A 56,350-nucleotide genomic window follows, 5' to 3' on the forward strand; every position below is an offset into this window, starting at 1 on the left:
CGCGTCGCGCACCGTGGACAGCCGGTGCGCAATCACCAGCACCGTGCGCCCCTTCATCAGCGCCGCCAGCCCCGCGCCCACCGCCGCCTCGCTCGCCGCGTCCAGCGCGCTCGTGGGCTCGTCCAGGAGCAGCACCGACGGCCTGCACAAAAACGCGCGCGCCAGCACCAGCCGCTGACGCTGGCCTCCGGACAGCCGGCCGCCGCGCTCGCCCACCGGCTCATCCAGCCCGCCCGGCAGCGAGCGCACGAAGTCGTCCGCGTGCGCCAGCCGCAGCGCCTCCCACAAGTCCGTGTCCGACGCCTCCGGCCGGCCCAGCCGCAGGTTGTGGCGCACCGTCCCTGAGAACAGCACCGGCTCCTGCGGCACCCACGCCATCTGCCCGCGCACGCTCGACGGCTTCAGCCCCGACAGAGGCGCGCCGTCCCACAGCACGCGCCCGCCCGACGTGGGCAGGAAGCCCAGCAGCACCGAGAACAGCGTCGTCTTCCCCGCGCCCGACGGGCCCACCAGCGCCACGCGCTTCCCGGCGGGCACCACCAGGTCCACGCCGCGCAGCGCCTCGCGCCCGTCCTGGTACGTGGCGCGCACGCCCTCCAGCACCAGCGCCTGCGACAGCGGGGCCGCCGCGTCGCCCACGTCGGGCGGCGCCGGCTCGTCCGCGAGCGCGAACAGCCGCTCCGCCGCCGCCAGCCCCGTGAGCACCTGGGAGAACGTGCCGCTCAGCGACTTCACCGGCTGGTACAAGAGCAGCGCCGCGGCCATGAAGGAGAGCAGCCGCCCCGCCAGCGCCGGGTCCGCCGCCACCGCGCGCGCGCCCCACGCCACCGCCATGGCCACGCCGGCGATGCCCAAGAGCTCCACCGTGGGGCTCACCGCGCCGCGCAGGAACAGCGAGCGGCGCATCTCCGCCAGGTAGCGCTCCGCCTCGCCCTCGAACGTCTCCAGCGCGCGCGCCTGTCCGCCATAGGCCTGCACCACCGGCAGGTTCTGCAGCTGCTCCGCCGTCAGCGCCGTCAGCGCGCCCAGCCGCTGCTGCGAGCGCGCCGCCACTTTCTTGAGCGAGCGGGCGAAGCGGTTGATGGGCAGCACGGTGACGGGCACCACGATGAACGTGAAGAGGAAAAGCCTTCCATCGATGAGGAAGCAGGTGACCAGCAGGGAGACAATCTGCAGCCCGTCCTTGATGTAGGACGTGAGTGCCTGCGTCACCGAGAACTCCACCAGCGGGACCTCCGAGGTGAAGCGCGTGAGCAGCTCTCCCGAGTGACGCCGCTCGAAGAACGCGGGCGGTTGGCCGAGCAGCCGGCCGTAGAGGAAGCCTCTCAGGTCCGACATGACACGCTGGCCCAGCCGCTGCATCAGCCCGCCCTGGAGGAACTGGGCCGTGGACTTCACCAGCGCTACCAGCACCACCAGCAGGGGCAGCCGCTCGAGCAGCGCGTCTCCCGGCAATGACACCCCGGCCACGGTGATCGGCTCACCGGTGAGCACCGCACGCAACAGCGGGCCCACCACCCAGGCATAGGCGGACGTGGCCGCCGCGGCGACGAGGGACGCGCCCACTCCCGCCGCGAGCAGCGGGCGGTACGGGCGCAGATAGCCGAGGAGTCGGCGGTAGATGTGGGGAGAAGGTCGGGGAGCCACTGTGTTCGGCGGCGCACTCTGTCACCGAGTCGCCGCAACGTCCAAGGCCAGGAGGCACACCTTCCTACATGCCCTGCTGCCTGCCCTGCCTCCTGCCACCGAGAGCAGGCAGCCCAGTTCCGTTGCTCCCTTACATCCCTGCGGACAGCTTCATGGGAGCCATGGAAACCAATAACGAAAAAGAGGCCCTGTTCAATCCGGGCTGTGAGCCGGTGGTGGAGGAAGAAGAACGCCGGCGGCTGCTGTGGCTCATGGCCGAGTACTTCCGCACCATCGGGTACACGGACATCAAGGCCCGCCTCCCCGGGTTCATGCCACCGCCCATCCTGTCAGGCACCATCGAGGACCACCGCCCCGACTTCACGTGCCGGCAATCGGACTCGGCCCGCACGCCCATCATCCTGGAGATCGTCACCCCGCACATGGTGGACGACCCGCTGGCGGAGAACCGGTGGAGCCTGCTCGCCAGCGCCGCGAAGCTCTACAACGCGGAGCTGCACTTCGTGGTGCCCAAGTGGGCCGCCAATGGACCCGTCGACCCGGGGCTCAAACGCCGGCTGGCCCGCATGGAGCTGACGGCCAACCGCGTCTGGACTGTCTAGGTTGCACCCCCTGGATTGCTGGTGCGTTTCGCTGCGTTATAGTGGCTCAGAGCTCTACGCGTCAGCGAAAAGCACAGCAATTTCCAGGGGTTGTAATCGATGGCAGGAGCGGCGGGTCAGAAGCGGGACTACTACGAGGTCCTGGGCGTCCAGAAGGCGGTCTCCGCGCAGGAGCTCAAGAGCGCGTTCCGCAAGGTGGCGCTCCAGTACCACCCGGACCGCAACCCGGGGAACCACGAGGCCGAGGAGAAGTTCAAGGAGGCCTCGGAAGCGTATGAAGTGCTGAGCGACCCCGAGCGGCGGGCCAAGTACGACCGCTTCGGGCACTCGGGCAACCCCTTCGAGGGCTTCGGCGGCGCCGGCGGCGGCTTCCAGGGCGTCAACATCAACGACATCTTCGGGGAAATCTTCGGCGACATCTTCGGCGGCGCCCGGGGTGGCCGCCGGACGAGCGCGCGCGGCGCGGACCTTCGCTACAACCTGGAGATCACCTTCGAGGAGGCGGCCTTCGGCTGTCGGCCCAAGGTCACCATTCCGCGGCCGAAGAAGTGCGAGACGTGCACGGGCAGCGGCAGCAAGAGCGGCGCCGGCCCCCGGCCCTGCTCCACGTGCGGCGGCGCGGGCGAGGTGCGCTACACGCAGGGCTTCTTCGCGGTGTCCCGTCCGTGCGGTGACTGCGGCGGCACCGGCGCGGTGGTGCCGGATCCGTGCCCGCGCTGCAAGGGCTCGGGCAAGGTCCCTTCCGAAGAGGTCATCGAGGTGGCCATTCCGGGCGGCGTGGACAACGGCACGCGCGTGCGGCTGGGCGGCATGGGCGAGCCTGGAGACCGCGGCGGCCCCGCCGGCGACCTCTACGTCACCGTCATCGTGAAGGAGCACCCGCTCTTCCAGCGCGAGGAGTACGAGGTCTTCTGCGAGGTGCCCATCTCCTTCACGCAGGCGGCGCTGGGCGCGAAGATCGACGTCCCCACGCTCGACGGGAAGGTGAAGATGACCATTCCGTCCGGCACCCAGTCCGGCAAGGTGTTCCGGCTCAAGAGCAAGGGCATCCCGCATCTGCACAGCCAGCAGCGGGGAGATCAGCACGTGCGCGTGGTGGTGGAGACGCCCACGGAGCTGACGTCGAAGCAGCGCGAGCTGCTGGAGAGGTTCGCCGAGGCCGCGGGCGAGGAGTCCCACCCGCAGTCCAAGAGCTTCTTCGCGAAGGTGAAGGAGCTGTTCGGCTGAGGACGTAACGCGGGCGTCGAGCCGCGCCGGGCGTGGCCCCGAGGCCGCGCAAGCGTGAAGCAGCCGACGCCCGCACGGCTGGCCGGCACGGGTACGGGCGCTGCAAGGGGGAGGGGTTTCCCAGAGGAATCTTCCCCCCGCTCCGTTGTCGACGGAGACGCACCCCACTGCTATGCACGCCCCTGCCATGGACGCCTCTTCCCTGCTGCGCCGCTCGCTCGCCGTCGCGTTGGCCCTGTCGTTGACGGCCTGTCCCAACCGGACCACCCGCCCCACGCCCGCCGGTGGCGGCACGGGTGACGAGGTGCCCACGGGCGACCAGTTCCCCACGCGCCCCACCGTGGAGGCGAAGAAGGACGCCGCGGCGGACGCGGCGCTGGCCCAGGCGGCGCAGACGGCCCAGGCCGCCCCCGACAAGAAGAAGGCCGCCGAGGCCTTCCTCGCGGTGCGCAAGGCGTACCCCGCCACCACCGCCGGCCAGGAGGCCCTCTACCGCGCGGGCGTCCTCTTCTTCGAGTCGAAGGACTACGTCAACTCGCGCAAGTCCTTCAACGAGCTGCTCTTCGAGAACCCGCTCTACCCGCAGGCGGATGACGCCAAGCACAAGCTGGCCCTGTCCGCGATGGAGGTGGGCGCCTACCGCGACGCGTACCAGACGCTCTCCAGCCTCGCCGAGCGCGCCGAGGGCGCCGAGAAGGAGCAGCTCCAGGCCGAGGCCGCGCGCGCCGCCGCGGGCGCCGGGCTGTACGGACAGGCGCTGACGCTGGCGGTGGAGCAGGCCGGCCAGGCACAGGGCGCCGAGGAGCAGGCCGCCGCGGTGGCTCGCGTGGAGTCGCTGGTGGAAGGCCGCGCGGACTTCGTGGACATCGCCCGCGTGGCGGAGGGGCTGTCCCCGTCCAACCCCGCGTGGCCCGTCCTCACCTTCAAGCTGGCGCGCGTCTACTACCACCTGCGCGACTGGACGCGGCTGGAGGAGACGCTGAACCGCTTCCTCGCGCAGGCGCCGACTCACGCCTTCGCGCCGCAGGCCCGTGAGCTGCTGGCCCGTGCCACCCGCCGCGTGGAGGCGAAGCCGCGCACGGTGGGCGTGCTGCTGCCCATGACGGGCCGCTACCAGCCCATTGGCGAGGCGGTGCTGCGCGGCATCCAGCTGGGGCTGGAGGGCAGCAACGTGGAGCTGGTGGTGAAGGACACGCAGGGCGACGTCAACAAGACGGGCCAGGCCATGGAGCAGCTCGCCTTCGACGACGGCGCCATCGCCGTGCTGGGGCCGCTGCTCGCGGACGACACCAAGCGCGCGGCGCTGGTGGCGGAGGAGCTGCAGATTCCGCTGCTCACCATGAGCCGCCAGGAGGGCGTCACCGACCTGGGCTCGCACGTGTTCCGCAACATGCTGACCAACTCCGCGCAGGCGGACGCCATCGTCGACTACGCGATGAACGTGAAGGGCTACAAGCGCTTCGCGGTGCTGTACCCGAACATCCCCTACGGCGTGGAGCTGGCGGACACCTTCTGGGACCAGGTGGTGGAGCGCGGCGGCACCATCCGCGGCGCGGAGCGCTACGCGCACGACCAGACGACCTTCACCACCGAGGCCAAGAAGCTGGTGGGCCGCTACTACCTCGAGGACCGCGGCGACTACGTGGGCGGCGTGCGCGACGTGCAGGGCGAGAACCTGGACGCGTACCGCCGCCGCAAGGCGATGGAGAAGGTGAAGGCCGGCGTGGAGCCCATCATCGACTTCGACGCCATCTTCATGCCGGACGACTGGCGCCGCGTCAGCCTCGTGGCCCCGGCGCTCGCGGTGGAGGACATCGTCACCAACGCGTGTGACCCGCGTGATTTGGAGCGCATCCGCAAGACGACGGGCAAGAAGGAGCTGAAGACGGTGACGCTCTTCGGCGCCAACCAGTGGAGCAGCCCGAAGGGGCGCTCGGGGCTGCCGGAGCTGGTGGAGCGCGGCGGCAAGTTCGTCACCTGCTCGGTGTACGTGGACGGCTTCTTCGTGGACTCGCAGCGGCCGGCCACGCGCCGCTTCGTGCAGGCCTATCGCGCCGAGTACAAGGACGACACGGGCAAGGACCCGGGCCTGCTGGAGGCCATCGGCTATGACTCCGGCCGCATGCTGCGCCAGCTCATCGAGAAGAAGGAGGGCGCGCCGCGCACCCGCGCGGAGATGCGCGACGCGCTGGCGGGCCTGAAGGACTTCGATGGCGCCACCGGCCGCACCTCCTTCAACGAGAAGCGCGAGGCGGTGAAGCAGCTGTTCCTCCTGTCCATCGACAACAAGGGCATCACCGAAATCAACGTGGACAAGGAGAAGGCGGCCTCGGGAGGCTCGGGTACATGAGTCCGGGCCGGAGGGCGGTGGCGCTGCTGGCTTGCGGGTGGCTGGCGGCGGGGGCGGGCTGCGCGCACGCGCCGCCGAAGCTGGCGCCGGACGTGGAGGCGCGGCTGACGGCGACGCCGGGCGGCTACCTCTCCGGGAGCGTGGTGGGGTGGGACGTGGACGCCGTCCTCAACCGGCAGGACTTCATCTGGGGCCTGGCCTTCTCGCCCCGGGGCGGGCGCGTGGCGTACACGCGGCTGGGCTCCAAGTTCTACTTCCTGTCCCTCTGGTCGCTGGGCCCTCCGCCGAAGCAGCTCGCGGATTCGCAAATCAATCCGTACGAGTTCGACGTGGAGGGCGTGGCCTTCTCTCCGGACGGGGACCTCGTGGCCACGGCCGGCAAGGACGGGGTGGTGCGCCTGTTCGACGCGGCCACCGGTGCGCTCCGCGGTGAGCGCCGCACCGAGGAGCCGCTGGGCGCGGTGGCCTTCCACCCGGACGGGAAGTGGCTGGTGGTGGGCAGCCTCAAGGGGCTGTTGACGGTGCTGGCGGTGCCGGGGCTGGAGTACGCCTCCGAGGAGCGCGGCCACGTGGGCGTGGTGAGCGCGCTGGCCTTCGCGCCGGACGGGACGCTGTACTCGGGTGGCTGGGACAAGCACCTGCGCGCGTGGCGCACGGGCGTGGAGGCGCTGAAGCCCGGCGTGGCGCGTGTGCACTTCGAGCGGCGCGGCGGCTCCGCGGTGCTCGGTGCGACGTTGAATGACAAGGCGCCGGTATCCCTCGCGCTGGACGCGCGCGCGCCGGCCGTCATCCTCACCAGCGCGGCGGCCACCGCGGCGGGCATCGACGTGCCCTTCCTCAAGGAGACGTTCAACCTCCCCGGCGCGCTGGGCACCACCGCGGCGCGACTGGCGCGCAACCAGTCCCTGCGCTTCAAGTCGCTCCTGCTGGAGGGCATGGACGTGGCGGTGTGCGACTCGTGCGTGCCCCCTGGCAGCGACGGCGTGCTGGGCAGCCCCTTCACGGACCGCATGGAGGTGGCCTTCGACGAAGTCACGCAGGAGGCCGTCCTCACGCTGAAGGGCGGCGCGCCGGTGGAGCCCACGCGCCCGGTGGAAGCGCTGGTGCTGACGACGCGCTCGGACTTCACCTTCCCGGCCTACGTGAGTGACGTCACCGTGGACGCGCGTGGGCAGCGGCTGGGCGTGGGCCTCTCGGAGCAGCTCCCCGAGCGCAACCGCATCGTGTACGAGCGCGAGCGCAAGAAGGTGGAAGAGCCGCAGGGCCCCTTCAACACGGGCGCGCTGGTGGATGCGAAGTCCGGCCAGGTGCTGCACAAGTGGCCGCTGCACCATGGCGTGGTGTCCTCCGCGGCCATCTCTCCGGACGGGCGCTCGCTGGCCACGGGCGGCTGGGACAAGAAGGTGTACCTCTTCACGGAGGGCGCCGACGCCGCGCGAGCCGAGCACGGGTTCAACTGGTCCGTGCGTCGGGTGCGCTTCAGCGCGGACGGGCGCCTGGTGGGCGTGGCCGCGTGGACGCCGCAGGTGGCCAGCAGCAGCGGGGACAGCGACCCGGCCGCGGTGCTGCTCGGCCTGCGCTACGCGGCGCCCTCCATCGAGGGCGCCGCCGCGCCTCAGTAGTTGAGGTGGATGGCGCTCTTCGGCACGCCGCGCGCCTGGAGCGTGGCCTTCACGCCCTGCACCATCTCCGAAGGGCCGCAGAGGAAGGCCACCTCGTCCCGCAGGGGCTCCTCGCCCAGGTGCGCCTGCACGTAGCCGGTGAGGCCCTGCCACCCGCTGGCGCCGGGCTGGCTGACGGTGCGCACCACGCGGATGCCGCCGGCCTCCCACTCGTGCAGCTCATCCGAGTACGCGAAGGCGCTCGGCGTGCGCGCGCCGAAGAAGAGCGTCACGCGGCGGTAGGCCTCGCGCTCACGGCGGACGCTGGCGATGACGGAGCGGATGGCGGAGATGCCGGAGCCGGAGGCGAAGAGGAGCAGGTCATGCCCCCGGGCTCGCTCCAGCGGGAAGCCCTTGCCCTCGGGCGGTGTCACGTCCACCCGGGCGCCGGGCCGCAGGCGGATGAGGGCGTCGGGCAGCGGGCTGCCGGCCTTGAGGAGGAACTCCCACCGCGTCCCCCGGGCGTCGGGCGGGGAGGCGATGGCAAAGATGCCCTCTTCCTGGCCGGGCAGGCGCAGCCGGACGTACTGCCCGGGGTGCGCGTGGGTACCCACCAGGGGTGTCCCCTGGAGGTCGAGCACGAGGTCGGTGAGGCCATCGGCGGCGGGCGAGATGTCGGAGACGGTGGCCGGGTGCCAGTCGGGCATGGTGGGCTCGGTTTTAACCCGTTGCGCCGGGTGCGTGCGTCCCCTGGTAATCTGGGGGGGTGAAGAGTCTTCTCTGGATAGTGCTGTTCCTGCTGGGCCTCGCCGGCGTGGTCATTCCGCTGACGTATCTCTATACGGCCAGCAAGCTGCCGCCGTTGGAGAGCGAGTTCGACGTCCAGAAGCAGCTCAAGCACAGCATCGAAGGCGAGCGGATGAGCCTCCGCGCGGGCCAGTACGAGAAGAACCCGCGGCCCATCACCTTCGGGCCCCCGGACTTCTCGCGACTGCCCAAGGACCTGGTGGCGCTCTACATCCGCCACATGGGCTGCCCGCGGTACTTCCAGACGCCGCGCGAGGACGGGCGCGCGTGGGCCTGGCGCCTCTTCACGGGCGTGACGACGGGCGGCGAGCCGCCGGGGGACGGTGGGTGCGAGCGCATCCTCGCCATGCGCATCGCCAGCGCGCTGAACATCCAGGGGCCGCTGGCGCAGTCGGTGGCCGCGCAACGGCTGCACACGTTCATGCAGAAGGACCAGCTCATCGCGTACGACCTGGCCATCATCTACTTCGAGCGCGGCATCGTCGGCGTGGAGGACGCGTCCTGGTCGCTCTTCGGGCGTGAGATGGGAGAGCTCCAGCTCGCGGAGCTGGCGGAGCTGCAGCTCGCGCTGCCGCCGTTCGGCTATTACGGCGACCTCAAGGCCTGCAAGAACCCGACGGTCATCCGGCAGAACCGCAACATGCTGCTGGAGGACCTGGCGGGCTGGAAGCTGGTGAGCGAGGACCGGGCGCGCAACGCCATGGCCCAGCCCGTGTTCTGCACCCGCTCACTGTGAAGCGGGGCGGGCAGCGGGCCCGCGCCGCTCAGTGCTTGAGGTAGGTTCGCTCCAGGTAGTCGAGCCCGTCGGAGATCTTCTGCCGCTGGGCGCCGTTCGCCGAGCTGGCCTCCCCGCGGTACCGGTCCAGCATCTTGTACGCCGTCTCCACCTGGGCGTCCTGGAGCTTTCCTGCGACCGAGAGGTCGGAAATCCTGCCCTCCAGCGTGGAGATGCGCCGCTGCAGCGCATCCGCGCCGGGCGCGCCCTCCGAAAGTGAGCGCGACTCCCGGGAGGCCGATTCCCTGGCCTCGGAGTCCCTGACGCGAGCACTCCCGCGGGAGGTGCGGGATTCGGTCCGGGCCGAGGCCGAGGACGGCGTGGCACGCGCCGCGAGCGCCTCGCCCCGGGCAGCCGACGGCGCCGCGCTTCCGGCCTCGTCCGCCGAGGGGGCTGCCTGCTTCGCGGTGGTGGCGCTCGAGCCGCTCGCGATGGCGCCAGATGCCGCGACCGAGCCAGTCGCGCTGTCGGGCGCGGCGTTCGCGATGGCGCCAGGTGCCGCGACCGAGCCATTCGCGCTGCCGGGGGCCGCGTTCGCGACGGCGCCAGGGGCGATGCTCGGTCCGCCCGTGGTGCCGGGTGCGGTGTTGGCGATGGCGCCGGCCGCGGCGCCATTCGCGGTGCCCGCGCCGGCCAGCAGGGCGGGCGTCGGGCCTCCTCCGGAGCCACGGTTGAGGAGGGCCACGCCACCGCCCAGCAGCACCACGGCGGCGCCGATGGCCGCGGCCACGGGCACCATGCTCCGGCGTCCCGACGCGGGCACTCCGGCGGCGCGCAGCTCCTGCGACGTCAGCTCCGCGCTCAGCTCCGGCGGCACCGGCACCGGCGTGGTGGGCCGGCGCGAGTCCACGTCATCCTTCGGCTTCGGCTTCTCGACGGGCGCGAGCGCGTTGGGGTTGGAGCGCGTGGAGGACCGGAGGGTGCGGCGCAGCTTGTGGAGTTGCTGGCGCAGCGCGTCCGCCGAGCCGGGGCGCGTCTCCGGGTCCTTCGTGAGCATCTGCAGGATGAAGGCGTCCAGCGCGGGAGGCAGGTCGGAGACGAACTCCGACGGCCGCGGCGGGCGCTCCTGCACGTGCTTGATGAGCAGGTCCACCGGCGAGCTGCCGATGAAGGGCAGCCGGCCCGTCACCATCTCGAAGGTGACGACGCCCAGCGCGTAGAGGTCGGTCATCGGACCCACCGCGTGACCCTGGGCCTGCTCCGGCGCCATGTACTCCGGCGTGCCCACCACCATGTCCGTGCGCGTCTGCGCGCTGCGGGAGTTGGGCGCCGGGCCGCGCTTGGCGAGGCCGAAGTCCAGCACCTTCACGTAGCGCGAGCCGTCCGGCTGGCGCACGAGGAAGATGTTGCTGGGCTTGAGGTCCCGGTGCACCACGCCCGCGCCGTGAGCCGCGGCCAGCGCGGCGAGCACCTCGTCGAGGATGGACAGGACCTCCTGCACCGGCAGCCGGTTCCTCTCCGCCAGCACCGCGTCGAGCGCCTGGCCGTCCAGGAACTCCATGACGATGTACTGCCGCCCGTCCGGTACCTCCCCGAAGCCGAAGATGTCGATGATGCCGCGGTGGCGGATGGCGTTGACCGCGCGGGCCTCCGCCAGCAGTCGCTCCACCTGCTCGGGGGTTCGGTCCAGTTCCGGGCGCAGCACCTTCACCGCCACGCGCTTGCCGATGAGCGGCTGGATGCCCTCGTACACCAGGCCCATGCCACCCACGCCTACGCGCGTGCGCAGCTCGTACTCACCCAGCCGCATGCCGATGAGCGGGTCCCTCGGGGTGGTGTCCATGGGCCGGGCGTCCGCCGCGTGCACCACGACCTTGGGCTCCTCCATCACGGGGGCCGGCGTGGGCACGTGGAACGACGCCAGCACCACCGTCCCGTCGCGCGGGCACACGGCGGTGTCGGGAGGAACGGAAAGACCGCAGGTCTCGCAGATCAGCTCGGATGCCATCTCAACCAGGAGAAGCAGCGTAGCAGGTTGAAACCCGTGACGCGATGTGCCGGGCCCGGCGGCCGAGCGAGCGGTCAGGCACCGCACGCCGGGTCGCCCTGACATGCCCCCCAACGTCGGACAGCACACGCAGGACCCTACGGGAAGGTGCAGTTCTCCGTCTGGCGTCGCTCGCCCGGCGTGCCGCGGTTGCCGGTGCTGAACCCACCCGCGCCGCCGTCGGCCAGGGTGTAGGTGACGCTGCCTGCCTCCAGCGTCACGTCCGCCTGCGGCCCGCACCACACGCCCACGGAGGGGCCGCCGCCACCGCCGCCGCCCGGCCCGCCCGTGCCGCCGGCGCCACCCCTGCCGCCGTTGCCGCCGTTGCCGCCCGTGGTGGAGTACAGGACGGGCACCTCCTGCACGTCGTACACGCCGCCGTCGCCTCCGCCTCCGCCCGTGCCACCGCTGCCGCCCGGACCGCCGGGACCGCCAGCGCCACCCCGGCCGCCGCCGCGCGTGCGCAGCTCGGTGCCCGCGCCCACCGTGACCTGGGAGTCGACGAGCAGCAGCGCGATGGACGCGCCGCCACCGCCACCGCCCTGCCCACCCGTGCCGCCGCAGCCGCCACCACCGCCGCCGCCGCCCGCGCCGCTGGCCGCCACGGTCCGGGTCGTCCCGGTACACGTCCCGCCGCTACCACCGCCGCCACCGCCCTCACCGGGCAGGCCGGCGTCGCCGGGGCCACCCTGTTGGTTGGCCTGCCACGTCCCACCCACCACGTCCAGCATGCCCAGGCCCGCGCCCGGGGGGCCGGTCGGGCCGTCGTCGCCGACGGTGCCCGGCATTCCGTTGCCACCGACGAAGCCGTTGCAGTTGCAGCGCAGCGTCCCCGCGCAGTTCACCCCGAAGGTTCCCGCCAGGCCGCCATCGCCTCCGCCCGCATCGGGCCGGCCCATCTCGCCCGGGTTGCCGTCCTTGCGGTTGAACACCCCGTCTCCGCCCGCGCCGCCAGAGCGGTCATCGCTCGCGCAGGCGCTCAGCGGGGCCTGCCCGCCCGCGCCCGTGCTGGTCCCCGTCGCCGAGGCGCCGCCGTTGCCATCCTGGCCTCCCTGTCCCACCGTGCCGGAGCCGCCGTCCGCACCGGGGGCGCCCAGGCCGGCCTCGAGGGTGACGTGGCGCAGCGCCACGCCCGACGCACCCAGCATGCGCAGCGCGATGGAGGGCGCTCCGGGCTGCACCGCGTCCGTGGAGCTCACGTACACGTACTCCAGCCGGGTGCCCGCGTCCGTCAGGCCCCGCACCGTCAGCCCCACCGTGCCGCCGCTCAGCCGGGCGGCGCGGTTGTCCGCGCGCCTCCACCCGTTCGTGTCCCGGATGTAGCCGCCGTGCAGTGACACCGGCAGGTCCAGCTCCAGCCCGGGCTCGTTGTACGCGCCGCCCGCCAGGTACAGACGCACCGGGCCGCCGCCGTCCGCCACGCGCAGCACCTCCAGCGCGTGCGCCACGGTGCGCAGCGGCGACTCGCGCGTGCCCGCGCCCTGCTCGTCGTTCCCGTTCTCCGGGTCGATGAAGAAGCCCGCGTCGGCCTGGCCGTCCACGCCGTCGCAGTCGGTGTCCGCGAAGCTGTCGTCCGGCAGGTCCGCGGCGTCGGCGGGCGTGCAGCCCGCGTCGAAGCCGGCATCGCCCGCGTCACCGGCGTCACCCGCGTCGGGGCCGACGCCCTCCGGCTCGCAGCGCCCGTCCTGGATGCACTGCTCCGTGGCCTTGTCGAAGTCGTAGCACCCGCCCGTGGCGAACACCGCCGCGAGCGCCGCGCCAGTAGCGCCGAGCGTCCAGGTCTTCCGCATGGGTATCCTCGAATTCACGGCAGCGTCCCGGACAGGCCCACCATGCCCCCACCGGGGACCATGGCGGCCGAGGGCTGCACCTTCGCTTCCCCGTCACCGGGCAGCAGGAACATCACCACGCCCGCGCCAATGGCCGCCGCGCCCAGCCCGAAGGCCACGCGGCTCAGCGTCTGCGCCCTGCGGCCATCCTTCGCCACCGCGTCCGGGTCGGCGACGGTGGGCCCCGAGGTGCCGCCATTGTTCAGCGTGTCGTACTTGTCGCCGGCCTGGAGGTAGAAGAGCGTCCCCACGCCGGCCAGCGCCACGCCCCCCGCGGCGGGCAGCCACGCCCAGCGGCGCAGCGGGTAGGCGCGCGGCGCGGGCTCCTTCGCGGTGGCGACTTCCGGAGGCTGCACGGCAGGCGTTGCCGGCTGCGTCTCCGCGGGCTTCTTCTCGGGAGGCTTCGTCTCCGAGGGACGGGCGCCCACGGGCGGCGGGACGTCCTGCATGGAGGGCACGGACGAGGCGCCGCGCAGCGCGATGCGCGTGCGGGGCACCACCACGTCCAGGGCCTTGGTGAGCGCGTCGAGGAGCTGGTCCTCGTTGACGCCGGGGATGAGGTGCTCGGTGATGAGGCTGCCGTCCGCGGCCTTGTACACGCGGGCGCCGGTACGGTAGCCGCTGACGAACTGGCCCAGCTCCGCCACGAGGACGACCTCGGCCTTGCCCGCCGCGCCGAGCGAGCGCAGGCAGGCGGGCTCGGTGCGGTTGCAGCGCAGCAGGGCGCGGCGCCGCGAGGAGGTCATCGTCCGGGTGACGTCCTCGACGCGCACCACCTTCAGCCCTCGGGACTTGAGCTGCTCGGCGACGTGCTCCTGGGCGAACTCGATGACGTGGGGCGGGGCGCCCGAGGCGTCAGGCGGAGCGACCATCACGGTGATGGGCGCCTGGGGGGACGCGGCAGGCGCTGGGGCGGCCAGGGTGAGCGCGACGAGCAGGGAGATCCACACGGCGGCCACTTTCCCCCTGACACGCGCTCCTCGCAAGGTCGGGAATCGCCGCTGGCGCCCGTGGTGAGGGCGCGCGCTCCACGGACAGCGCGGTGGGAGAACAGCCCACCGACCCGGGCACGAGCCCCGTGGGGCCGAATCGGGAGCGACCCGGGGCTACGCGCGCGCAGGGGCCGCCGTCTGGAATCAGCGCCGGGGCGGCTCGGGTGTTCGGAGGAGATGCCGTCCGGAATCAGCGCCGGGGCCGCTCGGGAGCGGGGCGGATCTGCGTCTTCTCGGAGCCGCCGCTGCGCTCCGCGGAGCCCGCTGTCGCGTCCTCTTCCTCGTCGTCGTCCTGCGCGTGCGACGGAGCCGAGGGCGGAGGCCTGCGCGCGGGCATGGGCGGGCGGACGCCGGAGACGGCGTTGGGCACGGGCCTCGCGGACGGCGTGGCGGGCGGGGGCCGGCGCGCGGGCATGGGGCGCGAGCTTCCCGCCTCGGTGAGCAGCTCCGCGTCCACCTCCACGTTGGACTCGGACACCGGCGCGGCGTGGGTGTCCTCGGGCGGGCCGGCGAAGGGGTTGCGCGTGGGCGGCGGCGTCTTGTCGTCATCGCCCATGCTCGACGGCGGCGGGGGCGGGCGCGGCGCGGGCTTCATCCCGGCGGGAGGCGTGGGCGCGGCGGGCTTCGCGCCGACGGGCTCGGACGGGCGCAGGCGCGGGGCGGGAGGCGGAGCGGGGTGGTTGGCCGGCACCTGCACCTGCACGGGTGCCGGCGCGGGCGCGGGCGCGGCGGGCTTGCCACCCTTCGCGTCGCGAGCCTCCTGCCGGAGCTTCTGCTCGAAGGCGGCCCACTCCTCCTTGAAGTGCGAGGGGTCCGGTCGTCCCTCCTCGCGGTGCTTCAGCGAGGGTGCCCAGCGCACCTGGTAGGCCTCGCCGACATGGAAGGTGGGCGGCGGCGGCAGGCCATAGGTGGTCGGGTCGAAGAAGGACTCGTCCAGGTCCGGGAAGCCGTACGCGCGCGCCTTGGAGACGAAGTTGGGGATGATGCCGGTGGGCGCGTGGTAGCCGAGGATGTGGTCGTCCTCGTCCTTGGCCACGGGCGTGAAGACGAAGATGTCCTGGGTGCGGTAGTCGCCCTTCTCGTTGAGGGGGAGCACCTCGGAGAGGGCAATCGTCTTGCGGCTGCCGTCGTGCAGGCGCTCGCAGCAGATGACGAAGTTGATGGCGCTGGCCACCTGGGCGCGCACCGCCACCATGGGCAGTTCCACGCCGGACATGAGGCACAGCGACTCGATGCGCCGCAGCGTGTCCGTGGGCGTGTTCGCGTGCGTCGTGGCCAGCGAGCCGCCGTGGCCGGTGTTCATGGCCTGCATGAGGTGGAAGGCCTCGCCGCCGCGCACTTCGCCGACGACGATGCGGTCCGGACGCAGACGCAGGGCGGAGTGCAGCAAGTCACCCATGTCCACGCCGCCCTTGCCGAACTTGTCGGGCGGCCGGCTCTCGAAGGCGACGACGTGCGACTGGTTGAGCTGGAGCTCGGCCGAGTCCTCGATGGTGAGGATGCGCTCCTCGTCGGGGATGAGGGAGGAGACGATGTTGAGCAGCGTCGTCTTGCCGGAGCCCGTGCCGCCCGCCACCAGCATGTTGAGCTTGGTGGCGATGCCCGCCTCGATGAGCCGCGCCATGGGCTGGTTGAGCGAGCCGAACTTCAGGAGCGACTGGATGCTCAGCTTCTCCTTGAAGAACTTGCGGATGGAGATGGTGGTGCCCATGCGAGCGATGGGCGGAATCACCACGTGGATGCGGCTGCCATCCGGCAGGCGTGCGTCCAGGCGGGGGCGCTCATCCGTCAGGGGGCGACCGACGAACTGGGCCATGTTTCGCGCGGCGCCGAGGAGACCTTCTTCCGTGAAGGTGGCATCGGTGCGCGTGAGCTTGCCCTTGCGCTCAATCCAGATGTCCGTCGGACCGTTGATCATGATCTCCGACACCGACTCGTCGTCCAGGTAGGAGAGGACGGGCTTGAGGAAGGCGCGGAGTGACTCGGTGTACATCGTCATGGCGTCCCCTAGGCTAGCGCGCCTGGCCGGTGGGCCCCAAGAACCCACCCTGCCTGCCCGGCTGCCGTCCGTCTTGGCGGAGACCCTCCACCCCCACGGAGCCGCTCCGGGAGGCCCGGTCCACCCGGGTCGTAATCGCCGTCCCCCTTCGCCGCGAAAGCATTGGGCCTACGCGGGGGGTAGGTGCTTCAATGCCCTCACCCCAGGATGGGGAGAGAGGGAAGCCATGCTGGCGGACAGGTTGCCCGAGGACTGGAAGCACGAACTGCGCGCGGCGCTCGCATCGCCGTCGTTCCTGGAGCTGGAGCGCTTCGTCGCGGAGGAGCGGAAGTCAGCCACCGTCTTCCCGTCGGAGGAGGACCTCTTCTCCGCGTTCCGGCTGACGCCGTACCGGGACGTGAAGGTGCTGCTGCTGGGGCAGGACCCGTACCACGGGCCGGGACAGGCGCACGGGCTGGCCTTCTCGGTGCAGCCCGGGGTGCCGCCGCCGCCCTCGCTGGTGAACATCTTCAAGGAGCTGGAGAGCGACGTGAAGGTGCCGCGCCCCAAGGACGGCTCGCTGATTCCCTGGGCGAAGCAGGGTGTGCTGCTGCTCAACGCGGTGCTGACGGTGCGGCAGGCCGAGCCCAACAGCCACGCGGGCCACGGCTGGGAGGACTTCACGGACGCGGTCATCCGCGCGGTGAGCGCGAAGCAGGACCCGGTGGTGTTCCTGCTGTGGGGCCGCTACGCGCAGAAGAAGAAGAAGCTCATCGACGCGAAGCGGCATGTGGTGATGGAGGGCACGCACCCCTCGCCGCTGTCCGCGAGCAACGGCTTCTTCGGCAGCCGCCCCTTCTCGAAGGTGAACGAGGCGCTGGAGGCGAAGGGCCGCCCGCCGGTGGACTGGAAGCTCTCCGCCTGAGGTGGCGGGTGACTCGGGGCCCTGGAAAATGGGGGCCCTGTCACGCTTTGGAGGCACGTGCCTAATGCGGGGGAGGGCGGCGGGCGGGGGCGGCGAGGCTGCCAGGGCAGGCTGAAGAGGCGGACACGGACGTGGACTCCGCGGCGCGACAGGCGTTGCAGCAGTGGATGGTGAGGCTCGCCGGGGGCGACCGGAGTGCGTTTGCTCCGGCCTTCGGGGTGCTGCACCCGCTCGTGGCGCGCTTCTGTGCGCGGCTGTTGCCGGATGGGGCGGACGCGGAGGACGCAGCGCAGGCGGCGCTGCTGAAGGTGTTCACCCGCGCGTCGGACTTCGATGCCACGAGAGACGCCCTGCCCTGGGTGCTGTCCCTGGCGGCGTACGAGTGCCGCACATACCGCAAGGCGCGGCAGCGGCGGCGCGAGGATGCGCCCCCGGACGAGGACTTCGCCGACGCGGCGGAAGGGCCGGAGGCGCGGCTCGCGGGGGCGCAGCTGGCCGAGGCACTGCGGGACGTGCTGGAGGACTTGAAGCCGGAGGACGCGGCCACGCTCGCCGCGGCCATGGGAGAGGCGGAGCGTCCGGCGGTGCCGCCGGCCACCTTCCGCAAGCGGGTGGAGCGGGCCATGACGCGGCTGAGGGCCGCCTGGAGGACGAGACATGGAGTCGAGTGAGCTCGCCCGCCGCGCGAGGTGGGCGTACGAGAAGGGCCGGCTGCTGCGGGCGCTGCCGCTCGGCGGCTACGGCGTGGTGCTGGTGCTGTGCGCGGTGGCGCTGCGCTCCAACGTGGGCCCGGGGACGCTGATGCTGGGCGCTTTGTTCACGGCGCTGCTCATCGGGTACGGCTGGTGGGGCGGGGTGCTGGGACGCGCGGTGGTGCCGGGCGTGCTGGGCGGGGTGATGCCGTTGTTGGTGCCTCCGCTGGTGGTGGCCTCCGGGCACGTGTGTGCCTCGGGCTGCCGGGCCTTCTGCCTCTGGGCGTGCGTGGGCGGTGGTGTATTGGCCGGCGTCCTCATCACCCGCGCGGCACCGGTGGAAGGGCGCGCCCGCTTCGTGTTCGCGGCTGGGGTGCTGGCCACGCTGTGCGGCGCGCTCACCTGTGTTCTCTACGGCGCGTCCGGAGTCATCGGCGTGGGCCTGGGCCTGGTGCTCGCGTCCACCCCGGCGCTGGTGCTGCGCCGGGCCTGAGCCGTCGTATCGCCACGGGACTCATGCTGCGTCGGGCCCGATGCCCTTGCTGCCATCGGGCTCGTACCGCGTCGCGCCTGCGCCGCCGTCCTTCCTGAAGCCCTGAACCACCACACTCGCGCCCGTGGCCTCTCACCGAGGACGCGGGACGCACGGGAGAGCAATGTCCACCGTCGCATCCCTCGCGCTGCTCGCTTCGTTGTCCACCGCGCCCACCGCGCCGCGCATCTTCGCCGCCGACGTCGTGTCCACCGCGCACGAGGAGTTCGGCGCCGCCTTCTCGCCGGACGGCAACACCGTCTACTTCAACCGCGCGGACCCCACGCGCTACACCTTCCAGCTCATCATGGTGAGCCACTTCCGGGGCGGGCGCTGGACGAAGCCGGAGGTGGCGCCCTTCTCCGGCCGTTGGAGGGACATCGACCCCGCACTCTCACCGGACGGCCGGCGGCTCTTCTTCGCGTCCAACCGGCCCGTGAAGGAAGGCGAGCCGGTGCGCAAGGACTTCGACGTCTGGATGGTGGAGCGCGAGGGCTCGGGCTGGAGCACACCACGCCACGTGCCCGAGGTCAGCACGGACGACACGGAGACGAACACCTCCGTCACCGCGAACGGCACGCTCTACCTCACGCGCATGCCGTCATCACCCGGAGGCAAGCGCGCCATCCACCGCTACCCGTGGAAGGACGGCCACTACGGCCCCGGCGAGAAGCTGCCCGCGCCCATCAACACGGAGCACGGAGCAGGCAACCATTTCATCGCCCCCGACGAGCGCTATCTCCTCTTCAGCTCGGAGGCCCGGCCGGGCAGCCTGGGGACGTATGACCTCTGGGTGTCCTTCCGCGAGGGCACGAACTGGAGCACGCCGCGCAACCTGGGCGCGGCCGTCAACCTGGGCGACGTACTGACACCGGTGGTGGTACCGGCGCGCGGAGTGCTCGTGTACGCGTCACGCCTGCCCTTCCAGGTGGAGTCGCGCGCCACGCCGTACACCACCGAGGAGTTCGACGCTCGCCTGCGCGCTCCAGGCAACGGCCAGGGAGACCTGTACGAAGTCGCCCTCTCCGCGGTGGGACTCGCCGCGGACACCGCCGCTTCGCGCTGAGTGAAAAGCACGGCACGGTGGCCGTGCGCACGGTGGGGTCCGCGAGGCCCGGCCACTTGATACGGTGCGCCGCGACATGACCGCCGCCTTCCTCGCCGCCACCTCGCCCGAGCCGCTCTCCCCTGGGCGCTACCGCATCCACTTCTCCGCGCCCTGGTACCAGGGACGCGGTGCCTTCGGAGGCGTGGTGGCGGGCGCGGCGCTGCGTGCGCTGGAGCACCACGTGGGCGCGGCGGGGAGGCCGGTGCGCTCGCTCACCGCGCATTTCTGCGCGCCCGCCGTGGAGGGCGAGGCGGAAATCCAGACGCGCATCGAGCGCGCGGGGAAGCTCGTCACGCACGCCACGGCGCGGGTGGAGAACGCATCGGGCGTGGTGTGCGTGGCCAGCGCCACCTTCGGCGCGGCGCGCGGCGGGACGATGGAGTACTTCGAGGTGCCTCGTCCGGAGGTGCCTCCGCCGCACGACGTGCCGGTGGTGCCGGACGACGTGCCCATGCCGACCTTCTGTCAGTTCTTCGAGTACCGCTTCTGCATCGGCGGGGCGCCGTACTCGGGCGGGCCCGTGGCGGAGACGGGCGGCTGGATTCGCCCTCGCGAGCACCTGCTTCTGGACGCGCCGCTGTGCGTGGGGCTGATGGATGCGTACCCGCCGTCGGCGCTCACGCGCGTGGACGGCTTCCAGGCGGCCGCGACGGTGGACCTCCGGGTGGACTTCTTCCACGCGCTGCCGCGCCCGGGCCTGCGCGAGGACGCGCACTTCCTGCGCACCGGCCGCTCGCGCCAGGCCGCGGGAGGCTACGCGGAAGACTCCCAGCAGCTTTGGACCGAGGACGGTCAGTTGCTGGCGCAGTGCCACCAGCTCTTCGCGCTGCTTGGCTGATTTGAGAATCTGCTCTCCATCGCGCGAAGCAGGAGCGGCCGACAGCGAGGCGGAAATGACGGACAGCACGGGGCACCTGGAACACGACGCGCTGCTCACGGCCATTGGCCGGGCGCTCGGCAGCGACGTGCCGTACCCGGAAGCACCAGGGACTCCGGGAGACGCCCTCCACCTCGGGACGATGAAGCTGCTGCCGGTGGGCACGAGCCGCGAGGTGCTCGGCGGCGCGGTGGACGCGGCAACCGGGCGCGTGGCCTGGGTCGAGCAGCGGACCGGCGAACCCCAGGGCGGCTACGTGCCGGTGAGCATCGACGTCCACTTTGCCTGGGAGGGACATCTCCGCGGGCAGGTGGAGGTGCCCACCTACAACCCGTACTTCGGCTGCCGCGTGGGCTTCATGCGCTGGTATGGCGATGCGCTGGTCGTCATCTACCGCGAGAAGCACCGGACGCTCGCGCTGCGGCTGCACCCTCCCGCCGAGGCTCTGACGCTGGCGACGCTCGAGGACACGTGGGCCTTCGACGAGGACACGGTGTACTTCGTCTCGCAGCACCCCGGGCTGTTGGAGGGCCGGCTGCTGCCGTCCTTGGAGCAGGCTCTGCCACTCCCGGTGCCGGAGCACCCGAGGAGCGTCCAGTTCTGGCGGCACGCCCCGGGAGCGCTGGCGCTGGCGCCCTGGCCGCCGATGAACCACGGGGAGACACGAGACGCGTACCAGCACCGGCTGAGGAAGGTCCGCGAGTCCGCGCGCCTCGTTCCGCTGCCACCCCGGCAGTCGCGTGCCTTCTCGCCCCGGCCGGAGCGGCTCTGGGCCCGGCTGGACGCGCTGCTCGCGAGCACCGCGCCGCCGCCGCTCGGCGTGGACGTGCTGGTGGGCGCGGTGGCCACGGCCTTCTGGCGGGACGAGCGACCGCTCGCGACGGGCTATGCCTCGGAAGGCGGGCGCGGCAGCAGCCCGAGGTTCCTGCCGGTGTACTGGTACCAGCACTTGCGAGCGGGCGGCCGCGCGGTGGAAGCGGAGGCCTGGCTGCACTGGCTGGAGCGGATCTCCGGGATGCCGGACGTGGACGCGACGCCATGGGCTCGCGGCCATGACGTGGAGGAGGCCGCTGCACGCACGGCGCTCGTGTACCTGAGAGCACGCGCGCCGGTGCTGGCCGAAGCCTGCCGCACGGGCCGGCTTCCCGAAGGAGAGTATTGCTACATCTTCACGACTCCCGACAGGACCCGGCGGCTGGAGCAGGACGCGCATCAACCTGCCGGCTTCCGTGAGGTGCTTCGCCAGGTGGTGGCGAGCAGACCGAAGTCCCTGTCCGAGTCCGACTGACGCCCGGCGGGTGCGTCAGGCCGCCGCGGTGCCGAGCTGCTTGACGAGCAGCCGTATCAGCTCGACGGGCTGAATCGGCTTGGGCAGCAGCTCCGCGCCGTAGCGGATGGCGACGGGGAGGATGTCGTCCAGCTCCTCGTGCCCGGTGAGGAAGATGAACGGCACGTGGCAGTTCTGCAGCTCGCGCATGGCCGTCAGCACGTCGGCGCCCGTCATCCCCGGCATGTTGTAGTCGCAGAGGATGGCGGAGACGTCCATCACACTCGTTTTGAACGCCTCTTCCGGCGTCTGCATGGTGACGACCCGATAGCCCGCGCTCTGGAGGATGTCCCTCACCATCGTGAGCACGAAGAGGTCATCGTCGATTACGAGCACGGTCAGCATCGCGGGGTTCTCCGGAAGAGCACGTCCATCCTAGCCGAGCCCCGGGGCGCTGCCGACAGGGGCCCCCCACTCACCGCGTCGGGCCGGGTCCGGACGGCCCCCCGCTCGGCGCTGGAGAGGGGATGAGCACCAGGTCCTCCTGCGGTGGGATGAGGTACTCCGCGCCCGTGGCCGTGACGACGGCCATCTCCTCCACGGAGACGATGCGCATCAGGTCCGGCCCGCCGTCCTTCCACGCGAAGAACCCGTCGAAGGCGAACACCTGCCCGGGGCGGACCACGCGCGCCGCCTGGCCCTTCGCGGGCTGGTCCTTCTGCGCCCCCGAGAGCGCCGGGCCCACGTCATGCGCCCAGTAGCCCACGGGGTGGCCGGTGCCCCACATGACGGGCTCGGAGCCGGCCTCGCGCATCCAGTCGCGCTGGGCCTTGTCCACGTCCCAGCCGCGCGCGCCGGGCTTCAGCGCCGCCAGGGCGGTGCGGCTGCCCTTCTTGCCCTTCTCCCATTTCTCCAGCGCCTCCTTCGGGGGCTTCGTCTCGCCCGGGGCCAGCACGTACGCGAAGCGCTGGATGTCCGTCACCCACCGGCCGCCCACGCGGATGCCGAAGTCCGTCTGGATGAAGTCCCCGGGCTGAATCACGCGCTCGGTGGCGTGCGAGTGGCCCCGCGTGGGCCCGCTCTGCACGTTGGGGTTCTGGTCCGCCGCCCACGCGTCCCCCACGCCCGATTCCGCCATGCGCCGCCTGAGGAAGCGAGCCACATCCACGTCACGCGTCCTGCCCGGCACCACCGCGCGGTACGCCTCCACCTCCAGCTGCGACGTCAGCGCGGCGGCCTTGCGGAGGATGTCCACCTCCTCGGGGAGCTTCACGGAGAGCCACTCGGAGACGAGGTCCTCGGAGGACACCAGCTTCTTTCGCAGCGCGGGCGACAGCGCCTTCTCCAGCGCCGCGCGCTGCGACGCGGACAGCCCGTCCGCCACCGTCACGTTGTCGGACGAGTTCACCGCGATGCGCGCGGGCTTCGCCGCCACCAGTCGCGCGGCCACCTGCGCGTAGAGGTCCGTCCCGCGCTCCAGCGGCACGACTTCGTCCAGGGGGCCCACGTCCTTGAGCGCCGTGGCCTCGCCCGCCGGAGACAGGGCGAGCGAGCGCACCCCGTCGCCCTGCCGGAAGAACAGGAAGGCAGCGGTGCCGCCCGCGTTCTCACAGCCCACGTGGTCGGCCAGCGGGTCGTTGTCGTTCTCCCGGCAGAGGAGCACCCAGGCGTCCACGTTGGCGCGGGCCATGGCCTGGGGCAGCAGCTTCTGGATGCGCTCCTTGCGGATGCGGGGCCATGCGTCTGAAGACACGTTCGGAGGTGCGATGTCTGCGCCACCGGCGGCGCTCGCGAGCGGGGCCCAGAGGCAGGCGGAGGAGAGCAGGGCGGAGAGCACCACGGGCCGTGCACGCGTCATGCGGTGGAAGGTCCTTTCGGGAGGAGGGCGCCCCCATCTTCCCCGAGGTCGCCCGCGCGGGGCACGGCCCCGGCGTGAAGTCGTGTGGCGCGAGTGCGAAGAAGTGTTCCGGGAGCCCCGGAGTGGCCGGGTGATGCAAGCGCGAGCGCCGTGGCTCGTTTAAGGTGGAGACATGGCCAAGAGCTCCTCCCGCAAGTCCCCGGCGAAGGCGAAGAAGTCCGCGGCCCGCGCCGCCCCCGCGAAGGCGAAGAAGCCCGCCGCCCCGGCGAAGACGCCCACTCCGCGCCAGGCTACGGCCCCCGCGCCAAAGTCCGAGCCGCGCCCGCCCGTGCTGGAGGCGGAGCCCGTTCTCGACACCGAGCCCGTTGGCGGGCCCCAGAAGGCCCTGCCGTCGGGAGAGCCCGCGGGGGGCCGCGTCCTGCCCTTCGAAATCGACCCGAAGCGCATGGAGGAGGGGTTGCGCAAGCTCCAGGGCGAGATGGTCCACTGGGCCAACAAGGGCCGCTACACCCGGGTGCGCTTCAAGTTCCGCGGCAAGCAGCTGCTGCCGGACCTGCCGCTGGCCGCCGTGGTGGCCGCGGAGGGACTCACCTTCTACTGGGGCGGAATCCTCCGCATGCTCATCGCCAACGTGGTGGGCGGCAGCGTCTTCCAGGTGGAGCTGGTCAACGACGCGGAGAAGCGCGTGCAGGCCGGCAAGGAGGCGCTCTTGTCGGGTGACGTGGACCAGGCGCTCGTGCTCTTCCGCGAGGCCGTGTCCATGGACCGCGACCTGGCCTCCGCGCACCTCAACGTGGGCGTGGCGCTGAAGCTCAAGGGCGACCGCGAGGGCGCGCTGGAGGCCTTCGAGAAGGCAAGGGAAAAGGACCCGGAAGGCGCCATCGGCACCGAGGCCGAACGGCTGGCCGCCCCCCTGCGGCCCCAGGGCTCCGCGCGCTCCGCCTGAGCCGTTTCCGGGCCTGATTTTCGGGGCTGAAAACCGCGCTCCCAAGCGTTCAAAACGGGGCGCCGGAAGGCCCTTTCCAGACCCCATTTCCAACCATCCGGGCATCCAGGCCGACACCCCCTCGTTTCCCTTGTTGACGTAGGGAAATCCGGGGGTTACGAACGCTCACCCACTGGACGGCGGCCCCCTGAGAGGGCCCCTCCTCGACACTTCCAGAGCTCATGGCTGACGACACTACCGACAAGCCGGCAACGCCCCCCGCGCCTCCGCCTCCTGGCAGCGCTGGGGAGCTCATCCCCGTGAACATCGAAGACGAGATGCGCCGCTCGTATCTCGACTACTCGATGTCCGTCATCATCGGTCGCGCGCTGCCCGACGTGCGCGACGGCCTCAAGCCCGTGCATCGCCGCGTTCTGTTCGCGATGAACGACCTCGGGAACACCCACAACCGCGCGTACAAGAAGAGCGCCCGCGTCGTCGGCGACGTCATCGGTAAGTACCATCCGCACGGCGACGCGTCCGTGTACGACGCCATGGTGCGCCTGGCCCAGGAATGGAGCCTGCGCTACCTGCTCGTGGACGGGCAGGGCAACTTCGGCTCGGTGGACGGCGACTCGCCCGCGGCCATGCGCTACACGGAAGTGCGCATGGAGCGGCTGGCGGAGGACCTGCTGGCGGACATCGAGAAGGAGACCGTCGACTTCGGTCCCAACTACGACGACTCGCTCGAAGAGCCGCTCGTCCTCCCCGCCAAGTTCCCCAACCTCCTGGTCAACGGCAGCAGCGGCATCGCGGTGGGCATGACCACCAACATCCCGCCGCACAACCTGACCGAGGTCATCAGCGGCACGCTGCACCTCATCGACAACCCGGACTGCACCGTCCGGGACTTGATGGAGTTCATCACCGGCCCGGACTTCCCCACCGCCGCCATCATCACCGGCCGCGAGGGCATCGTCCGCGCCTACGAGACGGGCCGCGGCCAGATTACCATCCGCGCGCGCTCGGAGATTGAGACGTCCAAGCGGGCGGACCGTGAAGCCATCATCTTCACGGAGATTCCGTACCAGGTGAACAAGGCGCGGCTCATCGAGAAGATCGCCGAGCTGGTGCGCGAGAAGAAGCTGGAGGGCATCAGCGACATCCGTGACGAGAGCGACCGTCAGGGCATGCGCATCGTCATCGAGCTGAAGCGTGACGCGATTGCGCAGGTGGTGCTCAACAACCTGTACCAGATGACGCCGCTGGAGACGACGTTCGGCGCCGTGATGCTCGCCATCGACGGGGGCCAGCCGCGCACGCTGAACCTGAAGGAGCTGCTGGACCGCTTCATCGCGCACCGCCGCGACGTGGTGACGCGCCGCAGCCGCTACGAACTGCGCAAGGCGCTGGCGCGCATGCACATCGTCGAGGGCCTGCTTGTCGCGCAGGACCTCATCGACCTGGTGGTCAGCCTCATCCGCGCGTCGAAGGACCCGGACGAGGCGCGCTGGGGCCTGATGCACATCCTGTCGCCCGCGCTGTACGAGCACGAGCGCTTCGGCAAGCTGGACCGCATCGACTACGCGGCGGCCAAGGCGCAGATGGAGCTGCTCGTCTCGCGCGCGCGCAACGAGGAGCCGTCCTACCAGGGGCTGGCGCACAAGTACGAGGGCGCGGGCTTCAGCCAGGAGCAGGCGCAGAACATCCTCGAGATGCGCCTGCAGCGCCTCACCGGCCTGCAGCGCGAGGAGCTGTTCCGCGAGCTCATCGACCTCATCCGCGACATCGCCCGGCTGCAGGACATCCTCGCCAACGAGCGCAGCCTGCTCACCGTCATCAAGGCGGAGCTGCTCGAGATTCGCGAGCGCTACGGCGACAAGCGCCGCACCGAAATCACCGGCGCGGTGGATGAGATTACGAGCGAGGACCTCATCGCCGAGGAGACGATGGTGGTGACGCTCTCGCACACCGGCTACGTGAAGCGCTCGCCGCTGTCGGAGTACCGGGCGCAGAAGCGCGGCGGGCGTGGGAAGACGGGGGCGGCGACGAAGGAGGACGACTTCGTCAGCAAGCTCTTCGTGGCGAGCACCCACGCGTTCCTGATGCCGATTACGACCAAGGGCAAGCTGTACTCGCTCAAGGTGCACCAGATTCCACAGGCCAGCCGCACGTCGCGCGGCAAGGCCATGGTGAACCTGGTGCAGTTCGGCGAGGGCGAGCGGCTGGCGCAGGTGCTGGTGACGCGCGACTTCCCGGAGAGCCGGTACGTCTTCTTCGTCACGAAGAAGGGCGTGGTGAAGCGCACGGACCTGAGCGCGTTCGCCAACGTGCGCTCCAGCGGCATCATCGCGCTGGGTATCGACGACGGGGATGAGCTGGTGTCGGTGATGATTACCGACGGCACCAAGGACATCCTGCTGTCGACGGGCACGGGCATGAGCATCCGCTTCCCGGAGACGGAGGTCCGCTCCATGGGGCGCCAGGCCTACGGCGTGAAGGGAATCACGCTGGAGGACGGCGACGAGGTGGTGGGCGCGGACGTGGTGGAGCCGGAGACGACGATTCTCACGGTGACGGAGAACGGGTACGGCAAGCGCACCCAGGAGACCGAGTACCGGCAGCAGGGCCGCGGTGGCAAGGGCATCATCGACATCAAGACCACCGAGCGGAACGGCAAGGTGGTAGGCCTGTTGCAGGTGAAGGACTCGGACGAGGTGATGCTCGTCACCAACGGCGGCATGCTCATCCGCATGCGGGTGAAGGAAATCTCCGTCATTGGCCGCAACACGCAGGGCGTGCGGCTGATTGCGCTGGAGAACGAGCAGGAGAAGGTGATGGCCATCTCCAAGCTCCCCGAGGGCGAGGCCTCCGAGGACGAGGAGACGGTGTCCCCGGTGGAAGCGGCGGCCCCGGCCGAGGCCAGCGCCTCGGTGGAGGGTGAGGCGGCCGAGGCTCCTGCCTCGTCGGACGAGTCCGAGACGCCGGAGGACAATGACGCCACCGGTCCCGAGTCGCCCGAAGAAGAGGGCTGAGTCGCGGGACGGTTGAAGTGAACGACGCCTCCTCCCACCTGGGAGGGGGCGTTTTTCTTTGGCTTGGGTGGGAGGCACCCGTGGAGGCGCATGTGCCGAGCGTCGAGCCCGTGGACAGGGGCAGCCCGGCCGCCGGTTGCCGTGGAAGGAATGTTCGTTCCGCCAGGCCTCCGTGACTGGACCGACCCTGGCGGGCCGCCCGGTGATGGGTCCGGGCGGAAGGAATCTTCCTTCCGCGAATCCCCCCCAAGACGGGACCGACCCGGGCAGGCCGCCGGTCGTGGCGGAAGGAATGTTCCTTCCGCGAATCCTCCGAGACGGGACCGACCTGGGTGGCCGCCGGTTGCCGTGGAAGGAATGTTCGTTCCGCGAATCCTCCCGAAGGGAGGGGCGGAGTGCGGAGCCGCCGCGTCCTGAATCAGGGCACGGAGGGCAGGGCGACGGAGGTGGTGGCGGCCGCGAGGTTGCCGGCGCGGTCCTTCCCGAGCGCGTAGAGCTTGATGGGGCCCTTCACGGCGGGCATGCGCACGAGCCAGGCGCCGGGCGTAGGGCCGGGGGTGGCCTGGAGCCGCACCACCTCGTCGCGCTCGTGGCGCGTGGCGGCGCCTCGGAAGTTGTAGGCGAAGGAGACGTCGAGCGGTGTGCCCTCCGCGTCCTTCGTCTCGACCTGGACCTGGGCGAAGGTGCCGGACTTCTCGCGCTTCACCTCGCCCACGCTGACGCGGGTGATGGCGGGCAGCGCAGTGGCGGGCTTCTGGCCGGAATAGGCCTCGCGCACCGCGTGCCACGCGGGCCGGGTGGACGTGCCCGACAGCATGCCGAGCCACAGCCCGGTGTGGTCGAGCGACGCGCTGTAGTTGAAGACGAACAGGCCCAGGCAGCGGCCCTGTTGGACGTGCGGCGCGAGGGCCTTGTTCCAGCCGTCGACGATGGCGTCGTACTTCTGCGAATCATCCGGCTCGTGGGGGATGCCATTCGCATCCTTGGGCGCGTCCCACTCGCCCTGGGCGCCGAACTCGGTGATGAGCCAGGGTTTGGTGACGCCGGCCTTCTGGAGTTCGCCGGGAAGGACGTGGATGCCGCCGCCGTAGACGTTGATGCCGTACGCGTCGAGGGACGGAGTGAACTTCATCCACCACGGCACGCCGAGAGTCCACGCGTCCACGGAGATGACGGGGTGGCCCGGGTCGAGCTTCTTCACTTCGCGGACGACCTGCTCGAGGAAGCGGGCATAGGCCTCCTTGGAAGCGTCATCGGGCGAGTTGAGGAGCACCTCGTTGCCGAGGCCCCACGCGAGCACGGCAGGGTGGTCCTTGAAGGCGCGGACCTGGGCGAGCGTGTCCGCGAACTGCTTCTTCATGCCCTTGGAGTCGTGGAGGTAGTCGAAGGAGTCATCGCTCTCCGCACCGGGGCGGCCCTGCCGCAGCCAGAGCCCGACGAGCACCTTGAGCCCGTGCTTGTGCGCGGCGTCGAGCAGCACCCGTGTCTCCGTCCCGGTGCCCCAGGTGCGGAGCGTGTTCACCCCGAGTTCCGCGAGCCGCGCGCAGTCCCTCTCGTAGTCCGCGGAGCGGCCGCCGCTGAACGTGACGCCCTTGGCCACATAGGGCTTCCCGTCCACCTGCAGCTGCCAGCCGTCACCACTCTTCACGATGGCGGTGGCGGCGTGAGCGGAGACGGTGGGAACGAGGACGAACACCAGCAGCAGCGCGAGGGCGGTGGGGCGGGCCAGGTTCATGCGTTGCATTTGTACCAGGAATGCCCGGTGCGCCGCTCACCGTGGCGGGCGCGTCAGCGCAGCGACGCCGGCAGCGCGGACACGTCCAGCTTCGGCACGCCCACCTGCATCACCGCCTGCGCTCCGAACCAGTTCGCCAGCTCCGCGCACCGCGCGAGCGGCAACTCCCGCAGCAGGCCCAGCGCGAAGCCCGCGAGGAAGCAGTCTCCCGCCCCGGTGGGGTCCACCTCCTCGGCGGGGACGGCGGGCACGTCGATGCGCTCCTTCGCCGTGAGCACCGTGCAGCCCTCTGCGCCCCGGGTGATGACGAGGCACGTGCGCCTCCGCACCTGCTCCACGTCCAGCGCGCGGGCTTCTTCCTCACTGGCCTTCAGCACGTGGATGCGCTCCAGGAGCGCGGCGTACGGCGTCGCCTCGATGCGCTGGTTGAGCACGCGCCCCTCGCCATCCAGCGCGCGGAGGAGCCCCTGTGCATCGGCCACCACGTGCCGCGTCCGCTCGGAGACGCGGACCAGCGTCTCCGGAAGCAGCTCCCCCATGACGCCGCAGGCCAGCGCCACGCGCGCGTCCACGGTGATGTCCTCGGGGCGGATGGGCTCCGCGCGGGCGCTGACGCGCAGCACCCGCTCGCCCTGGCCCAGCTCCGCGGTGAACTGCGTGGTGCGCGTGCCCGGGACGATGCGCGGTGGATGCCGGACGTGGTCCGCGTACCGGAAGTCCTCGCCCGCGACGGCGGCCACCGCGTAGTCCACGCCCATGGCCTCCAGCACCGAGGAGATGTACGCCGACGAGCCCCCGAGCGCGTGCGTCTCCCGGCCCGGACCGAGCCGCAGCAGGTCGTGGCAGTAGTTGCCCACGACGAGCACGTCACACGAAGCGCGAGGGCTCATGCGGCCGGGTTCTACTCCTTGCGCGCGAAGTCCTTCGGCACCGGCGTCCCGGCGGTCTTCTCGTCAATCCACGCGATGTTCAGCACCCACCACCGCTGGCCGTCGAAGACGAGCTGCAGGCTGTTGACGCCCTTGGACGTCACCGGGCCGCCGGCGGCCTCGCGCGTCTCGTAGGCGCTGAGCACGTTGACCAGGTCGCCGTAGCCGGCCACCTCCCGATGCGTCTCCTTCTCGTAGAAGGCGTGCTTGTTGAAGAAGTCCACGCCCCACGTGGCGTAGTCATCCGGGGTGATGGGAGAGATGCCGGGGCCCGCGGCGCCGGGCTTCGGGCGCCGGACGGGAATCATCTTCGCGCCCGGATAGAACAGCGAGCGGAAGCGCTGCCAGTCGCGCGCCTGGCCCGCCGGGCCGCTGATGACGTCGTAGAGCGCGGCCGTGAGGCTCGCGATGGAGCGCACGTCCTCGGGCTTCGCGGCGGGCGCCTGCTGGAGCGCGGCCTGGGTGCGCTCGCCCGCGGTCTTCATCGAGTTGGGGCGCGTGGTGTCCGTCGCCGCGGGCGGCGGCTGCGCGGCGGGCGGCTTCGGCGGTGACTGCTGCGCGGACGGCGGCTGCGAGGGCTTCTGCGGCTGCTGCGCCGAGGCGACGGGGGCGACGAGCAGGACGGCGGCACAGGCTGCGATGAGCGGACGAAGCATGGCGTGTCTCCGCGACGGCGGGTGGGCTTGCGGCCGCGGAGGCTATCCCGCCGCGCGCCGGTACGCTCGCGTCAGCGAACGCGGTAGGGTGCGCCGCGCTCCGTCATGCCCTTCCTCTCGCTCGACGCCCTCACCCTGCGCACTCCCAGCGGCGCCTCTTCCGTGGATGGCCTCACGCTGGCGGTGGAGCCGGGCGAGGTGGTGGCGCTGCTCGGCCCGTCCGGCTGCGGCAAGACGGCGGCCCTGCGCCTCGTCGCCGGCTTCGACCGCCCCGACGCGGGCACCCTCACCCTGGATGGCCGCACCCTCGCGGGCCCGGGCACCTTCGTGCCGCCGGAGCAGCGCGGCGTGGGCATGGTGTTCCACGACGCCGCCCTCTTCCCGCACCTGTCCGTGCTCGACAACGTGGCCTTCGGCCTCACCGCGCTGCCGCGTCCCGAGGCCCACGCGCGCGCTCGCGCCCTGCTGAAGCCGTTCGGCCTGGAGGGCTTCGAGGCGCGCATGCCGCACGCGCTCTCCGGCGGGCAGCAGCAGCGCGTGGCCCTGGCGCGCGCGCTCGCTCCGGGGCCTCGGGTGTTGCTCCTGGACGAGCCCTTCTCCCGTCTGGACATCGCCCTGCGCGCCTCCACGCGCGTGGAGGTGCGGCGGGCGCTGAAGTCGCTGGGCACCACGGTGTTGTTCGTCACGCAAGACCAGGGCGAGGCCATGGCCTTCGCGGACCGGCTCGCGGTGATGCGCGCCGGCAAGGTGGAGCAGGTGGGCACGCCCGAGGCCGTCTACTCCACGCCGCGCACCGCCTTCGTCGCGTACTTCCTGGGCGGCACCAACCTGCTGCCCGGCGTGGGCTTCGGCAACGGGGCGCGGACGATGCTCGGCATCCTCCCCGTGACGGGGCACGCGAAGGGCAACGTGCTGCTGTCGCTGCGGCCGGAGGCCCTGCGGCTGGTGCCGGACACGGACACCGTCGCGGTGGGCGGCGCCCTGCGCGCGGAAGTCCTCACGCGCGAGTTCCAGGGCCCCAGCGCCGAGTACACCGTGGCCTGCGGCGGCATGGAGCTCACCGTGCGCGGCGCGCCCGAGCTGCCGCTGCGCCCGGGCTCGCGGGCCCGCCTGGAAGTCGTGGGCCGCGCGGTGGTGCTGGAGGACAGTCCGGACTGAGGCCGGCTGCCCTTCAACCGGGCAACCGTCGTACGCTGGGGGCTGGCCGGGGCTGCAATCACCCGGGCCCCTCACGCGTAGAGGTGGGCATGAACATCGCAGGCCTTCGTGGCATGAGTACCCGCTTCTTCAGCTACGTGCGCGACCCGCGGGTGTCGCTCTGGCGGAAGCTCGCTGGCGTGCTGGCGGTGGTCTACTTCGTGTCGCCCATCGACGCGCTCCCGGACTTCATCCCGGTGCTCGGCTGGCTGGACGACATCGGCGTGCTGTCCGTCGCGGCCTTCTTCGTGGTGCGCGAGGTGCAGCGCCACCAGCCGTGGAAGGACACGGACGGACTTCCGCTGGACGAGGAGGGGCGCTCGCGCCTGCCTCCCAGCGTCCGCAAGTCCGTGTAGCCCTCAGTTCCGGTACTCCTCGGCGGGGGCCTCGGGTGCCCGCGCCTTGCGCGCCCTGCGCACCTGGCGGGCCACGCGCCACTCGTGGCGCTTGGACCAGGCCCACGCCAGGGCGAGCAGCCCGAAGAACACCGCGGAGCCCACCACGCCCTTCAAGGGGAACTCCTTGAAGGGCTTCGGCACGGCGCCCGGCGCGAGGTCCGCCTTCAGCTTCGCCACCACGTCCACGGGGATGCCGAAGACGAGGTTGCTCGACATGCCCATGCCCCCTTGCAGCACGGCGATGACCTGGCCGTCCTCGGAGAGAATCGGCGAGCCGCTCGCGCCCGCCGCGCTGTACGCGGTGACTTGAATCATCGCGTGCTTCGCGGCCTCGGCGTACCGGTGCGCCTCTGGAAGGCCGTCCGGGCGCAGCGCGGAGACGATGCCCTCGGACACGCTGAAGGTGAGCCCGAGCGGGTTGCCCATCGTCAGCACCTTCATGCCCTCGCGCACCTTCACGTTCACGCCGAGCGGCAGCGCGGGGTAGCCCGTGCCCTCCAGCTTCACCAGCGCGACGTCGCGCTCCGGGCTGCGCGCCAGGTAGCCGAGCACCTTGCGCGTGCTGCCGTCGGGCAGCCGGGCCTGCATCTCCAGGGCCCCTTCCACGACGTGCTCGTTGGTGGCGACCAGCCCGTCCTCGGAGATGAAGAACCCCGTCCCGAAGGACACCACCTGGCCGGAGGGCCCCAGCGCCTCCAGCTGGACGATGGAGGGCTTCACCCGCACCGCGAACGCGGACGTGTCCTCCGCGCGGGCCCGCGGGCTTGCGAGCAGGGCCAGGCACAGCAGTGGCAGCAGGCGGGAGAGTGGGGCCATGGGGACTCTTCTATATCCTTCCATCAACCGAACGGACGAGCCCCGGCCCTGTCGCAGCGTGCTCAACCCATACTCCGCGTTTCAGTTCATTCCAGTGCCTTGTCCCCATGCAGTGCCCATGGTTTGTGCGGGCCCTGGGGGGATTGCGGAGCAATGACATGGTCGCATCCCAGGGCAGGGTCGTACTCATCACCGGAGCCTCTTCTGGAATTGGCAGGGCCTGCGCGGAGCTGCTGAGCGAGCGCGGGCACACCGTCTACGGCACCAGCCGCCAGCCGCTGACGGAGGCACCGAAGGGTTGGCGCTGGCTGGAGCTGGACGTCACCCGCGACGACTCCGTGCGGCGCGCGGTGGACGCGGTGCTGGCGGCGGAGGGGCGCATCGACGTGGTGGTGAACAACGCGGGCTATGCGCTGGCGGGCTCACTGGAGGACACCTCCATCGAGGAGGCGAGGCAGCAGTTCGAGACCAACCTGCTGGGCGTGCTGCGCGTGTGCAAGGCGGTGCTGCCGTCCATGCGCGAGCGCCGCTCCGGCCTCTTCATCCACATCAGCTCGCTGGGCGGCGCGGTGGGGCTGCCCTTCCAGGGGCTCTACAGCGCCAGCAAGTTCGCGCTGGAGGGGCTGACGGAGAGTCTCCGCCAGGAGGTGGCCCCCTTCGGCATCCAGGCCACCCTGGTGCAGCCCGGTGACGTGCACACGCGAATCACGGAGAACCGCGTGCTCGCGAGCCAGTCCGGCCAGGGCTCCGCGTACCGCGCGCCCTTCGAGACCGCGCTGAAGACCATCGAAGCCGATGAGCGCGACGGCGTGCCCCCGGAGGACGTGGCGCGCACGGTGCTGGAGCTGCTGGAGCACGGCCGCGTGCGCGTGCGCTACTCGGTGGGAAAGCTGGTGCAGCGCGCGGCGGTGATGGCGAAGTGGGTGTTGCCCTCGCGCGCCTTCGAGGCACTCGTCATGTCCCTCTACGGCCTGTCCCGGGACTGAGCGCTGAGAACCACGCCGCATACGGCGTGCCCTCCACGCGGTGCCGGTTGAAGTCGGGTGCCCCGTCCGTCCACCACGGCGGCCCCCGCTCCCCGAGCGCCACCTTCGCGCGGTGCACGGTGTCCCGGGCCTTGCGCTCCGCCGCCGCGTCCTTCGCGCGGAGCGCGCGGCCCACGTCCCGCCGCGCTCGCATCAGCACCTCCACGAGGAGCTGGCGCTGCCTTGGCCCGAGCGCGGGGTTGGAGCACCGCCACAGCCGGCCGTCCACGACGAAGTAGCGCCCGTCCGGCGTGCCAGGCGGCGGGGAACGGGGCTCGCGTGCGGACATGGCCTGCGCCCGCGTGCGGTCAGAACCGGCCGAGCAGCGCCACGCCCGCGCCGTCGCGGCCGAGGAGCGCGGGCGTCAGCACCGCCTGGGGCGCGTCGCGCACGTCGAAGTCACGCGACAGATAGGCCGCGAGCCCCAGCCCGCCCAGGACGCCTGCGGCGCTGCCCACCAGGATGGAGTCTTCCGCGTCGTCGCCCGCGGCGACGAAGGTGGCCGTCGCCCCCAGCAGCCCGCCGAGGATGCCGCCCGCGTCGATGATGAGCATGCGGCCGCGCGACACCGGTACCTGGGTGGACACCACCGCGAACGAGGCGATGCCCACGGCGGTGGCGCCCAGCTCCACGGCGAAGAACTTCTGCGAGTCGTCGCTGTCGGACGTGGCGAGCAGCAGCGCCATCACCACGCCCGCCCACAGGCCGCCCGAGTTGGCCATGGACACCTGGCCCGAGGTGGGGCGCACGGTGGTGGCCAGGAGGATGCCCAAGCCGGTGAAGCTCGCGCCGCCGAGCATGGCCGCCGCGAGCGCGTCATCACCATGCAGGTCCAGCGCGGCCAGCGAGGAGACGCCGAACCAGAAGCCCCAGATGGTGCCGGAGTTGATGACCGCCGCCTGGCCGGATGTCACTCCGTCCTCCCGGGCGAGCAGCAGCGTGGCGGCGGCGCCCGCGCCCGCGCCCACCAGCGACGCGGCCGCGTAGCCCTGGTTGCCGCACTCGGCGATGGCGCACAGGAGGATGCCCTGTGCCGCGCCGTGCAGCGTCTGCACCACCGTCATCGCCGCGAGCCCGCCGTCCGAGCGGCCCTCGGGACCCAGCTCGCTCACCGCCGCCTGCGCCAGCCGGCCGCCCGGGGCGAGCCGCGCCCGCGCGAGCCGCACCAGCTCGGTGGCGTACGGGTGCTGGGGACAGGCGGCCAGCGCGCGCTGGAAGGCCTCCAGCGCCTCTTCGTCCCTGCCACCCACCAGCGCATCGAAGCCCGCCGTGTAGTCGGCCTCGGCCGTGGAGGGGCACGCCTCGGGCGTGGGGACCAGGGGCGGCGCGGTGACGGTGGCGGCGTCCCGGGGCGCATCCGCGGGGGGCGTGGCCTGGGCGGCGGAGAGGGCGACGAGGAGGAGCGTGGTGAGCGTCATCTTGCGCGCACTCTACGCGAGGACTCCGGCCCCCTCGCGCAACTCCGTGCGAAGGGGCCGGGCTCGTGGATACGGGGTGTCAGGTGACCTCGGGGAGGCCACCTGCCCCGCGTGCTTCAGCGCGCGGCGAGCGCGTCCACATGCTGCCGCAGGGCGACCTCGTTGCCCATGCGACCGTTGAGGCCGGCCAGCGGCTTCGCGGCCTGCTCGATGCGGCCGCGGGTGCGCGGGCCCGCCGCCACCAGCCAGGCCACGCCCAGCGCCAGCTCCGCCACCTGCGGCTCGCCGGTGAGGCCGGCGGCGAGCGACAGCAGCGCCTCCACCGCCTTCTTCACCTGCGCGCCGTGCAGCGGGTGGCTGCTGGTGATGCCCTCGCGCAGGAGCTCCAGCAGCGCCAGCGCCGTGGCGCGCGCCTGGCGCACTGGCTCCGGGCCCGTCCCGCCGCCGTCCCACAGGCCGTTGGCGAGCTGCCGCCCCAGCAGCGCCTCCACGCCCGAGCCGCCTTCATCGCGGGAGAGGGCCGCGGGCGCCTCCGCCGCGTGGAGGCCCTCGAACGACATGGCGCCGGGCTCCGACAGGTCGTCCTCGTCCATGCTGTAGGCCGCATCCATCAGGGGCTCCGGCGGTGCCGCGGACTCCTGCAGGGAGATGCCCCGCTCCGCCTCGTCGTCGCCGCCGAAGAGGCCGGAGAAGAAGCCGCCCTTCTTCTTCGCGGGGGCGGACTTGCTCATGTCCTTCATCTCCTTCATGGGCGCGACGGAGGCCGCCGCCCTCGCGACTCTGGCGGGGGAGGGCGCCGGGGCCATGGCGGGCGGAGGCGCGAAGGCAGCCCCGGCCGAAGCGGGCGCGGGCACCGGCCTGCCCTGGGGCCTGCTGCCCCCGAGCGGCGGCGCACCCGGTCCGCCCCGGCTGCGCAGCTTCCCCGCATGCGTCGGGGCGCCGTCCGCGGACTCCTCCTGCTTCGCCGTGCCGAACATGTCCCAGCCGGCCGGCGCATTCACCGGGACGACGCGCGTCTCCGGCTGGCCCGACGCCCGGCGCTCCGCCGTGCGCTCCTCCACCACGACGAAGGACGTGTAGCGGGTGACAATCTGGTGCGCGACGGCCAGGTCGACGATGCGCTTCTTCATGGACTCGGCGCGGCGGCCGGTGAGTCCCGCCGCCTCCCAGCCGCGGATGCGCTCCGCCGCCCACAACTTCTCCACCGCCGGCCGGTCCGACAGCGCGGGGAAGTCCACGCGCACGGTGAGCGCGAAGGGCTCACGGCCCGAGCGCCCGCGCAGCGTCACCTTGCCGGTGCCCGGCGTGGGGTAGCGGCCGAAGAGCGTCCAGGGCACGCCGTCCACCATGGGCGGCAGCTCGGACGGAGACAGCTCCGTGCCCTCCACACCGTCGAAGCTCACCTGCAGCTCGGTGACGCGCGGCGCGAGCGCGCGGGAGAACTGCGCCACCACCTTGTCGTCGATGCGCTCGCCCGGGTGGATGAACTCCACCGCGCCGCCCGTCTGCTTCGCCAGGTCCCGCAGGAGCGCGTCGCTCACGTTGGTGCCGATGCCGAACGAGTACAGACGCGCCGTCTTCCGCTCGGCCAGCACGGCCTTGAGGATTTCGTCCTCGTTGCCCACCTGCCCGTCCGTCAGCAGCACCACCACGCCGTCCGGCGCGGTCCGCACCGCGGCCTGCATGGGCTGGAGCAACTCCGTGCCGCCGTCGGCCTGGAGTGCAGCCACCCACCGGTCCGCCTGCTCCAGCGTGCGCTGGGTGAAGGGCACCGGCTGCGGCTGGAAGCTGCGGAAGTTGCTCTCGAAGGCGATGACGTTGAAGCGGTCGCCCTCGCGCAGGTGGCGCAGGCACAGCCGCAGCGCGGCCTGGGCCTGGGGAAGCGACTCACCGGCCATGGAGCCGGAGACGTCCACCACGAAGACCACCTCCTGCTTCGGCGGCGCGGACGCCATGGCCAGGAGGTCCGGAATCACCGTGAGCGCGAAGGTGCCCGCCTCCGCGCCGTCCTTGCGGTGCGTGACGAGCGGGGTGAACACCGCGCTCGAGTCCGGGCTGCGCAGGCTCAGGACCAAATCCCGGTCCAGCGACACCTCGCCCCGCGAGAAGCCCACGCGCATCCGCGTGCCGCTCTCACGGTTGACGGTGATGGGGTGCGACGGGCTCTCCACCACCACCTCGCGGCCCAGGTCCACCAGCAGGTCCATCCGCAGGCCGTAGTGCACCTCGCCGATGGGAGGCGTAATCCGGTCCGCGTCCGGAACGCGGCTCGTCGGGTCCATGCCGCCGTGGCCGGTGCGGTCCCCGGAAGGGTTGCCGGGGATGTAGCGGGGGGCCACCAGCGTGGGCAGCATCCAGCGCACGGAGCCCTCCTCGGCGGTGACGGCCTGGAGGAACTCCACCTCCACCACCGTCTCCTCGCCGGGGAGGAGGTTGCCCACCTGCGCGGTGAAGACGTTGGGGCGCTCCTGGTCCAGGAGGGCGGCGCCATGGCCGGCGGTGACGGCGTCGTCGTAGGTGCGGAAGGCCTCCTCGCGCTCCTTCACTACGCCCTCCACGCGGCGGCCGGCGCACGTCATGGAGAAGGCGGAGAGGGTGCCGTCGGAAGGCAGCGGGAAGGTGTAGATGGCCTCGACCGGGCGCTTCTCTTCGTTGCGGTAGCGCTGGCGCACGCGCACCCGCGCATGGCCTCCCAGCAGCTCACCCGTTACTTCGACGCCCTGGAGGGGGACCTGCGCGCCCTCGCTCGTGTACAGCCCGGCCTGCTCCGTCTTCATGACGTCTCCCTTTCCTGGAACTCTTCGACGAGGGCGCGCACCTTCTCGGCGAGCGCCCGGACCTTCGCGTCGGCCCCCTCCGACACGTGCAGCTCCAGCCCGGGGGCCAGCTCCCACCGCTGGTAGCGTGCCATTACCGCCGGCCGTGAGCCCACCACCGGGGGCGTCAGCACCTGTGCGTCGGTGATGACGCCGGGCGTCGACGGCCCGTACGTCGGTGGCGTCGGGGTGGTGTCCGACTCGGCGAGCCTGCGCAGCTCGTCGGCGGACAGGCGCTGCAGCTCCACCTGGATGGCGTCCAGGGGAAGGAACCGCGCCTGGAGGACGCGGATGGCCTTGAGCCGCAGCAGGTGCTCCTCGCCGTACACGGTGTCCGGCCCCCGGAAGGGCGGTGCGGGAAGCAGCCCCCGCTGGACGTAGTAGCGAACCGTGCGCGGCGAGACGCCCGCCGCCTCGGCCAGCTCCGCCAACTTCCATTCGGTCTGTGTCTTGGGCGTGCTCACAACCTGGACAGTAAGAGGCGACAGTTATGGTGTCAAGTTACCACTGTCGATTTGTCGGTCGTGCTGGCAGGTGGTCTTCCAGCTCTTTCCTCGCTGGTCCTCGCCAGTCCTACTGTCGGGATGAGGCGTCGCCTACTGTCGAGAAGCCGCGTGCTGGTGGCGGGCGGGGTTGCGTCGCCGGGGGAGGGGTGGAACAGGGGAGGGCATGACTGGCGGCTCGGAAGGCGTGGACTTCTCGTCCATCCGGCTCATCGGCATGGCGGTGACGCCGGCGGTGATGGTGTCGGCCTGTGGCACCCTGGTGTCGGGGCTGGACAACCAGATTTCGCGGATGTCCTCGCTCGTCCGGGACCTGGCGCGCGAGTGGCGGCTGCTGCCGGAAGGGGACCCGAGGCGCGCCATGCTGCGCGAGCAGGTGGCCATCCTGGACAGGCGCCACGCCATCCTCGCGCGGGCCATTCGCTTCACCTATTCGGCGCTGCTGGCCTTCGTGGTGACGTCGCTGCTGTACCTCGCCAAGCGCGACATCGACGTGCCGGAGCTGCTGCCGATGGTGTCCTTCTCGCTGGGCGTGGTGCTGCTCGGGGGCATGGCGGTGCTCGCGCTCGCGTCGGTGCGGCTGGGCCGGCGGGCGATTGCGCTGGAGCGGCGGGAGCTGTTCGAGGAGTCCGACCCGCCGCCCTCCGACTGAAGCGCCAGGCTCGGAAGGTCAGGAGGACATTCCCCCGACGGGCGGCCCTTCCTCCTCCTCGGTGCCGTAGCCGTCACTCGGACGCTCAGCAGTGCTCGCGACGGGCCGGTGCAGGCCCACCATGTGCAGCAGGTCCAGGGGGATGGGGAGGATGGTGTGGTTGCCGCCGGTGGTGATTTCCACCAGCGTTTGAAGGTAGCGAAGCTGGAGCGTGGCCGGGTTGCGGCTGATGACGTCGGCGGCCATGGCGAGCTTCTCGGCGGCCTGGTGCTCGCCCTCGGCGGCGATGATTTTCGCGCGGCGCTCGCGCTCGGCCTCGGCCTGGCGCGCAATCGCCCGCTGCATCTCCACCGGCAGGTCGACGTTCTTCACCTCCACGTTGGAGACCTTGATGCCCCACGGGTCGGTGTGCGCGTCGAGCACGCGCTGGATGTCGCGGTTGACGCGGTCCCTCTCGCTGAGGAGCTGGTCCAGCTCCACCTGGCCCAGAATCGCGCGCAGCGTCGTCTGGGCGAGCTGGCTGGTGGCGTAGAGGTAGTCCTCCACCTGGAGCACGGCCTTGTCGGCGTGGATGACGCGGAAGTAGACGACGGCGCTGACCTTCACGCTGACGTTGTCGCGGGTGATGACGTCCTGCGGGGGCACGTCGCGCGCCACCGTGCGCAGGTCGATGATGACCATGCGCTCCACGAAGGGGATGAGCCAGCGGAAGCCGGCGCGCTTGAGTCCCACGAAGCGCCCGAGCCGGAACACCACGCCGTTCTGGTACTCGTTGACGATGCGCACCCCGGAGAGGAAGAGCAGGAAGATGATGGCGACGGGGATGAGCGTGCCGATGAGCCCGGTAATGTTGATCATGTCTTCACCTCGTCGACGAACAGCATGAGCCCCTCCACGCGCCGCACCACCACGGGCGCGCCGGGGCGGATGGGAGCGGGGGACGTGGCGCGCCAGCGCTCGCCGTGGACGAACACCTCGCCCTGCTCGGGGCTGACGGAGGCCAGCGCGGTGCCGTGCTCGCCCACGAGGCCCGCGTCGCCGCCCTGCTGGGGCAGCCGGCGCGTCTGCGCGCTCCGGTACGCCACGTAGGCGGCGGCCCCCGCGAGCACCACGGTGGTGGGCACCACCCACTCCCACGCCAGGTGGAAGGAGCGGTCCACGAACCAGCCCGGGTCGAAGCGGTCCACGAGGAACAGGCCGCCCAGCGCCAGCAGCACCACGCCCGTTGCGCCCAGCAGGCCGCTGGTGACGAACAGCTCCGCGACGATGAGGGCCGCGCCCACCAGCAGCAATACCAGCGCCCCGGTGCGCACCGGCAGCGCGGAGGACGCCACCAGCGCGAGCACCAGCGCCACCCCGCCGATGAGCCCCGGCGCAATGGCCCCCGGATGCGACATCTCCACCACCAGGCCCAGCGCCGCCACGAGGAACAGCAGGTAGACGACGGACGGGTGCGCGAGCGCGTGCACGGTGCGCTGCGAGAGGCTCGGCGTCAGGGGGATGACGGACGCATTCGCGGTGGCCAGCCGCACGCTCTCACCGCCCGCCACCTCCACGCGCCGCCCGTCGGCCCACGCGAGGAACTCCTCCTCGGTGGGGGCCACGTGCTCCACCACGCGCAGCTCGCGGGCCTTCTCCGCGGGGACGCTGGCGCTGTCGCGCACGGAGGACGCGGCCCACGCCACGTTGCGCCCGCGCTGCCGGGCAATGCTCTCCGCGAAGGCCACGGCGTCGTTCTCCACCTTGCGCGCCAGTTGCTTGCCGCCCGCCGCCTCCGGGTCCTGCCCTTCGATTCCGACGACGGGGTGCGCGGCGCCGATGTTGGTGCCCGGGGCCATGGCCGCGAGGTTCGACGCGAGGGTGACGAAGACGCCCGCGCTGCCGGCATGCGCGCCGGAGGGCCCCACCCAGACGAGCACCGGCACGCGCGAGGCGAGGAAGGCCCGGACGATGACGCGCGTGGAATCCAGCGAGCCGCCGGGCGTGTCCAGCCGCACCAGCAGCGCGCCGTGCCCTTCCGCCTCCGCGCGCGCCACGCAGTCCTTCAGGTAGCTGCCGGAGCCTGCGTCCACCACGCCATCCAGCTCGCAGCGGGCCACGGTGGGCCGCGCGCCCGCGGAGGGCCCCGGCGCCTCGGAAGGAGGCGCCGCCGCGAGCAGGACCAGGGCGAGGACGCCCAGCAGCGCCGCCCCGTGGAGTCTCTGTTGCGAGCGCGTACGCATGTCACACCCCCTGCATGGCCGCGGGGGAGAAGGAGGCGGGGACGATGTCGCGCGCGGGCAGGGGGCGCACCGTGGCCAGGTGGTCGAGCAGTAGCAGGTGGTCCCTCAAGAGCCGCGGCATGAGGAAGTTCTCGCGGACGTGCTCGCGCCCGCGCTCACCGAGCAGTCGGGCCTCCTCCGGCTGGCGCAGCAGGCGGAGGAGCTGCTCGGCGCACTCCTCGATGGTGTCCACGAGGACGCCGCCGACACCCTCGGGGAGCTGGAGGGGGATGCCGCCCACGCGCCCGCCGATGACGGGGGTGCCCTTCCACGCGGCCTCGGAGACGACGAGCCCGAAGCCCTCGCGTATCGACTTCTGGATGATGACGTCGGAGAACGCCTGGAGGGCGTTGACCTCGATGTTGCCCACGCCGACGAGGTTGGTGAGGACGTGGATGAGGCTGTCGCCCGCGGTGGCGGCGCGGACCTCCTCGTACACGTCCCAGCCCTCGGGGTCGTCCAGGGCGAGCGAGCCGACGAGCGCGAGCTGCAGGTCCGGCACGTGGGGGCGCACGCGCTGGTAGGCCCGCACGACGCCGAGCGGGTCCTTCCACAGGTCGAAGCGGCCGACCTGGGTGACGAGGGGCCGGTGGGTGCGGATGCCAATCCATTCCAGCACGTGTTTGGCGAGCTCCTCCGGCAGCGGGTAGTTCTTGGGGCTGAGCGGGTCGATGCAGGGCGCGTAGACGTGCACGTCCTGGATGGGCAGCCCGGGGGGGATGAACTCCTCGTGGGTGAAGACGGCGGCGTCGTACGCGCGCAGGTAGGGCGCGAGGAACTCCCAGTAGCTGGGGTTGGGATGGGACGTGTCGATGTGGCAGCGCCATATCCACCGCGACTCGCGCAGGGAGGACAAGGCGGCGAGCACGGCGGGCTGCGGGTCGTGGACGAAGATGAAGTCGTAGTCCTCGGAGTCGCTGATGAGGCGGCTGGCGTTGAGCTGTGCGTTGGCCAGGTAGATGGCCTTGTCCTTCTCGGTGAGCTCGCCAGGCGCGCCCTGGAGTCCGTTGTGGATGCGCTTGGTGACCTGGAAGAAGGCCTCGTCGCCGTGGATGAGCTTCCAGTCGGTGGTGATGCCCAGGTCGTTGTAGAGGGGCACCAGCGAGCGCAGGATTTCGGAGACGCCGCCGCCGTAGGACGTGGCGTTGAGGTGCATGCACCGCGCGCCGCGCAGGCGCTCCGAGAGGTGCTGCAGCTCATCGAGCTGCCAGTCGGGAGCGACGCCGCGGTAGCTCGCGAGTGAGCGTTTGCCGACATCCACGACGTCCAACATGGCCCCTGCTCTCCGGGAGGAAGTGCGTCCTGGGGAAACGGTGCGCATGGTGCGAAAGAGCTTCCGGACTCTTCCGGTGGTGGGTCGGTGCCGGACGCGCGGGGCGAGGGCCTGTCCGGCGGGACGTGCATCCGCTGGTGGACGTTGGCCGCACGCCGCAGATTGTGGCTGGAGGGCCTGCTTCCTAGGGTCCGGCCCTCCATCTGATTTGGAGGCTCCATGCGTCGCGTCGTCTTCATTGCCCTGTGCCTGGCCGCCATCCCGCTTGCCTGCAAGACGACGCAGCCACCCGGGACGGAGAACCAGGAGCCCATCCAGGGCCCGACCGAGGTGCGCGAGCCCATCCAGAACGTGCCGGCCGAACCGGCCGGGCCCGTCGGGCCCATGCCCGGCGTGGACGGCGGCAGCGGAAGCGCAGGCCCGTCGGAGACGGAGTAGCGCTCCGGCCCGTGTCTCCACCGCGCTCGTGACACCACCGCCCGGCTCGCGCACAGTTCGCGCGCGGCGCCCGGGCACGGGTGCGCCGAAGGACAGCTGGAGGGAGCACGGTGGAGACCACGGTCTATCTGGCGGAGCGCGTCTGGACGCTGGACGCGGAGCGGCCGCTGGCGCAGGCGCTGGCGGTGCGGGACGGGAAGCTCCTGGCGGTGGGCCCGCGCGCCGAGGTGAAGGCCGCGGCGGGGCCCGACGCGCGCGAGGTGGACCTGGGGTCGGCCACGGTGGTGCCGGGCCTGGTGGACGCGCACGCGCACATCCATGGGCTGGGGCGCAGCCTGACGACGGCGCGCCTGGAGAAGGCGCCCTCGGTGGACGAGGTGGTGCGCCGGCTGTCACAGGCTCCGGCCTCCAGCTTCCAGGGTGACTGGCTGCTGGGGAAGGGGTGGGACCAGAACGAGTGGCCCGGCGGCGCGTTCCCCGGGCGGGCGGAGCTGGACGCGCGCTTCCCCACGACGCCGGTGTTCCTCACGCGGGTGGACCACCACGCGGCGTGGGTGAATGGTGAGGCGCTGCGGCGCGCGGGAATCACGCGAGACACGCCGGACCCCGACGGAGGCCGCATCCTGAAGGACGCGCGCGGCGAGCCCACGGGTGTGCTGGTGGACAACGCGATGGACGTGGTGGCCGCGGTGATTCCGTCGCCCACGCGGGAGCAACTGGAGACGCGGCTGAAGGCGGCGCTGGAGCGCTGCGCGCAGGTGGGGCTGACGGGCGTGCACGACGCGGGCATGGACCTGGATGCGTTCCGCCTGCTCCAGGAGTGGGACGCGGCAGGGAAGCTGCCCCTGCGCGTGTACGCCATGGCGGCGGGGCAGGGCGACGAGCGGCACACGTACCTGGAGCAGGGCCCGTGGCAGGGGCGGATGCTGGCGATGCGCTCGGTGAAGTTCCTGGCGGACGGCGCGCTGGGCAGCCGGGGCGCGGCGCTGCACGAGGACTACTGCGACGAGGTCGGACAGCGGGGCCTGCTGCTGATGCCGCCCGAAGAACTGGAGGCGCGCGCAAGGGCCTTCATGGCGAGAGGCTTCCAGGTGTGCATCCACGCCATTGGAGACCGTGCCAATACATTGGTGCTGGACGTGCTGCTGCGAGCGTCAGCGGACACGGGCACGCAGGCGCTGCGGCACCGGGTGGAGCACGCGCAGATTCTGACGCTCGAGGACATCCAGCGGCTGGGCGCGGCGGGGTTGGTGGCGAGCGTGCAGCCCACGCATTGCACCAGCGACATGACGTGGGCGGAGGCGCGGCTGGGGGCGGAGCGGCTGAAGGGCGCCTATGCGTGGCGCAGCCTGCGGGACGCGGGGGCGCACCTGGCGCTGGGCAGCGACTTTCCGATTGAGAATCCGGACGTGCTGGCGGGGCTGTACGCGGCCGTCACGCGGCAGGACGCGGCGGGCCGGCCGGAGGGCGGATGGAGGCCAGAGGAGCGGCTGACGGCGCCCGAGGCGCTGGAGGGCTTCACGGTGGGCCCCGCGTGGGCGTCCTTCGAGGAGTCGCGGCGCGGGAGGCTGGTGCCCGGACTGGACGCGGACTTCGTGGCGCTGTCGGTGGACCCGCTGGAGGGGCCGGCGCGGGCGCTGGTGGACGCGCAGGTGGTGGCCACGGTGGTGGCGGGCGCGGAGGTGTACCGCGCGCCTGACGTGGGCTGAGCGGCGGTCCGCGGTGGCTCACCCGCCGAACATCTGCGAGCGGGCGGCCTCGGCGATGGCGACGACGGCGGGGTGGCGCAGCTTGCGCTCGACGGTGATGGCGTAGAAGCAGGACTCGAGCTCGTCGGTGCGGCCGATGACGGAGCAGTTGAACTGGCGCTCCACCTCGGCCTCGATGGCGGTGGGCATGGCGAAGACGCCGTGCCCGCGCTGGCCGAAGGCCTGGAGGAGCGCGCTGTCGTCGAAGTCCCCGGCGATGAGCGGGCGCAGGCCCTGGCGCTCGAACCACAGCTCCAGCGAGCGGCGCGCCGAGGACTCATCCGAGGGCAGCAGCATGGGCGCGCCGTCCAGCGAGCGGGGGAAGTCCTTCTTGAGCTGGACGAGCTTGCCGGCGGCGAAGAAGGACACGCCGCTCTTGCCAAGCAGGTGGTTGAAGGAGCGGACGCTGACGGGCTCGGAGCTGGGCGCGTCGGCGAGCACTACGTCCAGCTCGTGCAGGGCGAGCGAGGCGAGCAGCTGGGGGAGGGGGCCCTCGCGGCAGATGATGCGCAGGGACGGGCCGGCCTCGAGCGCGGGCTTGAGGAGCTGCTCGGCGACGAGCTTGGGGATGACGTCGAGCACGCCCACGTTGAGCCGGAGCTGCTGACCGGCGGGCATGCCGGAGACGACGTTCTTCAGCTCGTTGCCCAGGCGGAAGATTTCGTCCGCGTAGCGCATGACGGTGCGGCCCACGTCGGTGAGGACGAGCTTGCGGCCCTGTCGCTCGAAGAGCTTGTGGCCGAGCGACTCCTCCAGGAGCTTGAGCTGGCTGCTGATGGTGGGCTGCGCCAGGTGCAGCTCCTCGCTCGCCTTGGCGATGCTGCCCGCCCGCGCAACCGTCCAGAAATACAGGAGATGGTGGTAGTTGAGCCAGCTCATACCCATAGAGATAACCTAAGTATTACGTTCAAACTACCTCATTTTCTTATGGACCTCCGGGCCTTAGGTTTCTCTGCGTTCCGCGGGGAGTCCCCCGGGGAGCAGACCGGAGGAGGTCCATGGAAGCCGTCAACCAGAGCATGTCCAGCGAGTCCCCTGAGCTCGAGGTCTCGGTGCCGAGGGCATCGGGCGAGGTGGTGGAGGCGCGGGTGCGTGAGCACCTGGAGCTGGTGCAGCGGTTGGCGTGGAAGTACCGGTGGACGGGTCTGCCGCTGGAGGAGCTGGTGGGGGAGGGGAACGTGGGGTTGATGGAGGCGGCGGGGCGGTTCGAGGACCGGGGCATCCCCTTCGCGGTGTACGCGAACCAGTGGATTCGGGCGCGGATCCGCGCGTACGTGGGGCGCAACTGGAGCATGGCGGGCGGGCGGGCGCCGTGGGTGGTGTTCCAGCTGCGGCGCGAGCGTTCGCGGCTGGAGGCCCGGTGGGGGGAGGGGCACCCGGAGGTGGCGAGGCGGCTGGCGGAGGCGCTGGGCAAGCGCGAGGAGGACGTGGCGCGGGCGGCGGAGTCGCTGGGGCGGGACGTGTCGCTGGACGCGCCGGTGACGCCGGACGGTGAGGTGACGCGGCTGGAGGGCCTGGAGTCGGAGTGGGAGACGCAGGAGCAGGTGGTGGAGCGGGCGGAGTGGGCCATGAAGCTGCGGGAGAGCGTGGAGGAGGCCTGGCCGGAGCTGGACGCGCGGGAGCGGGCGCTGGTGGAGGAGCGGATGCTGGTGGACGAGGGAGCGAGCGCGGAGCTGCTGGCCCGCCGCTTCGGGGTGACGGCGGTGCGCATCCGGCAGATCGAACAGGCGCTGCGGGCGAAGCTGCGCCGCAGGCTCACGGCGAGTCTCACGCCCTGGGACGGCGAGGCGATGTCCCTGGCGGCCTGAGAGCAGAGCGAGCGGGCCCGTCAAAATGGATGTTGACGGGTGAGGGATGGGCTCGCTATGAGGGCGCTGTTTCTCGCGGCGACCCACACGCCCAGATAGCTCAGTTGGTAGAGCAGGGGACTGAAAATCCCCGTGTCGCTGGTTCGATTCCGGCTCTGGGCACTTCCCGCAACTTCCAAGGCCTCTGGACGCAAGTCCGGGGGCCTTTGACGTTTCTGGCTCAGTCCAGAAGCCGGCGCTCCCAGCGGCGCAGCTCGTCCTCGGTGAGGCTCGAATCGAGAAGGTACTTCTCGTGGAAGAGCCAGGGCTCCAGGACGCGGGCCAGCTCCTGGACTACGCTACGGGTAGTATGAGCGAGTACCAATACTATGAGTTCCAGGCTGTCGACAGGCCGCTCACCTCGAAGGAGCAGGCCGAGCTGCGTGCGCTGTCCACCCGCGCGGAGATCTCCGCCACCCGCTTCACCAACGTCTACCACTACGGGGACTTCAAGGGTTCACCGCACCAGATGATGGAGCGGTACTTCGACGCTCACGTCTACACGGCCAACTGGGGCACCCGCGTCTTCATGCTCCGGTTGCCGCGCAAGCTCTTCGACCCCAAGCTCGCGGCGCCCTACCTCACCGATGAACAGGGGCTCTCTCTCCAGACCACGCGGGAGCACGTCATCCTGACCTTCGCTGTCCAGGATGAAGCCGGCGAGTGGGACGACATGGAGGCGCCGGGGCTCGCGGAGTTGCTGCCCGTGCGCTCGGACCTGCTTGCGGGCGACCTGCGCTGTCTCTATCTCGGCTGGCTCCGCGCGGTCGCGGCCGGCCATCTGGATGACAAGGAGGTCGAGCCTCCCGTACCTCCCGGAATGAAGTCACTGTCCGGCGCTCTGGATTCCCTCGCCCGCTTCCTCGACATCGACCTGGACCTGCTCCAGGTGGCGCTCGCAGCCAGCCCGGAGGCGCCTGCCCGACTGTCCCCTTCGCGTGAAGTGCTCGCCGCCTGGGTCAAGGCCCTGCCCCTCCGGGAGAAGGACGCCCTGCTCGTGCGCCTCATGGAGGGGCAGGACTCCCTCCTCGGCGCGGAGCTGCTTCAGCGCTTCCGGAAGGAACGGGCACCCGCACCTCGAGCCCCCACCTCCCCGCGCACCGTGGGCGGGCTGCGCGAGGCCGCTCGGGTCCTGCACGAGAGGCAGGTGAAGCGCGTGATGCAGATGCAGGCGCGCGAGCAGGCCCGGCGCGAGCGTGAGCTGGCGGAGGTGCGCGAGAAGGCGCTCCGGGCGCTCGCCGCGCGTGAGTCCGCCGCCTGGAACGAGGTGGATGCTCATTTCGCTACCCGGAAGCCCGGTGGCTACGACGTGGGCATCCAGCTCCTCAAGGACCTGGGAGAGGTGGCCCGACGCCAGGGAAGGGCGGCGGAGTTCTCGGCACGAGTCCGTATCCTCCGGGAACTGAACGCCCGCAGACCCGCGCTCCTCGCGCGCCTGGAGGGCGTCGAGGAGGGATAGCCATGCCCCCGTCGGGCAACGGACTCCACCTCGGATACCTCGTGGCGGACCGGAGCGGCTCCTGATACGCAGCGTTCGTCGGAGGGATGGAACGAGATGGACGCGAATGCCGTGGCGGAGCTGGAGAAGGCGGGCGTGAAGGTGGACCAGCCGGACCGCCTGTACGTGGCCGTGGAGTGGCAGGACGGGAAGCACGTGATTCCCGTGGGCGAGCGCGCCCAGGTGCGTGCTGGCGAGCAGCTCGCGCACGTGACGCTCCAGCCCATCTCCAAGCTGTGGACTGGCAACAGGCAGCCCCCCAGCTTCGCCAAGGCCCCGCCCCCCGAGTACGAGCCCTTCTTCATGCTCATCGAGGCCACGGCCGCGGGCTACTGCCGCGCCACCCGGAACACGGAGACGGACCAGGAGTTCGAGCGGCTCTACCGCCACCTCCTGCGCCGCCCCGACGGCACCGACCGCAACCCGCTCTTCTCCCATCTGCAGGGCGCCGTGCGCCTCTATATGTCCCTGCGCGACGTCAGCCAGGCGGAGTTCGAGGCCGTCGTCGAGCGCCTCCACCAGTCCGCTCGGCACTTCTCCACGCACACGGGCAGCATCAACTACTTCCAGGAAGTGCTCCGCGGCGTACTCGGAGCCTGAGCACACCCCGGACGTCCCCACGTCGGTGTCCCGCCGCTCCCCTGCCTGCTCGTGGGACGCGGGGCCGTGCACGTCGCGGATGCCGCCCGGTGGACATGAAGCACGGTGACGCGGAGTTTGAGGAGGTGACCCACTGGTAGGGCTCGCTTCCTCATGACCCGGCAAGTAGCTTCCGCGTCTCACATGCTCGACTCATCCCTCGCGTCCTCTTCCGCCCTCCGGCAGTGGCTGACCGATGGCCTGCTGCGCGACGAAGGGGGCCACGACCTCTACGAGCAGGGCAGGGACCTGCTCGCCCGCAAGCGCGTCCTGTCGGTGCGGACGGCGGGGGAGTCGGTCGAGGGCGTCGTCGCGGCCGGCAGCCGGGGCCCGTATCTCGTCCGCCTCTCCGCCACGGGCGTGGGGAACGTCTTCGACTGCCAGTGCCCCGACTTCGAGGCGCTCTTCTTCTGCAGGCACATCGTCGCCGTGGGTCTCGCCTGGCTGCACCTGACGCAGGACACCCCGGGCCACCCGCCTGCCGCCTCCGAGGCCGCCCGTCCCAGCACCTCTGGAGCGCTGCGTGCCTGGATGGACGCCCACCACGTCGCGCACGCGGGCCTGGCCCGCATCGGGGTGCTGCGGCCGCACCTGTCCGCCTCCCTCCAGCGGCACCACATCTTCCACTACCTGCCGCAGAGCTCCGTCTTCTCCCTCCTGACGTCCGACGAGGGCAGCCGCTACCTGCGAGCCGGTGACGGTGATGCGCTCAAGGACGCGGCGTGGGCATGGTTGCTCGCGGAGGCAGAGCGGGTGCGCCGGGGGCTGGAGCAGGAGGCGGCCGCGGCGCCTCGTGGGCCTCCCACGGATGCGCGGCTGGCGCCCCTGGTGGACGCGCTCCAGCGGGAGCGCGAGCGCGTGCGGGCCCATGCGCCCCCTCGCGCGCTGGAGGTCAGGGCCGAGGTGTATCTCCAGGAGCGGCCGTTGCGCCTGCTCATCTCGGAGTCGGTGGGAGCTGGCCAACCGCCCGGCGTGCACGGGGACGCCTTCACGGGCGTCCGTCTGGAGCCGCGCATGCTGCTCGAAGGCAGGCCGGCGCTGGTCTGCCCCTGTCCCCAGGGCTTCCCGCACGACACCGGGGCGCAGTGCGTGCACGCGCTCACCGCGCTGGACGCGGTGCTGGACGCGCTCAGCCGGGAGAAGGCCGGAGGGTTCAACGCGCGGCTGGCCGAGCTGCTCTTCGTCGTCCCCGGCCAGGAAATCCTCGCCGCCCTGGAGAAGGCGTCGCTCGCCTCCCGCGCCCGCGAGGCCCCGGCGCCCGTTCCGCACGTCACCTTTCGCCTCGAGGGCGCCCTCACCGGAGGCCCTCCCACCGTGCGGGCCTACGTGCACCGGATGACGAAGAAGGGCGGGCTCTCCAAGGGCACCCAGGTGGGATGGAGGGACAAGGACGACGTCCACGCCGCGCTCACCCGGCCGGATGAGCGGGAGGCGCTCACCCTGATGGACGCGGGCTCCGCGCTGTCGTCCTCGGGCGTCGGCTCCTCGCGCGGGGGGAACTGGCCGCTGCTCCTGCAGGTGCTGCGCGCGCTCGCGCACAGCCCCCGCCTGCGCCTCGCGGAGCGCCCCGATGTGCCGCTGCGCGTGCGCGAGGCGCCCCTCGGCTTCACCTTCGAGGAGGAGGACGGAGGCGCGCTGCGCGTGCGGCCCTCCGTCGATGGGGCCGGACTCCGGCCGGAGGACCTGTACGCGCCACCCCTGGAGCTCCACGCCGCGCAGCCGTGGCTCTTCGTGGAGCCCGAGGTGCCGCGCGTCACCCTGGTGGCCGTGCCTCCCGAGGCGCGCGCGCTGCTCGCCACGCTGCGGGAGTACGGCTCGCGGCTGCCGGCCTCCGCGCACCGCCCGCTGCTGGCGAGCCTGGGCGGACTGGAGGCCGGCTTCCCGCTGTCCCTGCCCGAGTCCCTGGAGGCCGCCGAGGTGGAGCCCTCGCGCGGCCTGCTCGTCCGCCTGCGGGCGGTGGGAGAGGAGGCCCTGGATGGCCTGGTGCTTGTCCGGCCGCTGCCGGAAGCCCCGCCGCAGCCTCTGGGTGAGGGCGCTCCGGTGGTGCGCGGCCACCGGGGCCGCCAGCGCGTCAGGGTCCGCCGCGAGCTGGAGGCCGAGCGCGCCGAGGCCGCCGCGCTGCTCGAGCGACTGGGCCTGCCCGCCGACGCGCACCGCTTCATCCGAGAGGACGTGGCCTCCTCGCTTGCGCTGCTGGAGGCGCTGGAGCCGCTCGCCGGCCCCGGGGTGACGGTGGAGTGGGAGGAGCAGCCCTGGAAGGTGTCGCACTGGGCGGACATGTCTCGCCTGAAGGTCCGGGTGGAGCGGGGGCGGGACTGGTTCGGCGTGGAGGGCGGGGCGGAGGTGGACGGGGAGCGCGTGGAGCTGGCGGTGCTGCTGGAGGCCCTGCGCCGGGGTCACCGCTACGCGCGGCTGGGGCCGGGCCGGTGGATGCGCCTCACCGAGGAGCTGCGGGAGCGGCTCGCCCCGCTGGCGGACCTGGCGCACCCCACGCGCCACGGGCTGGAGGTGAGCGCGGCGGCGGCACCCGCGCTGGACGCGCTGGCGGAGGCGGGAGCGCGCGTGCAGGCCCCGCCCGACTGGCGCCGGCTGGCCACCCGCGTCCGCGAGGCGCAGGCGCGGAAGGTGCCCGTGCCCCGGACGCTGAAGGCCGAGCTGCGCGACTACCAGCGCGAGGGCTTCACGTGGATGGCCCGGCTGGCCGGCTGGGGCGCGGGCGCGTGCCTCGCGGACGACATGGGGCTGGGCAAGACGCTCCAGGCCCTGGCCCTGCTGCTGCACCGCGCGGAGGAGGGGCCCGCGCTGGTGGTGGCCCCCACCTCCGTGGGCTTCAACTGGGTCCGCGAGGCGGAGCGCTTCGCGCCCTCGCTGCGTGTGCACTCCTACCGAGAGGCGGAGCGCGAGGCGCTGCTGGAGGCACTGGGGCCCGGTGATGTGCTGGTCGTCAGCTACGGGCTGCTCGTGCGCGACGCGGAGCGCTTCGCCGGCGTGGCCTTCGCGACGCTCATCGTGGACGAGGCCCAGGCGGTGAAGAACCCGGACACCGCGCGCGCCCGGGCGGTGCGAGCCGTGAAGGCCGAGGCCCGCGTGGCCCTCACCGGCACGCCCGTGGAGAACAGCCTGTCGGAGCTGTGGAGCCTCTACGCGCTGCTCTTCCCCGGACTGCTCGGCAGCCGCGAGTCCTTCCGCGAGCGCTTCGCCGTCCCGATTGAACGCGAGCGGAGCGCGCACGCCCGCGCGTCGCTGGCCCGCGTGGTGCGGCCCTTCCTGTTGCGCCGCACCAAGGCCCAGGTGGCGCGCGAGCTGCCCGCGCGAATCGAAACGGTGGTGCCCGTCTCCCTGTCCGAGGGAGAGCGCCGTCTCTACGACGACGTGCGCCTGGCGGCGCTGGCCCGGCTGGGAGAGAAGCCGGGGCCGGAGGAGCGCTTCGCGATGCTGGCCGCCCTCACCCGGCTGCGGCTGGCCGCGTGCCACCCGCGGCTGGTGGACGGGGACTCGCCGCTGCCGTCCTCGAAGCTGGAGCGGCTGCTGGAGCTGGTGGACACGGTGCGCGCCGCGGGTGGCAAGGCGCTCGTCTTCAGTCAGTTCGTCAAGCACCTGGCGCTGGTGCGGCAGGCGCTGGAGGCGCGAGGCGTGTCCATGCAGTACCTGGACGGGCAGACGCCGCCGGCGGAGCGGCAGGCGCGGGTGGAGGCCTTCCAGCGCGGGGAGGGGGAGCTGTTCCTCATCTCGCTCAAGGCGGGCGGCACCGGCCTCAACCTCACCGCGGCCGACCACGTCATCCACCTGGACCCGTGGTGGAACCCGGCCGTGGAGGACCAGGCCACGGACCGGGCGCACCGGATTGGGCAGACGAAGCCTGTCACGGTGTCGCGGCTGGTGTCAGAGGGGACGCTGGAGGAGGCCATCCTCGCCCTGCACGCGGAGAAGCGAGAGCTGGCCGACAGCCTGCTGTCGGAGGCGGACGGCGCGGCGGCACTTTCACCCGAGCAACTGCTGTCCCTGCTGCGGTTCGGTGGGGAGGGGTGAGGCGGCGCTTCAGTCGAGCAGGCGGCGCTCCCAGCGGCGCAGCCCGTCCGCGGTGAGGGTGGAGTCGATGAGGTACTTCTCGTGGAAGAGCCAGGGCTCCAGGACGCGCGCCAGCTCGCGGTAGGCGGGTGGCATGCGCCCGTCCTCACCTGCCTCCGGCTCGGGGCCGACGGTGACGACGACGCGCTCGCCTTCCATCTCCTGCACGGTGATGTCGGGTGACTGGAGGCGGGAGCGGAGGCCGGAGGCACCGCCGAGCTCGCCCAGCACGGGCTGGCCGAGGAAGGTGAGCCACGAGGGTGTGCGGACCTTCGCGCCCAGATGCAGCGCGAGCCTGCCGAGCCTGGGGGCATCCATGCCCGGGTGGAGGAAGAGCCACTTGCGCAGCTCGGGCCTGGCGTAGAGCAGGTCGTAGTCGGTGTTGAAGGCGAGCCCCGCGTGGCCGGAGCAGAAGGGGAGGGGGGCGGCCAGCTCCAGCGCCAGCTCGCGCACGTGGCCGGGCCCGTGCTCCTCCAGGTACTCGGTGGGCAGCCAGAAGCTGACGGCGCACACCGTCGTCGGCTCGTCCGTGGGGGGGCCAATGAGAGCGCCGTAGGAGCCGTAGTAGTCGAGGCGAAATCGATTCTCCCCGCTGGTGATGTCCTTCAGCTTGATGATGGCGCTCATGCCGTCGAGTACCTCCCCGCGAAGGTGCTCCCACGCCGCATCGTCGAGGTCATCCCACTCGTATCCCTCAGAGGAGTACCTGCTGAGGACGTCATTGCCCAGCACACGTCGGTAGCGGTCGATGGAGCGCAGGAGCGCGGGAGCCACCTCTCGACGCGGATGGCGCATGTAGAGGTTGATGCACAGGGCGTCGCGCGCGATGGGCACCCCGTTGGGCTTCCGGAGACGAATCCGCGGAGGAGGCTTGTTCATTGCTCGACTCCTATCCTGGGAGCGACACGCAGGGGTGGCACTCTCAATGCTGCTTCATAGAGCTGCCCTTGATCGAACTCTTGGTTCGGATGCCCAACCGAATACGAGTCCCACTCAGGCATGCCATCCAGATGGGAGCAGGGGAACTTGAAGTCGTAGACCGCCTGGATTTGAAAGGGACTCCCTGCATGGATGACGACATCCGGGGCGAGCGTCCCCCACAGCTCTCCCGCATTGCCGGACTCCCGTAGCGCCGCGACATCATCCTCGGGAATGTGCGTCGTCCTTCCGGACTTCGAGTCGTAACGGTAGTGCGGCTCCAGGCTGAAGCCTCCGGGCCGCAGCCTGCCCAGCCGCGCCTTCACGCACTTGAAGGCCTCCTGGTGCATCTCCAGGCCGAGCTGCGTGGCCCGGCGGACGCGCCTGCCCGTCGCGTCCCTCACCTGCTGGTTGCACTCTTCCCTCGTGGGGCTCGGAGCCGCGAAGTCCTGGCGATGGCGGAGCAGGACCTCGGAGCGCGCCAGGTCGGCGCACTCGACCAGTATCGCTTCGATGAGGCCCCTGGCGGGGTCCTCCAGCGCGCGCACGACCACGTAGCCCGTGGTCGCCGCCGCGGCCAGGGTGGGGCTCGCCGTCTCCCCGCCGGCGAGCGCCGCGCAGTTGGCGGGGTTCTGCCGGCAGGAGTTGGACACCGTGTCGAAGCGGTAGGGCTCGGCGCGTCGGGAGGGCGAGCCCGCACAGGCACCGAGGAGCAGGCATGCCATGAGCATCCACGCAGGGCGGAAGCAAGGTGACGGGCTGTCGCCCGGAGCAAGGGCATGCGCTGCTTCATGGGGGAGTGCCATGTATCTTCGGGCCATCTTGCGGCTTCAACCGGTGAGTCGCTACTGGCCGGAGCCCAGCGCACTCCACGTGCTGTGTCCGAGGGACGTTGGAGGAGGCCATTCTCTCCCTGCACGCGGAGAAGCGCGAGCTGGCCGACAGCCTGCTGTCCGAGGCCGATGGCGCTGCGGCCCTGTCGCCGTAGCAGCTGCTGGCACTGCTGCGGTTTGGCGGGGAGGGGTGGGGCGGCGCTACGGCGCGTTGTCGCCGCCTGCCTTCCCGTCATCCAGTTCATCGAGGTCGAGGGGCGTCAGCGGTTCATCGGGGCGGTGCACCGAGACGAACCGCAGGGACTCCTTGTCCAGCTCCGCCTTGACCCGCTCGTGGATGATGAGGGTAGACGCGCTCTCGAGCAGCCGGAACAGGAGGAGTCCCCGCCCGGCCTCTTCGTTGATGATCAGCTTGTCGAACGAGACGATGTCGCGGCCGATGCCCGTCGGGTCGAAGACCACCGACTTCTCCGGGTCCGCGGCCTTGACGCGGCCGAGAATCTGGACGGCCTGGTAGCCGGGATGCGCAGGTTCCGCTGCGCGTCCACCAGCACCGCCGGGTAGGTGTCGATGTTGTCCACCCCCGCCCGCCGAAGCGCCGCGACGAGCCGCTCGCACATGAGGGGAATCGTATGGTCGAACAGGTCCGACAGCCGCGTCCCGTAGCTGTCGTCCAGTTTGACTTCGATGGGGTCGGGCAGCGGGGGGGAATGGGCAGGCCCGTGAGCCAGCCGACCTTGTCTCCGAGGCTGGGCTGCCAGACGTCGTAGAGGCCTTCGAGAACTGGGGTTGAGCGGAGTCGGTAGTACATGGGGTCTTCCCGCGACGTGACAGGTCGCTCGTTGTCAGTCAGCCCGTCTTCACGCGCTTGTCCGCCTCTGCATCCTCGGGGGCCAGTCGCTTCTTCTGCGCGCGGAGCTTCGCGCGCTTGTGGGCTTGATTCCCCGGAACGAGGTGGTGCGGCTCCGAGGAGAACTCCCCATGGACCAAGTGCTGGTACGTCTTTCGAGGTTCTTTCTCCGCCTTCAGGCTGGCCTCGGGCTTCTAGGCGCAGGTCTCTTTGCCGAGCACGGAGGTCCCTCCCTTGGCTTTGGCTTGCTTATGGTGGGGCGCTAGTACCCGATGATGGAAATCGTGGCCGCCGTCTCTTTTTTGAAGATTAGGGCCTCTTGTGGCCGTTCCACGACAATCCGGTAGCTGCCCGCAGGAAGCACATCGCTTTCCCCCATCTGCAGGACCGACTTCTTGGACAGGGCCTGCTTGTACTCATATTGGCCGCCGAAGAGGCTTCCGTGTGCCTCGTTGTACTTCGCCCACTGGCTCTCGGTCATCAGCATGACATTGACGGGCTTGGGGTTTGCTGAGACCTTCACCTCGACGCGCCTGTCCGACGGAATGCGAAATCCGTACCCCATCGCCTGTCCCTCTTTCAGTGAGATGGTTTCAGAAACGATAGTCTGTGGCCCCGTTACTGCGCCAGCGAGGCTAGAGCCCGTCTTCATCTTGAAAAAGACGAAGATCAGCCCGAGAAGAATGCTCCAGAGGACGACACGCGAGGCGGTGATCCCTTGCTTCTTCTTCGGTGGGATCATGGCTTGAGCTTGGGCCTGACCAACCATATTTGTCGAAGCGGCCGTTGTCGGCGTCGGCTGCGGTCTTTCGGCAGGG

At 71.5% G+C, this 56,350-nt stretch carries 48 protein-coding genes and 1 tRNA gene (2 of these 49 only partly in view); 24 read left to right on the top strand and 25 right to left on the bottom strand.

The annotated features are described in order from the left end of the window. Positions 1–1,647 carry the 5' portion of an ABC transporter ATP-binding protein gene (locus G4D86_RS04060; RefSeq protein WP_163989576.1) on the bottom strand. It extends 117 nt beyond the left edge of the window, so the window shows 1,647 of its 1,764 coding nt (coding positions 1–1,647); the start codon lies at positions 1,645–1,647; its stop codon lies beyond the left edge, outside the window. Between the two features lie 161 nt (positions 1,648–1,808). Here G4D86_RS04060 and G4D86_RS04065 point away from each other — a divergent pair, with 161 nt between their 5' ends. The 4 genes from G4D86_RS04065 (at position 1,809) to G4D86_RS04080 (ending at position 7,448) form a co-directional block, all read left to right on the top strand. Next, complete coding sequence (locus tag G4D86_RS04065) at positions 1,809–2,249, top strand: hypothetical protein (protein ID WP_163989578.1); 441 nt, start codon at positions 1,809–1,811, stop codon at positions 2,247–2,249. A gap of 99 nt (positions 2,250–2,348) precedes the next feature. Further along, the gene (dnaJ, locus tag G4D86_RS04070) at positions 2,349–3,476 is read left to right on the top strand and encodes a molecular chaperone DnaJ (RefSeq protein WP_163989580.1); all 1,128 of its coding nucleotides are present in this window, start codon (positions 2,349–2,351) and stop codon (positions 3,474–3,476) included. Positions 3,477–3,663: 187 nt separating this feature from the next. Next, positions 3,664–5,826 carry a penicillin-binding protein activator gene (locus G4D86_RS04075; protein ID WP_420821839.1) on the top strand — a complete coding sequence of 721 codons (2,163 nt, stop codon included), beginning with the start codon at positions 3,664–3,666 and terminating at the stop codon, positions 5,824–5,826. Then, complete coding sequence (locus G4D86_RS04080; RefSeq protein ID WP_163989584.1) at positions 5,823–7,448, top strand: WD40 repeat domain-containing protein; 1,626 nt, start codon at positions 5,823–5,825, stop codon at positions 7,446–7,448. The genes G4D86_RS04075 and G4D86_RS04080 overlap by 4 nt, the downstream gene beginning before the upstream one ends. Here G4D86_RS04080 and G4D86_RS04085 read toward each other — a convergent pair. Beyond that, on the bottom strand, positions 7,442–8,134 hold the full coding sequence (locus G4D86_RS04085; RefSeq protein WP_163989586.1) for a ferredoxin reductase domain-containing protein: 693 nt from the start codon (positions 8,132–8,134) through the stop codon (positions 7,442–7,444). The genes G4D86_RS04080 and G4D86_RS04085 overlap by 7 nt on opposite strands. A 59-nt stretch (positions 8,135–8,193) precedes the next feature. Between G4D86_RS04085 and G4D86_RS04090 the strand changes: the two genes are divergently transcribed. Then, complete coding sequence (locus G4D86_RS04090; protein WP_163989588.1) at positions 8,194–8,970, top strand: transglycosylase domain-containing protein; 777 nt, start codon at positions 8,194–8,196, stop codon at positions 8,968–8,970. A gap of 28 nt (positions 8,971–8,998) precedes the next feature. On the opposite strand, the gene G4D86_RS04095 is transcribed toward G4D86_RS04090, so the two are convergent. The 4 genes from G4D86_RS04095 to G4D86_RS04110 all read right to left on the bottom strand — a co-directional run bounded on the left by G4D86_RS04095 (position 8,999) and on the right by G4D86_RS04110 (position 15,816). Continuing rightward, the gene (locus tag G4D86_RS04095; RefSeq protein WP_240360031.1) at positions 8,999–10,957 is read right to left on the bottom strand and encodes a protein kinase domain-containing protein; all 1,959 of its coding nucleotides are present in this window, start codon (positions 10,955–10,957) and stop codon (positions 8,999–9,001) included. 137 nt (positions 10,958–11,094) lie between these two features. Then, positions 11,095–12,786: a hypothetical protein gene (locus G4D86_RS53705; RefSeq protein ID WP_275899094.1), complete on the bottom strand. Its 1,692-nt coding sequence runs from the start codon at positions 12,784–12,786 to the stop codon at positions 11,095–11,097. Between the two features lie 14 nt (positions 12,787–12,800). Further along, positions 12,801–13,775: a hypothetical protein gene (locus G4D86_RS04105; protein ID WP_205519453.1), complete on the bottom strand. Its 975-nt coding sequence runs from the start codon at positions 13,773–13,775 to the stop codon at positions 12,801–12,803. 232 nt (positions 13,776–14,007) lie between these two features. After that, complete coding sequence (locus tag G4D86_RS04110; protein WP_163989592.1) at positions 14,008–15,816, bottom strand: TadA family conjugal transfer-associated ATPase; 1,809 nt, start codon at positions 15,814–15,816, stop codon at positions 14,008–14,010. A 226-nt stretch (positions 15,817–16,042) separates the two neighbouring features. Between G4D86_RS04110 and ung the strand changes: the two genes are divergently transcribed. The 6 genes from ung (at position 16,043) to G4D86_RS04140 (ending at position 21,217) form a co-directional block, all read left to right on the top strand. Continuing rightward, positions 16,043–16,720, top strand: coding sequence for a uracil-DNA glycosylase (gene ung, locus G4D86_RS04115; RefSeq protein WP_163989595.1), 678 nt, complete (start codon positions 16,043–16,045; stop codon positions 16,718–16,720). A 131-nt stretch (positions 16,721–16,851) separates the two neighbouring features. Next, entirely contained in the window at positions 16,852–17,391 is a 540-nt protein-coding gene (locus G4D86_RS04120) for an RNA polymerase sigma factor (protein ID WP_240360032.1), read from the top strand. Next, positions 17,378–17,905, top strand: coding sequence for a hypothetical protein (locus G4D86_RS04125; RefSeq protein ID WP_163989596.1), 528 nt, complete (start codon positions 17,378–17,380; stop codon positions 17,903–17,905). The genes G4D86_RS04120 and G4D86_RS04125 overlap by 14 nt, the downstream gene beginning before the upstream one ends. Positions 17,906–18,068: 163 nt before the next feature. Continuing rightward, positions 18,069–19,010 carry a TolB family protein gene (locus tag G4D86_RS04130; RefSeq protein ID WP_163989599.1) on the top strand — a complete coding sequence of 314 codons (942 nt, stop codon included), beginning with the start codon at positions 18,069–18,071 and terminating at the stop codon, positions 19,008–19,010. A 76-nt stretch (positions 19,011–19,086) separates the two neighbouring features. Beyond that, a complete protein-coding gene (locus tag G4D86_RS04135) occupies positions 19,087–19,890 on the top strand; it encodes an acyl-CoA thioesterase (protein WP_163989601.1) in 804 nt (267 codons plus the stop codon). Between the two features lie 55 nt (positions 19,891–19,945). Continuing rightward, positions 19,946–21,217: a hypothetical protein gene (locus tag G4D86_RS04140; RefSeq protein ID WP_163989603.1), complete on the top strand. Its 1,272-nt coding sequence runs from the start codon at positions 19,946–19,948 to the stop codon at positions 21,215–21,217. Between the two features lie 15 nt (positions 21,218–21,232). Here G4D86_RS04140 and G4D86_RS04145 read toward each other — a convergent pair whose 3' ends face one another. Further along, on the bottom strand, positions 21,233–21,601 hold the full coding sequence (locus G4D86_RS04145; protein ID WP_163989605.1) for a response regulator: 369 nt from the start codon (positions 21,599–21,601) through the stop codon (positions 21,233–21,235). A 70-nt stretch (positions 21,602–21,671) separates the two neighbouring features. Beyond that, on the bottom strand, positions 21,672–23,054 hold the full coding sequence (locus tag G4D86_RS04150; RefSeq protein ID WP_163989608.1) for a M24 family metallopeptidase: 1,383 nt from the start codon (positions 23,052–23,054) through the stop codon (positions 21,672–21,674). Positions 23,055–23,226: 172 nt separating this feature from the next. Between G4D86_RS04150 and G4D86_RS04155 the strand changes: the two genes are divergently transcribed. Beyond that, positions 23,227–24,000, top strand: a complete 774-nt coding sequence (locus G4D86_RS04155) for a tetratricopeptide repeat protein (RefSeq protein WP_163989610.1) — start codon at positions 23,227–23,229, stop codon at positions 23,998–24,000. A 221-nt stretch (positions 24,001–24,221) separates the two neighbouring features. Beyond that, positions 24,222–27,014 (top strand): DNA gyrase subunit A, encoded by a 2,793-nt coding sequence (gyrA, locus tag G4D86_RS04160; RefSeq protein WP_163989612.1) that lies wholly within the window; start codon positions 24,222–24,224, stop codon positions 27,012–27,014. A 418-nt stretch (positions 27,015–27,432) separates the two neighbouring features. On the opposite strand, the gene G4D86_RS04165 is transcribed toward gyrA, so the two are convergent. Genes G4D86_RS04165 through G4D86_RS04175 form a run of 3 tightly spaced genes read right to left on the bottom strand, consistent with a single transcriptional unit; the run spans position 27,433 to position 30,334 of the window. After that, the gene (locus G4D86_RS04165) at positions 27,433–28,749 is read right to left on the bottom strand and encodes a glycoside hydrolase family 2 TIM barrel-domain containing protein (protein WP_163989614.1); all 1,317 of its coding nucleotides are present in this window, start codon (positions 28,747–28,749) and stop codon (positions 27,433–27,435) included. 53 nt (positions 28,750–28,802) lie between these two features. Then, on the bottom strand, positions 28,803–29,639 hold the full coding sequence (locus G4D86_RS04170) for a PfkB family carbohydrate kinase (protein ID WP_163989616.1): 837 nt from the start codon (positions 29,637–29,639) through the stop codon (positions 28,803–28,805). An 11-nt stretch (positions 29,640–29,650) separates the two neighbouring features. Further along, entirely contained in the window at positions 29,651–30,334 is a 684-nt protein-coding gene (locus tag G4D86_RS04175; protein ID WP_163989618.1) for a nuclear transport factor 2 family protein, read from the bottom strand. Between the two features lie 105 nt (positions 30,335–30,439). On the opposite strand from G4D86_RS04175, the gene G4D86_RS04180 reads away from it, so the two are divergent. Both G4D86_RS04180 and G4D86_RS04185 read left to right on the top strand, forming a co-directional pair. Further along, positions 30,440–31,492 carry an ABC transporter ATP-binding protein gene (locus G4D86_RS04180; RefSeq protein WP_163989620.1) on the top strand — a complete coding sequence of 351 codons (1,053 nt, stop codon included), beginning with the start codon at positions 30,440–30,442 and terminating at the stop codon, positions 31,490–31,492. Positions 31,493–31,581: 89 nt separating this feature from the next. Continuing rightward, positions 31,582–31,887 (top strand): YkvA family protein, encoded by a 306-nt coding sequence (locus G4D86_RS04185; protein ID WP_163989623.1) that lies wholly within the window; start codon positions 31,582–31,584, stop codon positions 31,885–31,887. Positions 31,888–31,890: 3 nt separating this feature from the next. On the opposite strand, the gene G4D86_RS04190 is transcribed toward G4D86_RS04185, so the two are convergent. After that, positions 31,891–32,745, bottom strand: coding sequence for a S1C family serine protease (locus G4D86_RS04190; RefSeq protein ID WP_163989625.1), 855 nt, complete (start codon positions 32,743–32,745; stop codon positions 31,891–31,893). Positions 32,746–32,903: 158 nt separating this feature from the next. Between G4D86_RS04190 and G4D86_RS04195 the strand changes: the two genes are divergently transcribed. Further along, positions 32,904–33,731: an SDR family oxidoreductase gene (locus tag G4D86_RS04195; RefSeq protein ID WP_163989627.1), complete on the top strand. Its 828-nt coding sequence runs from the start codon at positions 32,904–32,906 to the stop codon at positions 33,729–33,731. Here G4D86_RS04195 and G4D86_RS04200 read toward each other — a convergent pair. The 4 genes from G4D86_RS04200 to G4D86_RS04215 form a co-directional block, all read right to left on the bottom strand. Continuing rightward, positions 33,700–34,059, bottom strand: a complete 360-nt coding sequence (locus G4D86_RS04200) for a hypothetical protein (RefSeq protein WP_163989630.1) — start codon at positions 34,057–34,059, stop codon at positions 33,700–33,702. The genes G4D86_RS04195 and G4D86_RS04200 overlap by 32 nt on opposite strands. 19 nt (positions 34,060–34,078) lie before the next feature. Then, positions 34,079–35,188: a hypothetical protein gene (locus tag G4D86_RS04205; RefSeq protein WP_163989632.1), complete on the bottom strand. Its 1,110-nt coding sequence runs from the start codon at positions 35,186–35,188 to the stop codon at positions 34,079–34,081. A 116-nt stretch (positions 35,189–35,304) separates the two neighbouring features. Continuing rightward, positions 35,305–37,965: a VIT domain-containing protein gene (locus G4D86_RS04210; RefSeq protein ID WP_163989634.1), complete on the bottom strand. Its 2,661-nt coding sequence runs from the start codon at positions 37,963–37,965 to the stop codon at positions 35,305–35,307. After that, entirely contained in the window at positions 37,962–38,468 is a 507-nt protein-coding gene (locus tag G4D86_RS04215) for a MerR family transcriptional regulator (protein WP_163989636.1), read from the bottom strand. The genes G4D86_RS04210 and G4D86_RS04215 overlap by 4 nt, the downstream gene beginning before the upstream one ends. A 205-nt stretch (positions 38,469–38,673) precedes the next feature. Here G4D86_RS04215 and G4D86_RS04220 point away from each other — a divergent pair, with 205 nt between their 5' ends. Then, the gene (locus G4D86_RS04220) at positions 38,674–39,159 is read left to right on the top strand and encodes a DUF2721 domain-containing protein (protein WP_163989638.1); all 486 of its coding nucleotides are present in this window, start codon (positions 38,674–38,676) and stop codon (positions 39,157–39,159) included. A gap of 18 nt (positions 39,160–39,177) precedes the next feature. On the opposite strand, the gene G4D86_RS04225 is transcribed toward G4D86_RS04220, so the two are convergent. From G4D86_RS04225 to G4D86_RS04235, 3 genes are read right to left on the bottom strand one after another with little or no spacing between them, the layout of a single operon-like run. Further along, the gene (locus G4D86_RS04225) at positions 39,178–40,017 is read right to left on the bottom strand and encodes a slipin family protein (RefSeq protein ID WP_163989640.1); all 840 of its coding nucleotides are present in this window, start codon (positions 40,015–40,017) and stop codon (positions 39,178–39,180) included. After that, entirely contained in the window at positions 40,014–41,381 is a 1,368-nt protein-coding gene (locus tag G4D86_RS04230; protein ID WP_163989641.1) for an NfeD family protein, read from the bottom strand. Before G4D86_RS04230 ends, G4D86_RS04225 begins: the two co-directional genes overlap by 4 nt. A gap of 1 nt (position 41,382) precedes the next feature. Continuing rightward, positions 41,383–42,693 carry a glycosyltransferase gene (locus G4D86_RS04235; RefSeq protein ID WP_163989643.1) on the bottom strand — a complete coding sequence of 437 codons (1,311 nt, stop codon included), beginning with the start codon at positions 42,691–42,693 and terminating at the stop codon, positions 41,383–41,385. Between the two features lie 219 nt (positions 42,694–42,912). Between G4D86_RS04235 and G4D86_RS04240 the strand changes: the two genes are divergently transcribed. Together G4D86_RS04240 and G4D86_RS04245 are read left to right on the top strand one after the other, a co-directional pair. Further along, positions 42,913–43,131: a hypothetical protein gene (locus G4D86_RS04240; protein WP_163989645.1), complete on the top strand. Its 219-nt coding sequence runs from the start codon at positions 42,913–42,915 to the stop codon at positions 43,129–43,131. Between the two features lie 110 nt (positions 43,132–43,241). Continuing rightward, positions 43,242–44,840, top strand: coding sequence for an amidohydrolase (locus tag G4D86_RS04245; RefSeq protein ID WP_163989647.1), 1,599 nt, complete (start codon positions 43,242–43,244; stop codon positions 44,838–44,840). Positions 44,841–44,858: 18 nt separating this feature from the next. Here G4D86_RS04245 and nhaR read toward each other — a convergent pair whose 3' ends face one another. Next, positions 44,859–45,758, bottom strand: coding sequence for a transcriptional activator NhaR (gene nhaR, locus G4D86_RS04250; protein WP_163989649.1), 900 nt, complete (start codon positions 45,756–45,758; stop codon positions 44,859–44,861). A 119-nt stretch (positions 45,759–45,877) separates the two neighbouring features. Between nhaR and G4D86_RS04255 the strand changes: the two genes are divergently transcribed. From G4D86_RS04255 to G4D86_RS04275, 5 genes are all read left to right on the top strand, one after another. Then, positions 45,878–46,687, top strand: a complete 810-nt coding sequence (locus tag G4D86_RS04255) for a sigma-70 family RNA polymerase sigma factor (RefSeq protein ID WP_163989651.1) — start codon at positions 45,878–45,880, stop codon at positions 46,685–46,687. 89 nt (positions 46,688–46,776) lie between these two features. After that, positions 46,777–46,849, top strand: a tRNA-Phe gene (locus tag G4D86_RS04260). A gap of 187 nt (positions 46,850–47,036) precedes the next feature. Then, entirely contained in the window at positions 47,037–48,185 is a 1,149-nt protein-coding gene (locus tag G4D86_RS04265; RefSeq protein ID WP_163989653.1) for a hypothetical protein, read from the top strand. 96 nt (positions 48,186–48,281) lie between these two features. After that, on the top strand, positions 48,282–48,824 hold the full coding sequence (locus tag G4D86_RS04270; RefSeq protein ID WP_163989654.1) for a hypothetical protein: 543 nt from the start codon (positions 48,282–48,284) through the stop codon (positions 48,822–48,824). Between the two features lie 183 nt (positions 48,825–49,007). Next, the gene (locus G4D86_RS04275) at positions 49,008–52,892 is read left to right on the top strand and encodes a DEAD/DEAH box helicase (protein WP_163989656.1); all 3,885 of its coding nucleotides are present in this window, start codon (positions 49,008–49,010) and stop codon (positions 52,890–52,892) included. A gap of 9 nt (positions 52,893–52,901) precedes the next feature. On the opposite strand, the gene G4D86_RS04280 is transcribed toward G4D86_RS04275, so the two are convergent. The 5 genes from G4D86_RS04280 to G4D86_RS04300 form a co-directional block, all read right to left on the bottom strand. After that, positions 52,902–53,810 (bottom strand): type VI immunity family protein, encoded by a 909-nt coding sequence (locus tag G4D86_RS04280; RefSeq protein ID WP_240360033.1) that lies wholly within the window; start codon positions 53,808–53,810, stop codon positions 52,902–52,904. Continuing rightward, entirely contained in the window at positions 53,807–54,574 is a 768-nt protein-coding gene (locus tag G4D86_RS04285; protein ID WP_163989658.1) for a hypothetical protein, read from the bottom strand. Before G4D86_RS04285 ends, G4D86_RS04280 begins: the two co-directional genes overlap by 4 nt. Before the next feature lie 309 nt (positions 54,575–54,883). Beyond that, positions 54,884–55,144 carry a hypothetical protein gene (locus G4D86_RS04290; protein ID WP_163989660.1) on the bottom strand — a complete coding sequence of 87 codons (261 nt, stop codon included), beginning with the start codon at positions 55,142–55,144 and terminating at the stop codon, positions 54,884–54,886. 387 nt (positions 55,145–55,531) lie between these two features. Next, positions 55,532–55,672 carry a hypothetical protein gene (locus G4D86_RS04295; RefSeq protein ID WP_163989662.1) on the bottom strand — a complete coding sequence of 47 codons (141 nt, stop codon included), beginning with the start codon at positions 55,670–55,672 and terminating at the stop codon, positions 55,532–55,534. A gap of 122 nt (positions 55,673–55,794) precedes the next feature. Next, positions 55,795–56,350: the 3' portion of a zinc-ribbon domain-containing protein gene (locus tag G4D86_RS04300; RefSeq protein ID WP_163989665.1), read on the bottom strand. Its footprint extends 110 nt past the window's final position; only the last 556 of its 666 coding nucleotides appear in the window; its start codon lies off the right edge, out of view — the gene reads right to left on this strand; it ends in the stop codon at positions 55,795–55,797.

Source organism: Pyxidicoccus caerfyrddinensis (genome assembly GCF_010894405.1).
Taxonomy (GTDB): Bacteria; Myxococcota; Myxococcia; order Myxococcales; family Myxococcaceae; genus Myxococcus; species Myxococcus caerfyrddinensis.

Excerpts from the sequence above, each read along its gene's own strand:
- G4D86_RS04135 (WP_163989601.1), top strand. The coding sequence starts at position 19,087 with ATGACCGCCGCCTTCCTCGCCGCCACCTCGCCCGAGCCGCTCTCCCCT.
- G4D86_RS04265 (WP_163989653.1), top strand. The coding sequence starts at position 47,037 with ATGAGCGAGTACCAATACTATGAGTTCCAGGCTGTCGACAGGCCGCTC.
- G4D86_RS04205 (WP_163989632.1), bottom strand. The coding sequence starts at position 35,188 with ATGACGCTCACCACGCTCCTCCTCGTCGCCCTCTCCGCCGCCCAGGCC.
- G4D86_RS04285 (WP_163989658.1), bottom strand. The coding sequence starts at position 54,574 with ATGGCATGCCTGCTCCTCGGTGCCTGTGCGGGCTCGCCCTCCCGACGC.
- gyrA (WP_163989612.1), top strand. The coding sequence starts at position 24,222 with ATGGCTGACGACACTACCGACAAGCCGGCAACGCCCCCCGCGCCTCCG.
- G4D86_RS04255 (WP_163989651.1), top strand. The coding sequence starts at position 45,878 with ATGGAAGCCGTCAACCAGAGCATGTCCAGCGAGTCCCCTGAGCTCGAG.
- G4D86_RS04125 (WP_163989596.1), top strand. The coding sequence starts at position 17,378 with ATGGAGTCGAGTGAGCTCGCCCGCCGCGCGAGGTGGGCGTACGAGAAG.
- G4D86_RS53705 (WP_275899094.1), bottom strand. The coding sequence starts at position 12,786 with ATGCGGAAGACCTGGACGCTCGGCGCTACTGGCGCGGCGCTCGCGGCG.
- G4D86_RS04280 (WP_240360033.1), bottom strand. The coding sequence starts at position 53,810 with ATGAACAAGCCTCCTCCGCGGATTCGTCTCCGGAAGCCCAACGGGGTG.
- G4D86_RS04145 (WP_163989605.1), bottom strand. The coding sequence starts at position 21,601 with ATGCTGACCGTGCTCGTAATCGACGATGACCTCTTCGTGCTCACGATG.
- dnaJ (WP_163989580.1), top strand. The coding sequence starts at position 2,349 with ATGGCAGGAGCGGCGGGTCAGAAGCGGGACTACTACGAGGTCCTGGGC.
- G4D86_RS04185 (WP_163989623.1), top strand. The coding sequence starts at position 31,582 with ATGAACATCGCAGGCCTTCGTGGCATGAGTACCCGCTTCTTCAGCTAC.
- G4D86_RS04180 (WP_163989620.1), top strand. The coding sequence starts at position 30,440 with ATGCCCTTCCTCTCGCTCGACGCCCTCACCCTGCGCACTCCCAGCGGC.
- G4D86_RS04085 (WP_163989586.1), bottom strand. The coding sequence starts at position 8,134 with ATGCCCGACTGGCACCCGGCCACCGTCTCCGACATCTCGCCCGCCGCC.
- G4D86_RS04140 (WP_163989603.1), top strand. The coding sequence starts at position 19,946 with ATGACGGACAGCACGGGGCACCTGGAACACGACGCGCTGCTCACGGCC.
- G4D86_RS04235 (WP_163989643.1), bottom strand. The coding sequence starts at position 42,693 with ATGTTGGACGTCGTGGATGTCGGCAAACGCTCACTCGCGAGCTACCGC.
- G4D86_RS04150 (WP_163989608.1), bottom strand. The coding sequence starts at position 23,054 with ATGACGCGTGCACGGCCCGTGGTGCTCTCCGCCCTGCTCTCCTCCGCC.
- G4D86_RS04220 (WP_163989638.1), top strand. The coding sequence starts at position 38,674 with ATGACTGGCGGCTCGGAAGGCGTGGACTTCTCGTCCATCCGGCTCATC.
- G4D86_RS04130 (WP_163989599.1), top strand. The coding sequence starts at position 18,069 with ATGTCCACCGTCGCATCCCTCGCGCTGCTCGCTTCGTTGTCCACCGCG.
- G4D86_RS04110 (WP_163989592.1), bottom strand. The coding sequence starts at position 15,816 with ATGACGATGTACACCGAGTCACTCCGCGCCTTCCTCAAGCCCGTCCTC.
- G4D86_RS04240 (WP_163989645.1), top strand. The coding sequence starts at position 42,913 with ATGCGTCGCGTCGTCTTCATTGCCCTGTGCCTGGCCGCCATCCCGCTT.
- G4D86_RS04175 (WP_163989618.1), bottom strand. The coding sequence starts at position 30,334 with ATGCTTCGTCCGCTCATCGCAGCCTGTGCCGCCGTCCTGCTCGTCGCC.
- G4D86_RS04270 (WP_163989654.1), top strand. The coding sequence starts at position 48,282 with ATGGACGCGAATGCCGTGGCGGAGCTGGAGAAGGCGGGCGTGAAGGTG.
- G4D86_RS04155 (WP_163989610.1), top strand. The coding sequence starts at position 23,227 with ATGGCCAAGAGCTCCTCCCGCAAGTCCCCGGCGAAGGCGAAGAAGTCC.
- G4D86_RS04170 (WP_163989616.1), bottom strand. The coding sequence starts at position 29,639 with ATGAGCCCTCGCGCTTCGTGTGACGTGCTCGTCGTGGGCAACTACTGC.
- G4D86_RS04195 (WP_163989627.1), top strand. The coding sequence starts at position 32,904 with ATGGTCGCATCCCAGGGCAGGGTCGTACTCATCACCGGAGCCTCTTCT.
- ung (WP_163989595.1), top strand. The coding sequence starts at position 16,043 with ATGCTGGCGGACAGGTTGCCCGAGGACTGGAAGCACGAACTGCGCGCG.
- G4D86_RS04075 (WP_420821839.1), top strand. The coding sequence starts at position 3,664 with ATGGACGCCTCTTCCCTGCTGCGCCGCTCGCTCGCCGTCGCGTTGGCC.
- G4D86_RS04095 (WP_240360031.1), bottom strand. The coding sequence starts at position 10,957 with ATGGCATCCGAGCTGATCTGCGAGACCTGCGGTCTTTCCGTTCCTCCC.
- G4D86_RS04275 (WP_163989656.1), top strand. The coding sequence starts at position 49,008 with ATGCTCGACTCATCCCTCGCGTCCTCTTCCGCCCTCCGGCAGTGGCTG.
- G4D86_RS04080 (WP_163989584.1), top strand. The coding sequence starts at position 5,823 with ATGAGTCCGGGCCGGAGGGCGGTGGCGCTGCTGGCTTGCGGGTGGCTG.
- G4D86_RS04225 (WP_163989640.1), bottom strand. The coding sequence starts at position 40,017 with ATGATCAACATTACCGGGCTCATCGGCACGCTCATCCCCGTCGCCATC.
- G4D86_RS04065 (WP_163989578.1), top strand. The coding sequence starts at position 1,809 with ATGGAAACCAATAACGAAAAAGAGGCCCTGTTCAATCCGGGCTGTGAG.
- nhaR (WP_163989649.1), bottom strand. The coding sequence starts at position 45,758 with ATGAGCTGGCTCAACTACCACCATCTCCTGTATTTCTGGACGGTTGCG.
- G4D86_RS04200 (WP_163989630.1), bottom strand. The coding sequence starts at position 34,059 with ATGTCCGCACGCGAGCCCCGTTCCCCGCCGCCTGGCACGCCGGACGGG.
- G4D86_RS04210 (WP_163989634.1), bottom strand. The coding sequence starts at position 37,965 with ATGAAGACGGAGCAGGCCGGGCTGTACACGAGCGAGGGCGCGCAGGTC.
- G4D86_RS04230 (WP_163989641.1), bottom strand. The coding sequence starts at position 41,381 with ATGCGTACGCGCTCGCAACAGAGACTCCACGGGGCGGCGCTGCTGGGC.
- G4D86_RS04190 (WP_163989625.1), bottom strand. The coding sequence starts at position 32,745 with ATGGCCCCACTCTCCCGCCTGCTGCCACTGCTGTGCCTGGCCCTGCTC.
- G4D86_RS04165 (WP_163989614.1), bottom strand. The coding sequence starts at position 28,749 with ATGAACCTGGCCCGCCCCACCGCCCTCGCGCTGCTGCTGGTGTTCGTC.